Annotated in this window: 48 protein-coding genes (2 of these 48 cut by a window edge); 19 read left to right on the top strand and 29 right to left on the bottom strand. The window is 45.4% G+C overall.

Annotation, left to right across the window (positions count from 1 at the left end):
* From NDJ01_RS04675 to NDJ01_RS04640, 8 genes are all read right to left on the bottom strand, one after another.
* Positions 1-227: the start of a DUF2268 domain-containing putative Zn-dependent protease gene (locus NDJ01_RS04675; RefSeq protein WP_046875626.1), read on the bottom strand. The gene continues 409 nt to the left of window position 1, outside the view; the window shows 227 of its 636 coding nt (coding positions 1-227); it begins with the start codon at positions 225-227; its stop codon lies beyond the left edge, outside the window.
* Positions 228-295: 68 nt separating this feature from the next.
* Positions 296-1,087 (bottom strand): LytTR family DNA-binding domain-containing protein, encoded by a 792-nt coding sequence (locus tag NDJ01_RS04670; protein ID WP_258586343.1) that lies wholly within the window; start codon positions 1,085-1,087, stop codon positions 296-298.
* A gap of 15 nt (positions 1,088-1,102) precedes the next feature.
* Complete coding sequence (locus tag NDJ01_RS04665; RefSeq protein WP_085342429.1) at positions 1,103-2,125, bottom strand: sensor histidine kinase; 1,023 nt, start codon at positions 2,123-2,125, stop codon at positions 1,103-1,105.
* Positions 2,126-3,472, bottom strand: a complete 1,347-nt coding sequence (locus tag NDJ01_RS04660) for a hypothetical protein (RefSeq protein WP_258586342.1) — start codon at positions 3,470-3,472, stop codon at positions 2,126-2,128.
* A 45-nt stretch (positions 3,473-3,517) separates the two neighbouring features.
* Positions 3,518-4,303, bottom strand: a complete 786-nt coding sequence (locus tag NDJ01_RS04655) for an outer membrane lipoprotein-sorting protein (protein WP_258586341.1) — start codon at positions 4,301-4,303, stop codon at positions 3,518-3,520.
* Positions 4,296-5,564: an ABC transporter permease gene (locus NDJ01_RS04650; RefSeq protein WP_074190271.1), complete on the bottom strand. Its 1,269-nt coding sequence runs from the start codon at positions 5,562-5,564 to the stop codon at positions 4,296-4,298. The genes NDJ01_RS04655 and NDJ01_RS04650 overlap by 8 nt, the downstream gene beginning before the upstream one ends.
* Positions 5,552-6,250 carry an ABC transporter ATP-binding protein gene (locus NDJ01_RS04645; RefSeq protein WP_176319884.1) on the bottom strand — a complete coding sequence of 233 codons (699 nt, stop codon included), beginning with the start codon at positions 6,248-6,250 and terminating at the stop codon, positions 5,552-5,554. The genes NDJ01_RS04650 and NDJ01_RS04645 overlap by 13 nt, the downstream gene beginning before the upstream one ends.
* A gap of 9 nt (positions 6,251-6,259) precedes the next feature.
* The gene (locus NDJ01_RS04640; protein ID WP_006740910.1) at positions 6,260-6,928 is read right to left on the bottom strand and encodes a hypothetical protein; all 669 of its coding nucleotides are present in this window, start codon (positions 6,926-6,928) and stop codon (positions 6,260-6,262) included.
* 407 nt (positions 6,929-7,335) lie between these two features.
* Here NDJ01_RS04640 and rodA point away from each other — a divergent pair, with 407 nt between their 5' ends.
* The gene (gene rodA / locus NDJ01_RS04635) at positions 7,336-8,418 is read left to right on the top strand and encodes a rod shape-determining protein RodA (RefSeq protein WP_046875633.1); all 1,083 of its coding nucleotides are present in this window, start codon (positions 7,336-7,338) and stop codon (positions 8,416-8,418) included.
* A 73-nt stretch (positions 8,419-8,491) separates the two neighbouring features.
* On the opposite strand, the gene NDJ01_RS04630 is transcribed toward rodA, so the two are convergent.
* The 3 genes from NDJ01_RS04630 to NDJ01_RS04620 form a co-directional block, all read right to left on the bottom strand.
* Positions 8,492-9,208: a YebC/PmpR family DNA-binding transcriptional regulator gene (locus NDJ01_RS04630; protein WP_005392082.1), complete on the bottom strand. Its 717-nt coding sequence runs from the start codon at positions 9,206-9,208 to the stop codon at positions 8,492-8,494.
* Between the two features lie 135 nt (positions 9,209-9,343).
* Positions 9,344-9,553, bottom strand: a complete 210-nt coding sequence (locus NDJ01_RS04625) for a DUF3283 family protein (protein WP_005374484.1) — start codon at positions 9,551-9,553, stop codon at positions 9,344-9,346.
* Positions 9,554-9,653: 100 nt separating this feature from the next.
* Positions 9,654-11,549: an ATP-binding protein gene (locus NDJ01_RS04620; RefSeq protein WP_258586340.1), complete on the bottom strand. Its 1,896-nt coding sequence runs from the start codon at positions 11,547-11,549 to the stop codon at positions 9,654-9,656.
* Between the two features lie 68 nt (positions 11,550-11,617).
* On the opposite strand from NDJ01_RS04620, the gene NDJ01_RS04615 reads away from it, so the two are divergent.
* Positions 11,618-12,373, top strand: a complete 756-nt coding sequence (locus tag NDJ01_RS04615; RefSeq protein ID WP_047009717.1) for an ABC transporter substrate-binding protein — start codon at positions 11,618-11,620, stop codon at positions 12,371-12,373.
* Between the two features lie 72 nt (positions 12,374-12,445).
* On the opposite strand, the gene ribA is transcribed toward NDJ01_RS04615, so the two are convergent.
* On the bottom strand, positions 12,446-13,507 hold the full coding sequence (gene ribA / locus NDJ01_RS04610; protein ID WP_258586339.1) for a GTP cyclohydrolase II: 1,062 nt from the start codon (positions 13,505-13,507) through the stop codon (positions 12,446-12,448).
* A gap of 281 nt (positions 13,508-13,788) precedes the next feature.
* Positions 13,789-13,986, bottom strand: coding sequence for a PA3496 family putative envelope integrity protein (locus NDJ01_RS04605; protein ID WP_005392088.1), 198 nt, complete (start codon positions 13,984-13,986; stop codon positions 13,789-13,791).
* 361 nt (positions 13,987-14,347) lie between these two features.
* On the opposite strand from NDJ01_RS04605, the gene NDJ01_RS04600 reads away from it, so the two are divergent.
* Genes NDJ01_RS04600 through NDJ01_RS04590 form a run of 3 tightly spaced genes read left to right on the top strand, consistent with a single transcriptional unit; the run spans position 14,348 to position 16,634 of the window.
* The gene (locus NDJ01_RS04600) at positions 14,348-15,232 is read left to right on the top strand and encodes an ABC transporter ATP-binding protein (protein ID WP_258586338.1); all 885 of its coding nucleotides are present in this window, start codon (positions 14,348-14,350) and stop codon (positions 15,230-15,232) included.
* Positions 15,233-15,234: 2 nt separating this feature from the next.
* Positions 15,235-16,167 carry an ATP-binding cassette domain-containing protein gene (locus NDJ01_RS04595; protein ID WP_145472458.1) on the top strand — a complete coding sequence of 311 codons (933 nt, stop codon included), beginning with the start codon at positions 15,235-15,237 and terminating at the stop codon, positions 16,165-16,167.
* Entirely contained in the window at positions 16,167-16,634 is a 468-nt protein-coding gene (locus NDJ01_RS04590) for a transcriptional regulator (protein WP_104973212.1), read from the top strand. The genes NDJ01_RS04595 and NDJ01_RS04590 overlap by 1 nt, the downstream gene beginning before the upstream one ends.
* A gap of 289 nt (positions 16,635-16,923) precedes the next feature.
* On the opposite strand, the gene NDJ01_RS04585 is transcribed toward NDJ01_RS04590, so the two are convergent.
* Positions 16,924-18,894 carry a replication initiator protein RctB domain-containing protein gene (locus NDJ01_RS04585; protein ID WP_005392102.1) on the bottom strand — a complete coding sequence of 657 codons (1,971 nt, stop codon included), beginning with the start codon at positions 18,892-18,894 and terminating at the stop codon, positions 16,924-16,926.
* Positions 18,895-19,914: 1,020 nt separating this feature from the next.
* Between NDJ01_RS04585 and NDJ01_RS04580 the strand changes: the two genes are divergently transcribed.
* The 4 genes from NDJ01_RS04580 (at position 19,915) to NDJ01_RS04565 (ending at position 26,178) form a co-directional block, all read left to right on the top strand.
* A complete protein-coding gene (locus tag NDJ01_RS04580) occupies positions 19,915-21,132 on the top strand; it encodes an AAA family ATPase (protein ID WP_005374503.1) in 1,218 nt (405 codons plus the stop codon).
* 7 nt (positions 21,133-21,139) lie between these two features.
* A complete protein-coding gene (locus tag NDJ01_RS04575) occupies positions 21,140-22,114 on the top strand; it encodes a ParB/RepB/Spo0J family partition protein (RefSeq protein WP_006740903.1) in 975 nt (324 codons plus the stop codon).
* Positions 22,115-22,219: 105 nt separating this feature from the next.
* The gene (locus NDJ01_RS04570; RefSeq protein WP_258586337.1) at positions 22,220-24,247 is read left to right on the top strand and encodes a tRNA(Met) cytidine acetyltransferase TmcA; all 2,028 of its coding nucleotides are present in this window, start codon (positions 22,220-22,222) and stop codon (positions 24,245-24,247) included.
* Between the two features lie 251 nt (positions 24,248-24,498).
* Positions 24,499-26,178: a DUF342 domain-containing protein gene (locus NDJ01_RS04565; protein WP_258586336.1), complete on the top strand. Its 1,680-nt coding sequence runs from the start codon at positions 24,499-24,501 to the stop codon at positions 26,176-26,178.
* A gap of 55 nt (positions 26,179-26,233) precedes the next feature.
* Here the strand turns inward: NDJ01_RS04565 and catC are convergent, their stop codons facing one another.
* Positions 26,234-26,893, bottom strand: a complete 660-nt coding sequence (gene catC, locus NDJ01_RS04560; RefSeq protein ID WP_258586335.1) for a type C chloramphenicol O-acetyltransferase — start codon at positions 26,891-26,893, stop codon at positions 26,234-26,236.
* A gap of 88 nt (positions 26,894-26,981) precedes the next feature.
* Here catC and NDJ01_RS04555 point away from each other — a divergent pair, with 88 nt between their 5' ends.
* Positions 26,982-27,893, top strand: coding sequence for a LysR family transcriptional regulator (locus NDJ01_RS04555; RefSeq protein ID WP_258586334.1), 912 nt, complete (start codon positions 26,982-26,984; stop codon positions 27,891-27,893).
* A 208-nt stretch (positions 27,894-28,101) separates the two neighbouring features.
* Here the strand turns inward: NDJ01_RS04555 and NDJ01_RS04550 are convergent, their stop codons facing one another.
* The 3 genes from NDJ01_RS04550 to murQ all read right to left on the bottom strand — a co-directional run bounded on the left by NDJ01_RS04550 (position 28,102) and on the right by murQ (position 31,691).
* Complete coding sequence (locus NDJ01_RS04550) at positions 28,102-29,157, bottom strand: porin (RefSeq protein ID WP_258586333.1); 1,056 nt, start codon at positions 29,155-29,157, stop codon at positions 28,102-28,104.
* Positions 29,158-29,305: 148 nt separating this feature from the next.
* The gene (gene murP, locus NDJ01_RS04545) at positions 29,306-30,760 is read right to left on the bottom strand and encodes a PTS N-acetylmuramic acid transporter subunit IIBC (RefSeq protein WP_258586332.1); all 1,455 of its coding nucleotides are present in this window, start codon (positions 30,758-30,760) and stop codon (positions 29,306-29,308) included.
* Between the two features lie 28 nt (positions 30,761-30,788).
* Positions 30,789-31,691: an N-acetylmuramic acid 6-phosphate etherase gene (gene murQ / locus NDJ01_RS04540; protein WP_258586331.1), complete on the bottom strand. Its 903-nt coding sequence runs from the start codon at positions 31,689-31,691 to the stop codon at positions 30,789-30,791.
* Positions 31,692-31,933: 242 nt separating this feature from the next.
* Between murQ and NDJ01_RS04535 the strand changes: the two genes are divergently transcribed.
* Positions 31,934-32,785: an SIS domain-containing protein gene (locus tag NDJ01_RS04535; protein ID WP_258586330.1), complete on the top strand. Its 852-nt coding sequence runs from the start codon at positions 31,934-31,936 to the stop codon at positions 32,783-32,785.
* 19 nt (positions 32,786-32,804) lie between these two features.
* Here NDJ01_RS04535 and mpaA read toward each other — a convergent pair whose 3' ends face one another.
* Complete coding sequence (gene mpaA, locus NDJ01_RS04530; RefSeq protein ID WP_258586329.1) at positions 32,805-33,515, bottom strand: murein tripeptide amidase MpaA; 711 nt, start codon at positions 33,513-33,515, stop codon at positions 32,805-32,807.
* A 141-nt stretch (positions 33,516-33,656) separates the two neighbouring features.
* On the opposite strand from mpaA, the gene NDJ01_RS04525 reads away from it, so the two are divergent.
* Complete coding sequence (locus NDJ01_RS04525) at positions 33,657-35,282, top strand: ABC transporter substrate-binding protein (RefSeq protein WP_258586328.1); 1,626 nt, start codon at positions 33,657-33,659, stop codon at positions 35,280-35,282.
* Between the two features lie 63 nt (positions 35,283-35,345).
* On the opposite strand, the gene NDJ01_RS04520 is transcribed toward NDJ01_RS04525, so the two are convergent.
* A complete protein-coding gene (locus tag NDJ01_RS04520; RefSeq protein ID WP_104973200.1) occupies positions 35,346-35,930 on the bottom strand; it encodes a flavodoxin family protein in 585 nt (194 codons plus the stop codon).
* Between the two features lie 251 nt (positions 35,931-36,181).
* On the opposite strand from NDJ01_RS04520, the gene NDJ01_RS04515 reads away from it, so the two are divergent.
* Positions 36,182-36,499 carry a hypothetical protein gene (locus NDJ01_RS04515; protein WP_131813733.1) on the top strand — a complete coding sequence of 106 codons (318 nt, stop codon included), beginning with the start codon at positions 36,182-36,184 and terminating at the stop codon, positions 36,497-36,499.
* Between the two features lie 294 nt (positions 36,500-36,793).
* Here the strand turns inward: NDJ01_RS04515 and NDJ01_RS04510 are convergent, their stop codons facing one another.
* The 7 genes from NDJ01_RS04510 to NDJ01_RS04480 form a co-directional block, all read right to left on the bottom strand.
* Entirely contained in the window at positions 36,794-37,387 is a 594-nt protein-coding gene (locus NDJ01_RS04510) for a mechanosensitive ion channel family protein (protein WP_012842403.1), read from the bottom strand.
* A 510-nt stretch (positions 37,388-37,897) separates the two neighbouring features.
* Positions 37,898-40,012, bottom strand: a complete 2,115-nt coding sequence (locus NDJ01_RS04505) for a type I secretion system permease/ATPase (RefSeq protein ID WP_006740888.1) — start codon at positions 40,010-40,012, stop codon at positions 37,898-37,900.
* A gap of 15 nt (positions 40,013-40,027) precedes the next feature.
* Positions 40,028-41,941, bottom strand: a complete 1,914-nt coding sequence (locus tag NDJ01_RS04500; protein ID WP_104973196.1) for an EAL domain-containing protein — start codon at positions 41,939-41,941, stop codon at positions 40,028-40,030.
* A gap of 5 nt (positions 41,942-41,946) precedes the next feature.
* A complete protein-coding gene (locus NDJ01_RS04495; RefSeq protein WP_005392134.1) occupies positions 41,947-42,630 on the bottom strand; it encodes a transglutaminase-like cysteine peptidase in 684 nt (227 codons plus the stop codon).
* A gap of 114 nt (positions 42,631-42,744) precedes the next feature.
* Positions 42,745-44,136, bottom strand: a complete 1,392-nt coding sequence (locus NDJ01_RS04490; protein ID WP_124008170.1) for an HlyD family type I secretion periplasmic adaptor subunit — start codon at positions 44,134-44,136, stop codon at positions 42,745-42,747.
* A gap of 172 nt (positions 44,137-44,308) precedes the next feature.
* Entirely contained in the window at positions 44,309-45,535 is a 1,227-nt protein-coding gene (locus NDJ01_RS04485) for a sigma-54 dependent transcriptional regulator (protein ID WP_258586327.1), read from the bottom strand.
* Positions 45,528-47,402, bottom strand: a complete 1,875-nt coding sequence (locus NDJ01_RS04480) for an ATP-binding protein (RefSeq protein WP_082244837.1) — start codon at positions 47,400-47,402, stop codon at positions 45,528-45,530. The genes NDJ01_RS04485 and NDJ01_RS04480 overlap by 8 nt, the downstream gene beginning before the upstream one ends.
* Before the next feature lie 115 nt (positions 47,403-47,517).
* On the opposite strand from NDJ01_RS04480, the gene pdxH reads away from it, so the two are divergent.
* A complete protein-coding gene (pdxH, locus tag NDJ01_RS04475) occupies positions 47,518-48,153 on the top strand; it encodes a pyridoxamine 5'-phosphate oxidase (RefSeq protein WP_047009698.1) in 636 nt (211 codons plus the stop codon).
* Positions 48,154-48,225: 72 nt separating this feature from the next.
* On the opposite strand, the gene NDJ01_RS04470 is transcribed toward pdxH, so the two are convergent.
* Entirely contained in the window at positions 48,226-48,945 is a 720-nt protein-coding gene (locus NDJ01_RS04470) for a PAS domain-containing protein (RefSeq protein WP_005392144.1), read from the bottom strand.
* Positions 48,946-49,919: 974 nt separating this feature from the next.
* Between NDJ01_RS04470 and NDJ01_RS04465 the strand changes: the two genes are divergently transcribed.
* From NDJ01_RS04465 to putP, 4 genes are all read left to right on the top strand, one after another.
* A complete protein-coding gene (locus tag NDJ01_RS04465) occupies positions 49,920-50,732 on the top strand; it encodes an AraC family transcriptional regulator (RefSeq protein ID WP_258586326.1) in 813 nt (270 codons plus the stop codon).
* 406 nt (positions 50,733-51,138) lie between these two features.
* Complete coding sequence (gene putA, locus NDJ01_RS04460) at positions 51,139-54,270, top strand: bifunctional proline dehydrogenase/L-glutamate gamma-semialdehyde dehydrogenase PutA (RefSeq protein WP_258586325.1); 3,132 nt, start codon at positions 51,139-51,141, stop codon at positions 54,268-54,270.
* Between the two features lie 11 nt (positions 54,271-54,281).
* On the top strand, positions 54,282-54,989 hold the full coding sequence (locus NDJ01_RS04455) for a 1-pyrroline-5-carboxylate dehydrogenase (protein ID WP_065645219.1): 708 nt from the start codon (positions 54,282-54,284) through the stop codon (positions 54,987-54,989).
* 136 nt (positions 54,990-55,125) lie between these two features.
* On the top strand, positions 55,126-56,619 hold the full coding sequence (gene putP / locus NDJ01_RS04450; protein ID WP_005392162.1) for a sodium/proline symporter PutP: 1,494 nt from the start codon (positions 55,126-55,128) through the stop codon (positions 56,617-56,619).
* A gap of 124 nt (positions 56,620-56,743) precedes the next feature.
* On the opposite strand, the gene NDJ01_RS04445 is transcribed toward putP, so the two are convergent.
* A complete protein-coding gene (locus NDJ01_RS04445) occupies positions 56,744-57,277 on the bottom strand; it encodes a GNAT family N-acetyltransferase (protein WP_065645218.1) in 534 nt (177 codons plus the stop codon).
* A 182-nt stretch (positions 57,278-57,459) separates the two neighbouring features.
* Between NDJ01_RS04445 and NDJ01_RS04440 the strand changes: the two genes are divergently transcribed.
* On the top strand, positions 57,460-57,671 hold the 5' portion of the coding sequence (locus NDJ01_RS04440; RefSeq protein WP_005392166.1) for an RNA-binding protein. The gene runs 28 nt beyond the window's last position; only the first 212 of its 240 coding nucleotides appear in the window; its start codon is at positions 57,460-57,462; its stop codon lies beyond the right edge, outside the window.

Genomic DNA, 57,671 nt, shown 5'->3' with positions numbered 1-57,671 from the left:
CGTTGGGTATCAAGCAGAATCTCTACACGATAGGAGCTTAAGCAATAGCCACCAATCCCCGTCTGCGGTACGTCATTGCGATCAAACGGGCTAACGGTTAGGTCGACGTTACTTAAATCAAAGTAACTAGAAAGCTGTGAGCTCAGATCATCAAGTTTCTGATGTAAATACTCAGCGAGTGGAGACAACTCTCCCGTTGCATTTAAGAGGGTTACGCGATAACTCATTTATCTTCCTTGATAATGTGGGTTAAGAGCAGCGAGTTTACAGTGTAAAGAGTGAACAGTTCTAGCGATTACATCCCTTTGAACAAACTTTGAGATGCACGGCTCACGGGGAGCTTGTTTTCTCCAACGTGAACAAACATTCTGCCTGCAAAGTCTTTGTTTACCTTGCTAATTTTGCACACTTGCACCACGCTTGAACGGTGCACTTGCCAGAACTGTTCTGGGTTAAGCTGCCCTATCAACTCTTTCAACGATGTGCGAATCAAATACTCCTGCACTTTACCTTGTCCTTGTTGGGCATACACAGAAACGTATTTTTCTTCCGCTTTGAAATACAACACATCAGACGTGGCGATCAGATGAATATCTTCCCCTTGCGTTGCTTTGATCCACTGAAGATATTGCGGCGTTTGAGGCGCGGATAATTGTTGTAACTGTTCTAACAGGCTGTTCATCTGCACATTGCTGCTTTCTTGCTCTCGCTTATCAAGGCGTGCTTTCACTCTTTCACACGTCGTCAGGAGGCGCTCATCCGAGATAGGCTTGAGCAAATAATCGGCGGCATTTTGTTCAAAGGCTTTGATGGCGTAATCATCGTACGCGGTAACAAACACAATCAAAGGTGGATTGGCGAGTTGATTGAGTTTTTGCGCTAGTGTCATGCCATCCAGAACTGGCATACGAATATCAAGAAACGCAATGTCAGGTTGGTTTTTCTCAATGGCTTGCAACGCTTGTTCACCATCTGCGACTTTGGCTATCACCTCTAGCTCTGGCCACACTTCAGCTAGGCTTTTATCAAGATGACGCCTCAATAGCGGTTCATCATCAGCAATAATGGCAGTAAACCCTGTATTCATTCCTTTCTTCCTTGCTTACGATTCCATTGGCCAGGTCAAGCGAACACAAACGCCACCCTGAGCAGACTCACTGATAGAAATCTCTCCTTGCCCTGCGAACAAAGCTTCAACTCGCTGCTTGAGATTACTCAAACCCACGCCAGAGCCCATGTGCCCACTAACATGATTTAAGCCAACACCATTGTCTCTGACTTCAATCTGCAAGTTCTGTTGTTCGCGCTTGATGAGTAAACTGAGTTCGCCGCCTTCTCGCTTTGGCTCAATACCGTGAACAATGGCATTCTCCACCAAAGGTTGCAACATCATCGGTGGCAGTTCTGTTGTTCCTAAACCGTCTTCTACTTCAATTTTGTAGCTTAGACGTCCATCCAGACGTATCTTCTGAATACTCAAGTAGGCTTCAATTAAGGCAATTTCATTCTCAATCGTGGTGTGCTCTTCACGTGAGCTTTTTAGCGTCGCACGTAATAGTGCGGTAAGTTGATCCAACATCTGCTTGGCCTTATCAACGTCCTGGGACATCAACGCGCTGATATTTGCCAAGGTATTAAATAGGAAATGCGGTTCAATCTGGCTTTGCATCTGTTTAAGCTGACTTAGCAACAGTGCACGTTCCTGCTCTGCCTTTTCACGCTTGATACTCTCTAATTCACGCTGAGCAATCGCTTCTTTCTCTCGTGAGTGGAAATAAAAGTAACACATGCCGCTGAATAACAAGCCCATCAGCAACACTGGCAGCATGCCCGAAATACCGAAGTATTCACCGAGCCAAAACTGCGCATTAATGACACCAAACAACAAACAGGCGGTCAGTGACAAAGCAATTTCTAGTCTACGGGGGATGCTAGGAAACAACTTGTCGACTAACCAAGAGAAGAACAAGGCGGAGTAACCAAAACCAAAGCTCACCAATACATGTACATAGTAAGGACCACCCCAAACAGACAATGTCATTACCGAGATAAACAAACAGAATAAAGTCGTGACAACCACACTGCGTAGCCATCCACTTTCTACCATTAACTTAGCTGAATACATTTAGAATTTCCCTTTGATATTAAATACAATCATATGCTTATCATTGATTTGTGCGTAAGCAGATTGGTCGTCTCCGGTTAAAAAGCGTGCGGCAACTTCCACTTCTACACTTTGATCGCCGGTATCAATCCATTGGTAGTTAAGCCACTGCGTGACAATCACACCACCATCTTGTGGCGCCAACATCACATCCAACGTAGGGGTTACATCACTTAGCCAACCCATATCCGCTTTACCGTTCCATGCAGCCCACGCTTCCACATCCCAACTCCAGTGCAGCATTACGTTATGCTGAACGATATTGGCATGCTGAAACCCTTGGGCGTAGCTTGTCGCAAGTAGAGCGCTGCTAGCCAACAGAGAGTTGTTAGGTTCAGGGATCTGAGAGAGTAATTCACCACGCTCTATTGCTTGTTGCCACTCGCTTTTCGACCATGCCCGGCTGTCGTACCAATATTCAGCAATCACATTGTGTCCGGCTTGGTTTGCCCAGTTCAATCCAACTAAGGCTTGGAATGCGCTGCCCTGCTCCTCAACCGAAACGGGTCGGTAAAGATCATCCTGCTGAAACTGATAGCCGACACTTTGCTTTTGCCACAGCATGGAACCGTGCATTGCGATGGATTCATCCCACACCGCAATTACACTGGCGCCAAATAAACCTCTGCGCACATCATCGTAATAACCAATAAGTTGATACTCGGTGTCACCCACCAGCGCATAACGACGAATACCAATACCTTGTTGCTCTGCGGCTTGATCAAGTGCACTTTGGTCTTGTTGCCCCCAGCTTGAATCCGTCGCAATCACCGTCCACTCGCCTGCCATATCATAGTGTGAAAGTGAAAGCACACCCGCACCTTCTTCTGCGACTAAGCCAACAGGGTTTTGTCGATAAGGCTTAAACAGATCCAAAGGTCGGTAGCCATAACCCACGCCCCAATCCACGCGCAACTTACCCAAACTCACATCAAGAGTGGTATCACCGACTTGCCACTCCCCTAGCCAAGCCAGCTCTCTAATCAGCAATAGGTTATCAGCTTCACTCCACCATTCACTCTCACCTTGTTGATTGAGGTACAAACCTTGGCTGTACAGAGCAAACAAGCCACTGAAGTTCTGATAATTCACCTGCACATCCAGCAATGCATTAAGTGAATCACGAGAACTGCCCTGCGCCTGCATAAATGCGCTGTCACGCTGCTTGGCAGTTTCGTAACTGACAGCCCAATCCCACTCAAAACTCAGCTCATCATTGGCAAAAGCAGGGGCTGACGCGCCCACACACAATGAGGCAGCAAGCAACAAACTGGTGCTTTTGTTAAGGTTAGACTGGTGCGATTTCATGTGACTTCCTTGCTCGTTTTCATGGTTCTATTTACGGAGTTCAGGCTAAAGCTGAGTCGTATTGGCTTTCGGCAAATAGCTTGGGTTGTAGAACTTGTTATCCAGCTGCCAAGGCACGATCTCTTGATACTCGATAACGGTCTTTTTGCTCGGCTGAATGCTATCAAGCAAGGTCATCTCACTGACGTAGTCTTCACCGTTGTCGCTTGCACGTCCGTATTGCGCTTGCTTGGCGAGTTTGCCTGAGCGCAAGTAGAGATCGGCTTTGATTGGAAACGCATCTTGCTCAGACAACCATAAATCGATCTTCTGATAGCTCGCCCCTTTGGTTTTCGCGGTTAAAGCAAGGTGATAAGCCGCGACACTTTCTCCGTTCACCGAAACAGTTTCTGTCGCTGTCCATTCACCTTGATAATCTTGGCTCCACGTCAGAGTTGAAATATCGCCGATAGACGCTTCACCAAGCAGCTTCTGCATTGGCGTAATCCGAATCGGACGGCGGCTCTTTGGCATTTGTAGCCAATAGTTGTCGCCCATCATCAACATCTTTTGCCCGGCTTCAACCGCCGATTTGAATACCACCAGCGATTCACGATTTGGGCGTGTGTACACGTGGTAAAGGCGAGTTTTATCTAACTCTTGGTCTTGATATAAGCGCACCAGAGACACCACTTTGGAGGAATCATCGTGCAAGCGGTAGCTGTCGGCTTTTTCAATCAATTGCGCGACTTGCTGTGCATCTAACGCCGTTTCATTCGCACTGGCATTCATGCTTGCCATGCCGCTTACCGTCAGCAGTGCAATTGGTAGTAGTGATTTGAAATTAAACATAAATCAATGCCTCCGTAATTGGCTTGTTCACCCCTTTGCGCGCCGAGAAAAACGCCGCAACCAAACAAATCATCAATACTGCGAATCCTGCGACAGCCACCAGCTCCCAAGAGAAGTAAATCGTCAATGGATAACCTTCTGTGCGTCCTGGCGGTGGCGGCATTTGCACATCCACGACCATCAGTAAGACGGTCACTAGCGCAGTGAACAAAGCGCCAATTAAGCTGCCAATCACCGCAAGTAACCCTGCTTCGCGCAAGAACCCAGCAATGATTTCGCGAGGGTAGCTACCAAGTGCTGACAAGGTGCCGATTTCACGTGTACGCTCGGTGACCGACATGGTCATGGTGTTGAACAGCGCAACAAAGACCACCAGCGCCATCACTGCACCCATGATGCCGAAAATACGGTCGTACAAATCTTTCACTTTGAGATAGAAGAACGCACGTTCTTGCCAAGGTGTAATCTCAATATCTTGATCTCCAAAGTTCTGTTTTTGCTTAATCAGAACCGAAGCCACTTGTTGCTCGACTTGGCTCGTTAAACTGGTATCGAATAGGAAGACCGATAGCGCGCTGACTTTGTCTGAGCTCAATAACGATTGCGCGCTGTTGATGTGTACGTAAAGCTGGCGTTTATCAAGCTCAGGCACGCCTGTTGAGTAGATGCCACGTACTTTGAAGTCATACGCATTCAATGCGCCATCGGTAGTGGTCGCCAGCAAGGTAATCCAATCGCCAACGTGCACGCTTAGGTTGTTCGCCAAATCAACGCCGAGCATCACCTCTGGCTCTGCAGGGTCATAACGCGATGCGTGAATGTTGGACAGCGTTTGCCCTTCGCGCACATCCAAAAACGGTCCTTTCATATCGAATTCGCGCTCGTTCACACCAATGCCGATAAAGATCGATGATTTGTTACCATTGGAAATCAACCCACTGAACTCAACTCGTGGCTGCACGCCTCGCACTTCGTTTAAGCCAATCAATTGCTTGGTAATGTCGTCTGCATGAGTTAACCCGTTACTCAGCGGCATCTCTTCTTCTTTGGCGAAGTAACCCGGAGTGGTTAACGTCAGATGCCCCGTGTCACGCGCTGTCGATTCTTTCAAACTGTCATAGGTGTACAGACCAAAACCGCCCGCACTGGTTAACGCAAACACGGCAATAGCGATGATCAGCATCGACAACAAACTGCGACGGCGATTGCGTTGCAGGTTCAACCAAGCAAGACGAACCGAAACAGGAATTAGCTTGCCCATGAAACTTCCTCCACACTTGCGTGCGTTTGGGTAATTTTGCCATCCACCAATTCAATGGTGCGATCACAACGGGATGCCATGCGAGGGTCGTGAGTGGCGACGATAAAAGTGGTGCCTAGCTCGTGTCCGAGCCCTTTCATAATGTCGATGACCTTGTTGGCAGTTTGGCTATCAAGACTTGCGGTTGGCTCATCAGCAATCACCAATGCTGGTTTGTGCACTAAGGCGCGCGCAATTGCCACGCGTTGTTGCTGACCGCCTGATAGGTTATCGGGCATGTGATGAATAAACTCGCCCAAGCCAACGTGTTCTAACATTTGTGTGGCGAGCTCGGTTTGTTCTGCTTTTGAAAAGCCGTTGAGATGCAGCGGATAAGCCACGTTCTCCAATGCCGTCATCACAGGCACAAGGTTGAATTTTTGGAACACAAAGCCAAGCTTTTCACGGCGCATTTTCGCAACCTGCATTTGCCCGGTTGGGTATGGGCTGCCAGCAAATGTCACCTGACCTTGGTATTGAGTATCCAGCATGCCAAGCACGTTAAGTAAGGTGCTTTTGCCTGAGCCAGACGGTCCACACAGTGCCACCATTTCTCCCGCAAACACTTCCCCAGACACGTCTCGCAATGCACGTACGGTTTGGCTACCAAGGGCGTATTCGCGGCTAAGTTGATTAAAAACGATCATGACGCCTCCCTAATACTTGGCTAGCAGCGCTTTCGCGGTTTGCGTTTCTAGGTTGCTGTCGCCCAATTGCTCCATTTGCACTAACCATGTTTTGGCTTGTTGAACGTCTTCAGCGCGCAGTGCCGCTTCAATGGCGTAGCGATAAATCCAAGACGTTGCCGCAAAAGGTTGCTGACTAAAACTCGGTTCATCGAGCAGAGAAAGGTACAGCTCGTAGCCACGCTCAAAGTGATTGAACATGTCAGGTAGAGAAGTAAAGGTGGTGGCTGCCATGGCGGTGGCTAGTTGGTATTCCGGCAAGCCTTGTAAACGTTGTTGCTCTTGCAGTGGTACTGGCTGATTCGCCATTAAATCCAAACCCTTTTGGATTGTGGCAAGACCGCGCTCGGTGAACTTCATCTTGTTCCAAGGCATAAACGCCTCACGACCTTGCAACGTCTCAGCACTGCCTAAATACACCAAGGTCACCGGCGTTGCTCCCTGCTCTTCGAGTTGTTTGGATAGTTCGCCGTAAACGGTATCAACCAAACCAGAGTCACCTTGCGCCGCTTGGTTGAATTGACTGAGTGTGCGCTCGCTTGGGTTAGCCAGAGCCAGATTGCTGCTAAGTGCAAATGCGGCGATAAACGTACTTGCCAGTTTAAGAGCTTTGATTGAGCGAGATTGAGAAACCATCATGTACTGTCCTTAGTTAAACGTGATTTGATGGTTTCAGATTAATGGAGAAGATCGCACGCTGCTTTTGCATGCGACCAATGGCATTTATATGGAGTGAACGGGTGTTTGCTGCGATGAATGACATTCCATCCTTAAAGAGAACATTTATCCCAGCTTGTTTGTAAGCGTCTGTCTTTCACCACAATAGGAATAAAAATACTGGCTTAAAACCTGCGTCTAGTGTATTTATCCATTCCACAGCTTTCCAAGCAGCTTACCCATAACAGACGACATCGACGCTCCTCTCATACACACCTTTGCATGGTGTCTGTTATTTCCAAATAGGATTCTTAGCATCGGAATAGTTCGAACTCTCGAGTTCTGGTTGTTTTCGCGCTCGAACTGGGTGCGTTATTAGGTCGTAGAAAATGAATAAGCGTTTTTTCCCCAGGGTCGATTTGCCACTGCTGATGGCGATCATTCCGATCATGCTATTGAGTACACTAACACTTTGGAGTGCCAGTGGCTTTAATGAGGCCATGCTCTTCAAGCATTTAGCACGCTGCGGACTGACCTTGGTTTGTATATTGGTCATGTCATCGATTCCCGCCGCTAGCTATCAACGCTCAGCTCCATATCTCTACATTATTGCGGTTGCGCTGCTACTTGCTGTCGCTTTGTTTGGCGATAGCACTAATGGCTCTCAACGTTGGCTCGATATTGGCTTTTTTCGCTTTCAACCCTCGGAGCTAATCAAACTCTCGATTCCAATCATGATCGCGTGGATGCTACATATTGAAGGTGGCAGACCAGATAGTAGGAAAATCGCATTCTGCTTACTCATCACAATGATTCCTGCTGGGTTAATCGCGCTACAACCGGATTTAGACGGTGCAGTTTTTACCGTCATTTACGCCTTATTCGTTTTATTTTTAGCTGGCATGAGCTGGAAAATAATCGGTGGCTTTGTCGCGAGTATATTAACGTTGGCGCCTATTTTGTGGTTCTTCGTCATGGAAACGTATCAAAAAAGCCGCGTTACTCAGTTCTTGCACCCGGAGTCGGATCCGTTAGGTTCGGGCTACCAAATCATCCAATCTTTGATTGCGATAGGCTCAGGAGGAATGAAAGGCAAAGGTTGGATGAATGCTACGCAAGGAACACTTGGCTTTATTCCAGAGAGTCATACGGACTTTATTTTTTCGACTTATGCCGAGGAGTGGGGTTTTGTTGGTAGTTTAGTCTTGCTCGCACTGTACTTGTTTATTACCGCGCGCGTCATGTTGCTTGCATGTCAGTCTGACCACTTTTTTAGTCGGCTTGTGAGTGGCGCATTAGCGATGAGCTTTTTCCTGTATGCTTTTATCAATACAGGTATGGTGAGCGGCTTGTTGCCAGTAATGGGAAGCCCTTTGCCGTTCTTTAGTTACGGCGGCACGGCCATGCTGACGCAAGGCATCTGCTTTGGTGTGATCATGTCACTGTGTTATTCCAAATATCGCAACGCATAATGCTGCTAGCAAAGAGTGTGATCAAAAAAGGCTTCCCTCGGGAAGCCTTTTTACAACGGTGGAAGCTAAGAAATTATAGCTCTGCGTTGTGGTAAACCTGCTGAACGTCGTCACAGTCATCTAGAAGATCTAGGAATTTCTGGAACTTCTCAGCATCTTCACCCGCTACTGGAGTGTGAGTTTGAGGAACGAAAGTGATTTCTTCCACATCGATCGTTAGATCTGGGAACGCACCATTGAGCGCTGTTTTCGTCTTGAAGAACTCCGTATGAGGAGCGAATACAGTGATCACTCCGTCTTCTAGCTCAACGTCAGTTACGTCCACATCTTCCATCATTAGCGTTTCTAGGATGATCTCATCATCGTCGCCTTTGAACTGGAATACCGCTTGGTGATCGAACATGTGAGAAACGGAGCCCTCAACACCAATTTTCGCACCAACTTTAACAAAGCATTGGCGTACATCTTGGAAAGTACGGTTGCCGTTATCGGTCAGACAGTCAACGATAACACTAGTACCGCCAGGGCCGAAGCCTTCGTAGCGCGCTGGTTGGTAATCTTCACCACCGCCGCCACTCGCTTTGTCTAGTGCTTTGTCGATAACGTGCGCTGGTACCTGATCTTTTTTCGCTTTCGCGATCAGGTGGCGAAGAGACAAGTTCATGTCTGGGTCACTACCGCCGTTTTTCGCGCACATGTAAATTTCTTTACCGTATTTGGAATAAACTTTAATTTTCGCGCCTGCAGTTTTCGCCATAGAGGCTTTGCGCACTTCAAAACTTCTTCCCATCGGGATGTCTCTCTAAATTCAAATTTAATGCGAAGGATTTTAGCAAAAAGCGAAACCTTTTCAATTTCGCTTAGCAAAGGAATGGGGAGGTTACCTCATTCGCCACATAGTTTTATACCGTTGTCACGATTCGCGTTAAGCGACACCCATTACTCGTTTGTACTTTTCGACCGATTGCTGAAAAAACGCTTTTTCATCAGCATCGTTAATCTTGGACAACTGTTCTTCTATTGCTTCAGGACCAGATTTGGCCTCTCTGAGCTTCCAAACCAAAAACGACGCTTGTTTATCCAGTTCGATTTTGTTTTTTTCATCAGGCGGCAATAGGGATAGATTGAACGACATTTACAGCCTCAAGGTACTTTAAATACTAGCCGCGCACTATAGCATACAGAGTTACAATTGCAGAATAGAAACGCACTTAACTTGATCAATTTCAAGTTAACTATTTGGGACCCGCACTGATTTTCAGCGCTTTTGGTAAAAACTGCTCGAATATTTGATGCAACCGATCTTTGGTCACAGGTTTGGCGACAAACTCATTCATACCGACGTCAAAGCAATGTTGTTGATCTTCTTTAATAACATTGGCACTCAACGCAATAATGGGAACGTGTTTCCCCCACTCTCCCATTTGTCGAATACGCTCAGTAGTAATGAAGCCATCCATCACTGGCATTTGGCAATCCATAAACACCAAGTCAAAAGCTTGCTTCTCACATAGCTGAAGCGCTTCTTCACCATGATTTGCGACACTCACTCGAACGCCGAGCTTTTCCAACATAATACGCACGACTTTCTGGTTTACGATGGTATCTTCAACAATCAATACCCAAGGTTGATTGTCATGCTGGAGGCTGGTTTCATTATCTTCAACTTTTGGAAACGTCAAAACATTAGGTCGTTCCGAGTAGGTAGACCGTGCTTTTACTACAACTGGAATCGAAAACTCAAAACAACTACCAAGCCCCAACTCACTTGTCAGCTGGATTTCTCCTCCCATTAAGTTCACCAACTGAGCACCAATCGCCAAACCAAGGCCGGTACCACCGTACTTTCTGGTTGTACTGCCATCGGCTTGTTGGAAACGTTCGAAGATCGCTTGTTGGTTCTCTTTCGCAATACCAATGCCAGAATCAACGACGCGAAATCGAATCATGGCGACATCATGCTCTTGACGTGTTAACTCAACAAGAAGCTTCACATGACCACGATCAGTAAATTTGATCGCGTTGCTCAACAAATTGTTCAATACCTGTTTTAAGCGCGCAGCATCGCCTTGCACTTCCGCTGGCAAGTGAGGATCAATATCGCTAAGCAATTGCAGATTCTTCTGCTTGGCTTTGACGGTATGTAAGCTGATCACATCATCCAAAATACGGCGCAGATCATAACTCGCATTTTCTAATTCGACTTTACCTGCTTCGACTTTGGAAAAGTCGAGAATATCGTCGATGATCGTCATTAAAGAGTGAGAAGAACTATCGATGATCTCTACAAACTCTTTTTGCTGAGGATCGAGTTTGGTGTCACCCAGTAATGAAGCGACACCAATAATGCCATTCATCGGTGTTCGAATTTCATGGCTCATGGTGGCAAGAAATTCACTTTTTTTGCGGTTGGCGACTTCCGCTCTATCTCTTTCTTCTTCAAGTTCAGTCTGATGCTCACGGACTTTCTCAACGCTTCGGTTGTATTTCTCCGCCAACACGCTCACTTCATCAAAACACCAACGCTTTGGGAGCGTAACTTTGCTTGGGACCTTCCCGCCACTAAAATCGCTCACGGCGCCAGAAAGCAGTTGGAGAGGGTTGACCAAGAGGCGGAAGGCAACCCAAAGCACGCCAATTATGAGCAATAGGATCTTGATCGCTTCTGTCGTGAGCAAGAAAAAAAATTGTTGCCAAAGATCTTCATAAATCGAGCTCAGATCCGCCTGAACAGTCAATGTCGCCAGATCATAGGTTTTATCACCAACACGATATTGCATCGGCCAACTTCTTTCTACGACATCCTCAGAAAGAGCGGTGCCCAGTTCGATGATAACTTCATCTTCATTAGCAATACGTAAATAATCCACAGAGGGCATGCGCATTGCGCCCTCTGCCTGAGTGAGTAACAGCTCCCTATCCTCCACCCATAAGCTGGCAGAAAAGCTCGATAAGTAACTGGATTCGACCTGCTTTAGCTCGACGTGCAAATGGGCTACATCTTCGTTAAAAACTCGATATAAACTCACAGCGGAAATAATGACGGTAAAGATTAAACTCAACGTTAGCACCGCCAACATAAGTTGGTTACCGATACTAAATCGACGTTGAGATCGCTCTTTTTCATCCATATGAAATCGCTCCGATAAACTTGCGCTACTCTAAATATAGCCACGCGTAAATAATAATCGAGGATACGATGAAAAGACTTCTACTTAGATTGGCTTTTAGTTTTATTGCGATAGGAACTTATGCTACTGCCGCTGAAGTGAACTATTACGTTATCGCCGACCAAGCAAGGCCATTTCAAATAGAACAACAGGGGCAAATGCATTCCGGGATTGTGACTGACATAGTCAGTGCCATTTTCGCTGAATCGGATTATCAGGTGAATTATCACACTTATCCGTTTAAACGAATGATTTCCATATTAGAAGAAGGTGGCGAACCAAACTGGCTAACTTACGGCAGCCCAAATTGGGGCAAGGTGCAATCAGAAAATTTGTCTGAAGAGCCCATTTACACTGTAAAACATGTATTGGTCTCTAGTAGTGAGAAACCGTTAGAGTTCAAGAATATGGACACCATGCATGGCCGATCTATCGTATTGCTACTCGGTTTTGATTATCCGAATTTAATCCCATTCTTTGAGGATGGTAGTGTGAATGAAATGCGAGTGAAAGATTATGAGGCTGCATATCGAGTAGTAACCCGAACACCAGGAGATACAGCCTTCGTCGAAATGGAATCGCGCGTTATGTACAACTTAAAACGCCTCAATTTGCCACTTGAGGATTTTCAGATCCAACCTTTCAGTTCAGTTATCCCCGACTACTCAATCTATTTGGCCTTTTCGCCCCAAATGCAGCCAGAAACTCAGGACTACATCAATACACGTTTGGTTGAGTTAAAAACATCGGGCGAAATTGATGAGATCATTCAAAGATATCAATAAATGGCCTAACGAATGAAAACGCCAACGATAGTATCGATGGCGTTTTCATCTATTGATGACATAGATGATGCTTTACTTGGTGTGATTGACAAACTTAGGATCAAACATGTGCCCTAATTTACTCGCCTTAGTTTGCAAGTAGTGTTGATTGCTCGGATTATTACCTTCTTGCAAGGGCACACGCTCAATGACGTTGATATCAACCGCTTTTAACGCAGTCAGCTTACGTGGGTTGTTCGTCATTAGTCGCACCGCATCAATGCCCAAATGCTCTAACATCCCTTTACAGAACGCGTAATCACGCATATCGGCAGCAAAGCCCAAACGTTCATTGGCTTCTACAGTATCGGCGCCATCGTCCTGGAGGTGATAAGCTCGAATTTTGTTAATCAAGCCAATACCACGTCCTTCTTGACGCAAATAAAGCAGTACACCACATCCCTCTTCGACAATATTTTGTAGCGCCCTGTTGAGCTGAAAACCACAGTCGCAACGCGTACTAAACAAGGCATCGCCAGTAAGGCACTCCGAATGCAACCGAATAAGCGGTGCAGCGCTGCTTTCAGGCTCTCCATACACGAGGGCAAGATGCTCTTTGTTCGTGGCAGTTTCAACGAAGCCATACATCATAAATGTGCCCCATTGGGTCGGCAATTTGGCTTTATCGATGAACTTCACGAGATTGTAGGGCTCGACATGTCTCAGCTCAGCCCGAACGTTCATCAGAATTTCTCCTAAATGATTTTCTCCTTTACCGTCTCCCCCATCCCCCCAAAAGGCATCTTTGTGAGAATGCTCTGTAAGACAAGCGTTACCCGTTCTCATTAACTGCTGCGCTAAAGGTGGATTTTGCAGAAACTTTTCTCTAACGATGAAAGCCATAACGGCCAACTTCATATCCTCCCAGTCACTTCTGACGAAATGTTCGTATTTTCGGCTTAAGGCGAATGCTTCATCGGGAGTGCTCGCGTGTTGAATTTTGCTTTGTAACTGCGCATCGAGGAACTTTTGGGCTTGATAATAATGTTCGCTGGTGGGCCAAGTTTGGGAGGATATATTGACTGGGGCATGGCAAAAATTGGAAAGAAAACCGTGGGGCTCATCGGGCTCATAAAAAAGGATTTGGTCAACCATACTCGCGCTCCTTGCTTTGTGGTCGCGATAATCAACAAAAAGCATATCGCTATTTATATATCTTTTAGTAACGCTAGGTAAGATTGTCAAACTTCTACACAGATGAAAATGAGTTTGGATCTAGAACTTTTTAGGTGAAATAGAGGTGAATTAGAACGTTTGGATAAGAAAAATAAAGAGATGTGAGATGTTGTGGTAAGACGCAATGGCTAAAATGGAGCGAAAAATAAAAAGGGCAGTCCGACGACTACCCTATGGATTGCTATACCAAACTAGAGCAATCAGTGTATCAAGCCAAGCTCCCTTGCTTCTTCAATGGTCAATCCACTTTCACGGATTTCACGTAGCGCTTCAATGCGTCTTCTGGCTTCTGCTGATTTCACTGTTTTCTCAGGCTTCACAACGGCTTCTTCATCAGGTAATTCCCATTTGTGAGCGATGTTGGTCATCTCGTCATGGTCGATAGAATTAATGGACATATTTCCTCCGAACACACCATGTTTTCGATGCGTAATCTATAGCAAAACAGGAACGAGGTGGTAAGAAAAACTGTAGGGAAATGTGACCCCTCCCGCCCTTTCGTTAACTCCTTAATAGATCCATCATTTAAGTTTTGCCAAGGGGCAAATTTACGATTAGATTTGAATAATTCCCCCTAACAAAAGTGTGCTGATCCAGCTCTCAATTCTCGTCTTCCTTGACTTCATTAACAACGCCGGATACCACTTTTTATTTCGCCTAACTTTCGAGTCACTTCACTGATTCACCGCTTGCCACTTTCTAAAAACCATCACACCTGATAATGATAATAATTATCTTTTACATTAGTAAGGTGTTTATATGGATGGTATTAACTTAAATCATGCATACCACAATAATCCGGTCATCCAGATCCGAGATTTATGCGTCGATTACATCACCGATAATGGTGATTTCAATGCGGTAAAATCCGTCAGCTTCGATATCGGCAAAGGAGAAGTATTTGGACTTGCTGGTGAATCGGGATGTGGCAAAAGCACGATCGCATTCTCGATCAATCGTCTCCATAAGCCGCCAGCGTTCATTTCTGGCGGTAAAATATTATTTGATGGCAAAGACATGCTTAGCCTCTCTGATTCTGAGCTAACCGCTCTGAGGTGGAGTGAAATCGCCATGGTGTTTCAAAGCGCGATGAACTCACTCAACCCTGTCTTAACGATCCAAGAGCAATTCGCAGATGTATTGCGTCATCACCAAGGACTCACCAACGCTCAAGCGAAAGATCGAGCAGAAAAACTATTGGACTTGGTCAATATTCCGCGAGAACGGTTAACGGAATACCCTCACCAATTTTCAGGTGGAATGCGTCAGCGCTTGGTGATTGCTATTGCTTTGTCTTTGAACCCTAAGCTGATCATTATGGATGAGCCCACAACCGCTTTAGATGTGGTGGTACAAAGGGAGATTTTACAACAAATCTATCAGCTTAGAGATGAATTTGGCTTCTCAGTACTCTTTATTACGCACGACTTGGCGCTGATGAGCCAATTGTGTGATCGCATTGCCATCATGCGGCATGGAGAAATCGTCGAAGTCAATCAGGCATACGAAATTCGCAATAATCCTCAACATCCCTACACACAAAAGCTATGGGCTTCTTTCCCAAACATCCACGACGTCCACAAACAACCAGAGCAACCAGAGCAACCAGAGCAACCAGAGCAACCAGAGCAACCAGGAGCGTAATCATGAATCAGCCTATCATCCAAATGAAAAACGTGATTAAAGAGTTCAGAGTAGGCGGTGGTTTAGCGAAAGAGGAAACCTTCCGTGCGCTCCAAGGCGTGAGCTTTGATCTGTATGCAGGAAAAACGCTGGCTTTGGTTGGAGAATCAGGCTGCGGTAAAAGTACGTGTGCTCGCTTGATCACTAAAGTCTATCCGGCAACAGAAGGCGAGATCCTTTTCAATGACACTAATATCAATGAGATTACGTCACGTTCAGCGCTCCAAGAGTATCGCAGTAAAGTACAAATGGTGTTTCAAGATCCGTTTGGTTCACTCAATCCAACTCATACCATTCGCCATCATCTAACACGCCCTTTAAAGATTCATAAGCAAATCAAAAGCGAGCGTGACATTCCTGCCCGCTTGGAAGCGCTTTTAAAGCTGGTGGAACTACCTGAAGAGACATTAAATAAGTTTCCTCACGAGCTTAGTGGTGGACAACGTCAGCGAGTAAACTTAGCACGTGCTCTCGCCGTCGGCTCGCAAATCATTCTTGCGGATGAGCCAACATCGATGCTGGATGTCTCCATTCGCCTCGGGGTACTTAATCTAATGCAGCGCATGAAGCAAGAGCTAGGAATCGGCTTTTTGTACATCACTCATGATTTGGCGACCGCACACTACATCGCGGAAGAAACAGCTGTGATGTACAAAGGGCAAATCGTTGAATGGGGTGATACACACTCAATACTGAAGAATCCGCAGCACCCGTACACCAAACTATTGATTTCAGCCGTTCCAGATCCAGATCTTCCTTTTGGTAACTTAGTGAAAAGTGAGCCAAACTATTCGATAGATGCCGATGAAATTCGTAGTCGTAGCAGCATTATTGTCGACGAATTTGATCAAATAGGACCCAATCACTATGTAAAACAATGGACTGAGGCTGCGTAATGGAATTGAGGACTTGGCAAGATCAGATCGCCATGTGGTATGAACATCGGAAGCATGATCAAGTTGAAAAACTGGAAACGATCTTATATCAAGCGCCCGACGGCGTGTTTGGCCCAGAACTGAACGAAGTTCAAAGCAAAGCGATTGCTTGCTGGCTAGACGGTTGTTTACGTGTGTTTCAACATGCTAGGTACCGAGATCCTCAAAAAGCGTATCAAACCTTGCTTTACACGAGCGCAAAGCTCGAGCAAGCGGCATGTCAGGTATCGACCGATATTCTGATCAAAGATTGGTGTTTAAAGCGACTTCAGCACCTTACCGTTTTAGCGTTAGAGTTTTGTAATCAGCAATGCGATCAAAATGAGTGGCAACAACAAGCACATAACTTGATCGAGTCGCATGTTGCTTTGATGCGTTCTTTACACTGGAATGAAGCCAAGAAGCATGATCAAGGTTTATCTCATTAATCTGGAAAAATGATCAAGGCTTACTTTGAGGAATTTGAGGTAAAAAAAAGCGAGTTTCCTGAGGAGAAACTCGCGAAGTCTATTCAGAATGAATGTAACAATATGAGCCAATCTATTAATCATCAGAAAGGACAAAAGGTTGTCTATTCGTGATAAATAGTAGTCTCAGGCTTGGCTCCTAATGTCAGTGATTTGTTAGAGTTAAGTCTGTTTTTTATCATCGAAAGACATTGTTACATTTCAAATCAATACGCCACGCCTATTGCTTGATGTGTATCAAGCAACGCTTTTAAATCGCCATTTCATCCAGAGCGCGGAATACCATTTCATCCATGTGGCCATCGAAGATTTGACGGCACACCTTCCGACGTACCGCTAATCCAGCAATCAAGCGCTCAATGGTAAGATGCTTAATATCATTTTGAGTGTTAAACAGCTCGACGGTTTTGCTTAATGTCTCATAAGGAATTGGCTCATCCCCTACCCTTAGCCAATCAAGCTTCTCTATGTAATCAGAACACTCTTCTTTGATTGAGGCATATGAGTGCCCTGTCATCGCAGATAAAGCCGTTATACTGCGTTCTAGAGCCTCTGGTGAGGTATATTTAGATAAAGTAATGGTGATCTCGTCTGCATTGATCTCTACCAGGTGTTTTCTTTGCTTCACGCGGCGGCCTAAATTCCCTCTTGGAGATGGCGCTTTGCGTTGGATAGGCTCAAATTCGCCGTCTATGATGCCTGAGAGCTCTTCAAGCTGTTGTCGGGTAACCATCTCATTACGAAGTGGGTTTGGCAGCGTAGGCGCCATGTTACGCTTTCCTGCGTTGGTTGTTCGCGCACGTGAATAACGTAAGACTTCTTCCACATCGCATTTAATATCGATCTGGTAGTCCATCACTTTGTCATTCTCGATCATAGTTTCGATCGTCAGGTGATAACCCCACAAATTCACGACAAACAGCTCATCCGTTCCCTTACCATCCGATAAACGCTTCAGCTCTCGGATCAAATCCATCGAGAATCGTCGCCATTCGATGTTACGTGCCAGCTTCTGGTTTAATTCACTCAGCAGCATGCAGTCAGTATGACGACGCACCATGCGGCTACGGAAGAAAGAATACAGTTGGAATACCAAAGTATGTTGCTTCAAGATCTCTGGTGGGAACAAGAAGAAATAATCACGCGTTAATAGTTCTTCATAAAACGAAGGCTCCCAAACCAAAATGTACAAGTTTGGCTTGATACGAATTTCACCATCGCTTCCCTCTACAGGCGCTTCTTCAGACGCAGTGATGGTTCGAGCAAGAAAACGAAAACGATCACTTTTGAATCCTTCTGGCATGTTTTCACTTAGCCAACGACCAGTAAGTTCATGCAGCTGGAAATCGGTAAACTCAATACGATCAATACTGTCGCGAATAGAATCACGTGCTGGACCACTGTCTTTTTTGCCTCGAAGCGACAAAATATCAGTAATGTATAACGGCGTCTTGTTCGGCACGTGTGCTGCATCGAGTTGATACTGATCTTTGTGATGATCATGGTATTGCACGGTCAATGTGAACAGAGCAAACAAGGTCATCAGATCATCCACGGTCATGATATTTTTGGATGATCGCGTTTCAATAACCGCTTTGGTACCAGAGATCGACACCATGGATTTCTGATAACTTTTTCGAGTTCTTGGTGGTGCAAGTGCTTGGTCAATGATCCCAGCCCAATTCGTTGGAGACACGACAAATTGATCGGCTTCATCTTTCATCGTTGGAGGGGTATTCAACCCATGTTCATTCAACAAACGCTTGTTGACTTGGGTTTGAGCCAATGCTTTTGAACGTTTTTGCTTTTCGTTTTGGCGTACTTTGTCTGTAACAAGACTTGTTGCACCCAACACTGAAATAAGCTGATTAGGATTAACAAACTTATGTAACATCGTCTTACCAGCAAGTCCTTCTTCAAACCGCACTGGAGTTTGAGTAAACAAACCAATGTTTACTGCTGCACGTAAGCGTTGTTGCAGAGCTGCACGAGTGAGTTGTCCGTCCGTCGCTTCCACAATCTCTGTGGTTGAAACCAATCCATCTTTGCTGCTGAAACCTCGCAATGAGATCAGATTAAGCAACTCTAAGATGCTTTTGGTCACCCCTTTGAAATGTTGGTACTGCTCTACCCAATCTGCAGAGGACTCATGTACCTCAAAAAGATGGCCATCCTTATGGCTTCTAGGTGCTTTAATCAGAATTTTTTCATCAGCCGTCATTTTAGATCCAGATCACACTAGCCGTAGTTGTGCTATGGTTCCGAAGAATAAAGAAAAACAGATCATAAATAAAGAAAAAAGATTGTTTTTTAAATAACTGATCTTTTTGATTAATCTGATCTTAATTGATTATATGATCTAATGATCTGGCTGTCGTTTTTCCGCTAAGTACATGTTCTATAAAGTGATTATTTTCATGCATGTCGGAACTATGATCATGCTAATTCTGAAACTATGATCAACAATAGCCTGAAAGCATGATCATATTTACTCGTAAGCATGATCATTAAGTTTATGAAAAGATGATCAAAAGAGTCTTGAAACGATGATCATGATGTTTTTACAGGTTATCCACAGATGCTGTGTTTAATAATGATCTTAATGAGGATTTTATTGAGCATTGTCGATGTTATTGATACTCGGATCGATGATCAAGAGCTGAGATAGCTATCGTTCTGGAGACAATACTGATGATAAATTACGCATGTGATGAAAATACATCCAAGTAGCTCTTATTCCGCAGTAAAACCTAGTTTCGGACTATTCTTGGGAAGCATGATCATGCTTTCGTATTTATGTTTTATCATGGAAGCATGATCATAAGTATACCTTGATCATACTTCCATAGGAACATCACTTGAACTGCCCTTTTTGGCTCGGATACATGATCAAGGTTGTTATTAGCGTTCATGTTGAAAGATTGCTTTCTATTTTTTGTTTAAATTAGGTTGGCCTAACATAATCCGTAATTTAGCTTAAGAATATAATCGTTCCGGTAGAAAATTGATTTACATTGTAAATGGGTGACGCTGTAACACTTTTATTTTTAAGTTTAAGGTGTCCATTTATTCGAAGATTATTTAATTAAAAATAGTTATGTTTTTTACCATAAATCATAAAAGCGTCGATTTGAGTGTTTTTTTATGTGATGGTTATTCAAAATGTTTGTGCACCTTTTTGTTGTTTTTGGTCTTTACTGCTGTACAATTGCAAGCATAAATCCTTCCAACGGAATTTGGCATGAAAAGAGAAAAAACGATTGAAAACCTTCTTGAGTTGGCGGAGCTGACTCAGCAGGTTCAAGCTGACCGTATTGAAATTGTTTTAGAAGAGCGAAGCGATAACTATTTCCCACCAATGTCTAAGGCGATGATGGAAACCCGTTCAGGTTTAACTCGTCGTAAGCTCGATGACGCGATTGGTAAGATGGAAGCGGCTGGCCATCAATTTACTAAAAATAACGCGAATCATTATTCAATTACGTTAGAAGAAGCACATATGCTTATGGATGCGGCTGAAGTGCCTAAATTTCATGAGCGTAAGAAGAATTCAGGTAACAAACCTTGGATTATTAACGTGCAGAACCAGAAGGGTGGTACAGGTAAATCAATGACAGCGGTCCATTTAGCGGCATGTTTAGCGCTAAATTTGGATAAACGCTACCGTATTTGTTTAATCGACTTAGACCCACAAGGCTCGCTACGTTTATTCCTCAACCCACAAATCAGCATGGCAGAGCATGACAATATCTATTCTGCTGTAGACATTATGTTGGGTAACGTGCCTGATGGTGTAGAAATTGACAGTGAATTTTTGCGTAAAAACGTATTGCTGCCAACGCAATACCCGAACTTAAAGTCGATTTCAGCGTTTCCAGAAGACGCAATGTTTAATGCTGAAGCATGGCAAACGCTATCTGAAGATCCATCACTCGATATCGTCCGTCTGCTAAAAGAGCAACTGATTGATAAAATTGCTGATGACTTCGATATCATCATGATTGATACCGGCCCACACGTTGACCCACTAGTATGGAATGCGATGTATGCATCAAATGCGTTGTTAATCCCTTGTGCGGCTAAGCGTCTGGACTGGGCTTCAACAGTAAACTTCTTCCAGCATTTGCCTACGGTATATGAAATGTTTCCGGAAGACTGGAATGGTCTTGAGTTTGTTCGCTTGATGCCAACCATGTTTGAGGACGACAATAAGAAGCAAGTTTCTGTTTTAACTGAAATGAACTATCTTCTAGGTGACCAAGTTATGATGGCTACTATCCCTCGTAGCCGTGCGTTTGAAACCTGTGCCGATACCTACAGCACAGTATTTGATCTGACAGTAAGCGATTTTGAAGGCGGTAAGAAGACGCTAGCCACCGCACAAGATGCTGTTCATAAAAGCGCACTGGAATTAGAGCGTGTGCTGCATTCTAATTGGCCGTCATTGAATCAGGGGTAATAAGTAAATGGCTTTGAAAACGTCTGAATTAAACGCGAAATTATTTGGCAAAACGAATAAACGTCGTGTTGTGACTCCACAAGAGGCGCAAACCGCGGCAAAAGAAAAAGCTCAAACGATTGAGCTAGCTGTCGCAGGTGAAAACATTGTTCAGTTTGAACTTGTTCGTATTCCTGCAGAGAAAGTCGCGACAGAAACAACGGTGTTTGTTGATAACGCTCGTGAGCAATCGTTCTTAAACGAGCATGCTTTATCTGATGTTTTAGTCACACTCAAAGAGCGTGGCCAACAATATCCAGCGGTGGGTCGTAGAACTAAAGATGGCAAGATTGAAGTTTTAGATGGTAGCCGTCGTCGCATGTCTTGTATCCTCGCGGAGCAAGATTTTTTGGTTTATGTTGCTGACAACATCAATACTGACCATGCAAAGTTTTTGTCTGATGTGGCAAATGCTCACAAGCCGCTCTCTTTGTACGAAAAAGGTAAAGAGATGCAGGCTAAACTAGATAGTGGTGAAGCTGAAGATCAGAAAGCATTGGCGAAAATGTTCCAGTGCAGTGAAGCTTTAGTAAGTGGCGCTTTAAAAGCGGCGGCATTACCGTTAGAACTGCTTCAAGCGTATCCCAATGTCGGCGATCTTGGTCGTCCAACTATTGTGAAACTGCACAAACAGTTTTCAACGTTGACGCCAGAGCAGCAGCAAGAGCTGTTAGATAAGTGTCGCTCTAGCGAAGGCTTTTTATGGCAGCGAAGCACAGCTCAAGGCGTTGCTCGTCTGACAAAAGAAGTCACGGAAAGCATCGAAAACTGGATTGCTGAGCTTGCACCAGCAAAACCTGGCAAGAAGACCGAAAAAGTCGACTTAGTAAAAGGTCGAGCAAGCTACAGCCGAAAAGGTAGCAGTCTGGCGTTGAACTTGAAGAAAGTTGACGACAGCTTGATGGAAGAGATTCTTGCCTTTGTGCAAAACAAGCTGCAATAACAAAAGATGATTGAATCAACCGCCCCCGGGCGGTTTTTTTATATCTGAGAAGCGTCAAATTAAAGATGTGATACCATTGCGTCAGTTCAACGTTGGATAGACAAAATGCAGACACAATCTGATTTCCTTTCATCACTTCAACAACAAGCTCACCAATCTTTCCAAAGATTCGGCATCGTCATTCAAGGCGAGTCTTCTTGGCAAGATGCATTGGTGTCAGAGTTCCATAAAACACAGATGTATCAACGTTGGTTTTGTGTCGGCGATTTTGGTTTGGAAAACGCATACAGTGTTTCGCCTAAACAAGGGCACATGTTGTTAGGCAGAGAGTGTGACGTTCTATTGTTTGACGCTCGAAATGGTTTTGACGCAAATAGCTTTACCGCCGCGCTTGGCACATTGGTTGGCGGTGGCCTTCTTATTATCATTACTGAGCCGCGACAAACTGCGAACTTTGCTCAGCAATGGATGCACAAACAATGGGAGAAGCTCGTTGTTATTGAGCAAGACAAACCATTGCCAACGGCTCCAGACATCAAGCAAGCAGAAAAAGAAAGCCACTACACGGAACAAGAACATGCCATTTCTCTAATTGAAAAGGTGGTGACAGGACATCGAAAGCGACCATTAATTTTGACCGCTGATCGTGGGCGCGGAAAAACAAGTGCCCTCGGCATTGCGTGTGCGAACTTATTACAGCAGAAGCCACTTAGAATCTTAATTACGGCACCATCTATAAAAGCTATTGAGCCTGTTTACCAACATGCTTTGCGGTTACTTCCTAATGCGCAGCGTATTAGGAAGGACAGATTAGAATCAGGGCAGGGAGCCATTCAATTCATTGCTCCTGACGAACTTCTATCGAGCCGACCTGAATGTGATTTGTTACTTGTCGATGAAGCGGCTGCAATTCCAGTTCCTATGCTCAAAAGCATTACCGAACATTATCATCGACTCGTTTTTTCTACGACTATTCACGGTTATGAAGGTTGTGGCCGGGGCTTTACGATTAAATTTGTTGATTGGCTTCAGAAACAGCGTTCGGGGATGAAAACATGGCACATGACACAGCCCATCCGCTGGAGCATGAATGATGCGCTCGAATCATGGCTCTATGACGCGTTTTTGTTGGATGCGGAGTTAACGCACCATCAACTTAACCAGGTCGACTCAATTTCCCTTTCTAAAGCCGATAAGGACGATTTGATATCGCAGCCTAGTTTGCTGCGCGAGGGCTTTGCTCTTTTGGTGAATGCTCATTATCAGACCTCGCCGAATGATTTGATTCACCTTTTGCAAGACGACAACAGTCAGCTCTATTTTGCTAAGCAAGATAATGTGGTTGTGGGGGTAATATTAGCGGTCGAAGAGGGTGGGCTTGACGCCGAATTGGTTGAAGAAATTCAGCTTGGTAAGCGTCGTCCTAAAGGACACTTAGCCCCAGTTACGATTGCAAACCACCTAGGATTTCCGAATGTCGCGAATCTATCGACGCTGCGAGTCATGAGAATTGCTGTTCATCCGGAATTGCAAGGAAGAGGCATCGGTCAAAAAATGCTGCAGCAACTTGATCAAATGGCGGCTAAACACATTGCTTACTTATCCACGAGTTTCGGTGCGACGGAAGAGTTGGTCCATTTCTGGCTACAATCGAACTTCCGTGCAATTCGTTTAGGGTCAATGCGCGATGCTGCTAGCGGTTGTTATTCAGTCTTGATGGTCAAACCTTGTGATTCCCAACAGACGGCTTGGGTCGACCAATCTCAGGCGCTATTTGAAGAAATGTTGTCTAACAATGTGGCTGACGTCTATCCAAAATTAGAAGCCTCTATTTTTCGGGCTCTATTACTGCAACCTTTGGGAATGAGTCCACTTCATCCCGCTAAGTTATTACTAATTGAATGCTATGCTGATGGTGGTAACAGTTATGAGTCCGTGTCTGCTTGGCTTCAGCAGTGGTTACTTAACTTAGGTTTGAACTCCGCTTCCGACTTGATGATCAGTAAGCTTTTTCTTAACCGTAGTTGGACTGAATGCGCTCTGCAATTTGGTTTACCTGGAAGAAGGCAAGTTGAGCAGCAGTTAAGGGACGAAGTAAGACACATTTGGAACGATTTACACTGTAAACACTAAAGGGAAATTTACACTGTAAATGAAATTATTAGGAGCTGATTTTACACTGTAAATCCAGCTCCTTTTTATTTCAGCGTGTATTTTGATTGAGCTTTAGGTTAAATCGAAATGCTTTCTTAATATCTGTTTAACCGTTATTGATGGATTACTTTCTTTAGTGACGTGAGCCCTATAATAAGAAATGCGAGGTTTGTTCAGAAAACGGATTTGGGTAGACTGAAAGTGTTGATGGGAAGCAAATTGGTAAGGGTATGTGGAAGCTGTGTCTTGAGTTATCTGAAGATAAGACCAAGGTGATAGCCCGTCTTCCGGGAGAAGTGGACCTCGGTGGTGAGCTAAATCAAAATGAATTAAACGAGCAGCTCGTCGCAATGAACGCTGAAAAGATGTTTGTTGTTGAGGGGGAAGTCGTGAGATTCATTAACTGCGCCAAAGAACGTAAAGCCGAGGCCTACGAAGGCATCGTCATTGCGGAAAAACGCAACGCGCAAGTTGAGGTTGAATTATCGAATAATGACATGCTCGCCAGTATGAACGTTGTCGGCGCGTACGGAGGCCGAGGTTTACGTGGCCCCGAGATTGTTCAAGCCCTTGCTCAAGCGCGAGTTTCGAAAGGCATCAACAAACTGGCTTTGAAGAAAGTGTTGGTTGTCAGCACTCAGCTCAAACCAGGCGAAACTTTTTCTCAACCTGTAGCGGTTGGTAAGCAACCTATCAAAGGCAAAGACGCTCTTTTTACTCCTCTCGTTAAAGACATCACCAAACGCATCCTCAAACCCAAAGACGGCCAATCTGCTAGCGACAAAATTGATTTACGTAACCTCGGTGAAACTATCGCGGTTGACGTAGGCGATGAGGTGATGCGCCGCACGCCTGCGACCAAAGGTACGCCAGGTTTTACTGTTCAAGGGCGAGTGATTCCTCCACAAGCTGGAAAAGACAGCCCAATGAAGCTAGGCAAGGGCACCGAGATAAGCAAGCGCGACCCAAACCTATTGATTGCATCGGTATCCGGTACGCCTCTGATTAAAGACAAAACCATTGAAGTTGATAACGCACTTTGCCTCAATAGCGTTGGCGTGAATACAGGTCACGTGAAATTTAAAGGGAATGTGATTATCGGTGGCAACATTGAATCCGGAATGATTGTTAAAGCTACGGGCTCTATTACTGTAGGCGGCTTCATTGAATCGGCTGACGTACAAGCGCAAGACGACATTCAAGTTGGTAAAGGGATCATTGGCCACACCGTGAGTGATGGCCAGCCAAAGAGTTGTCACGTCAAAGCCAAAGGTTCGATTCGCGCAAGCTACGCCCAATATTGTGATTTGCAAGCCGGAGAAGATATTGAATTGGCGGTGCACAGCATGAATAACGATATTGTTTGTGGGCGCAATCTGACGGTGCTGGATGCGAACGGTAGGAACGGCACGCTCAGCGGCGGAGATGCAAAAGTCGGTGACAAAGTGGTGTGCTTGCAATTGGGCGTAGAAGGCGACACCGCCACTAAGGTAGAAGCGTTCGCGCGCTATTCTGCATTTAAGGAGCGATTAGCAGAGCTAAAAGATCAATACAAACGCGCTCAAGAAGGCACGATGGATGTGATTCGCAAAGAGCTCGAATTTAAGAAACGTCCTAAAGCCGAACGTACCGACGAAGAACAAGCTCAGATTGATGTGATGAAAACACAAAACAACGAGCAGCTTGAAGCGATAAAGCAAAAGCTAGAACAAACGGAACATGACTTTGAAGTCGCGTTAGAAGAAAATATTGTCGAAGCCAAAGAGCGTGTCTTCACTCGCGTGACGGTGCAGTTTGGCGACGAACAAGTAACGACAAAGCGCACTCATGGCGGTTGTTCGTTCCGTTTCAATCAATACGAAATTAAAGTCTCGGCGAACTTGGAAGAAGAGGACGTCGCTGCGGTTTAAGCTTTCTTACTCACTGAGCCCACACGTCGCAACAAGATGTGTGGGCTTTTTTTATCTACAAATCGACAATGTGCTCTTGATAGTAGTCCGCAAGCGCACCAACTTGGCTGCTACACATTACTTTCATTGCTTGTTTAATGTGTTCTATTGGCCAGTTCCACCATTGGATATTGAGTAGAGTTTCAATCTCTTTATCGCTAAATCGTTGACGTACGACTTGGTTGTTTCCAACCACCACCGAATAAGGTTGCACGTCTTTCGTCACTACGGCGCGTGCTCCGATGACGGCTCCATCGCCGATGTTTACTCCGGGCATGATCATCGCCTCGCTGCCAATCCAAACATCGTTCCCCACCACCGTGTCTCCGGCACGCTCGAAGCCGTCTTGCACGCCTTCTCCAAATTCTTCAGGAGAGAAGGGGAATGTCGAAATCCAGTCAATGCGATGACCTTGATTTCCTGCCATCATAAAGGTGGCTCCAGAAGCGATGGAACAAAACTTGCCAATGATTAATTTGTCGATGCTACCGGGTTCTCTACTTTGCCATTCTTGAAGTGTGACGGGGTCACCCAACAAGTAGCGTACGGCTTGCTCTTCGAAGCTTTTTTGATGATAGAAGCCCGAGTAATAGCTGTAATCGCCAACGATGATATTGGGATTTGTGATGTGATCTTTAATGACTTGACCTTTTAACCACGTGTCGAAAACACTCATAACTCATCCTTTCAAATTTAGGTTGTACAGAGTTTAGATGCTTTCTATTATTTCCAGTAGTTTGATTTTAGAGATTCAGAATTACTGTATGGAAATAAAATGGCTCAGCTACGTACCACTTTACGTCGCTTTGTGCGAGGAGCGAAGTATTGCTGGCGCGGCAAAGCGCCTGAATTGTTCGAATGCGCATGTAAGTCGGCAACTTAAACAGCTTGAAGAGATATTGTCGGTGCAGCTTATTCAGCGAACTACGCGCCAGTTTAATTTGACCTACGATGGTTTGCGGTTTTATCAGCAGGTAAAGCAACTGCTCGAAGGCGCTGAGCAGATCAATGAGCAAGTCATGGCAAACGAGATCGTATCGGGAAAATTGAGAATAGCGGCGTCTGCTTCTTTCGGAGCCGCGTTACTCAGCCAAACATTGATCGAGTTTCGATTGCAACATCCACAAGTGAGCGTCGAAGTGATCTTTACAGAGACACCTCTCGACTTGATTGAAGCTGGGTTTGATATCGCATTCTACTTTACCGAGACTCCTCCAGAGGGATACGTCGGCCATCAGCTACGCACTTTACACTGTAAACCGATCGCTCATCGCTCGTATTTAGCTGATAAACCAAATGTAAGTACGCCAGAGAATCTTGGTGACTTAGAGCACATCCTTTATAAAAGTCGCGACTTGGTGTTAGATAAATGGACGTTTACGCATAAGCAAACTCAGCAGCAGTGCAGTATTGGGTTAGAAAGTACGCTGAGTTTTAATCTTGTCCGGTCCATGTTGGATGCTACTTTGGCTGGTTGTGGTGTTGCCATGTTAGATGAATTTGCGCTGGCCGAACTCGAACCTGCACAAAAAGAACAACTCGTGAGTTTGCTGCCAGATTGGCAAACGGATGCGATTTTGCCGCTTTATCTGCTTTACCCAAAACGTGAGCACTTACCAAGAAGAACGCGAGCGTTCATTGATCACTTTAGGAACATATATTCTGTCGGCGAATAGCGACAATAAACTTAGCAACAAAAGAGGAAGCAAAGGAATGCGAAAACACTGTCACCAGCTTCCCTGATGCAGGCGTGTTGGTCAAAACAGGTAACGAAGAAAACATATTACGAGGGTGAGCTTCTTCAAATCAGCATTAAAGGCAATAACTACTGACCGGACATAGAAGAAGCTCATGGATTCAGCTAACTGACATTAAATATCGTGCTTACAGCTCGTAACGCAGACCTAAGTGGTAGTAGCTTTCGTCTGCGTGCGCACCGCCAAACGAGACTTCTTGTCCATTGCTGTAGCCACGCGAGCCGTTACGATCAACGTAGTTTGTGTAGATAGAAGAACGAGGCGTCAGTTTGTATTGCACTTCTAGCGTTGTATCTTTCAGCTCTAGCTCGTCACCATCACTGTTTTCTAAAGAACGATAACCAGCACGCAGTGCCCATTTGTCATTTACACTGTAAACCGCCGTCAGTTCCATCACTTTGTCGGTACTGGTTTGTGAGTAATAGCCCTCTAGTTCATCTTCCGAGTACAACGCACCCAACATTAAATCACCTAAGTAGTAACGCGTACCTGCGCCCCAGAATGTGTATTCGGTGTCGTTGCTTTCACGTGCATCACCTTTATTTTTCTGCATCGCTAGCACTGGTGCCAAGGTGCCCAAATTTCCCATGTCTAGCGTATAACGCAGTGCAGTGTTGTAACCGTAGTCGAGCTCAGAAGTGTTGTTTCCTAAAATGTACGCGACAGAAAAATCGAAATTGCCTAGGCTGTTTTGGTATTGTAGCGTGCCATCTTGACGGAAAACTTGCGTCGCGGTTTTGTCGACTTTATTCGCTTGGCGCGCCATAGAAACATCGGAAGAGGCGAACACATCACCAATGTCGGTAAACATAATCAATCCAGATGCCACGCGACCACCTGTAATGCGACCATAATCTTTCGCATCAATCCCCGCCCATACATAACGCGCGGTCAGAGACGGTTTGTCGTTTACTTGGTTTGCGTATTCAGCTGCACCCACTTGGTATTGCGCTTGGCCGATGATCGACGCGTACTCGTTGATGGTTTGTGAACCGTTTAAACCAATACGGCCATCAAACTCGCCATTTGCATCGCCGTGCTCGTCATTTTTACTGGTGACATTGAAACCAAGACGAGAGTAAATATTTAAAACTGACCCATCTTCCGCTTGATACAGCTGCGCTGCCATTGCGTTTGATGCCATCAATGTAGGGAGAAGTAGAGTCAAAATGTGCTTTTTCATGATTAACGACCTTTCATTTCTATTGTTTTAGGTACGACAAAGCCCCTTCCGAGTAACGGAATAAGAAAAATTGTCGTGAAGTAGAGAGAGGGTGCGCCCTTGTTTGCCAAGGGCGCGAGCTAGTCCATTCCTATAGGGGAAGAATGATTTAGCTTAAATCGACGTCTTTGCAGCCAAAGAAGTAAGTCGCGAGGAAGCCGACGATGTAAGAGATAAGCAGGCCGGCAACAAACACCATCATGCCCGGGAAGATACCATTTTCAGATGTCATGAGAGGAATCGCCACGATACCGGACGGGCCAAATACCGTATTAAGACCAACTGGTAAGCCAAGGTAAGAAACTAAACCGATAAAGAAGCCGCCCGCAGTACCACCAATACAAGCGGTAACGAATGGTTTTACGCGTGGTAATGTCACGCCGTAAATCAATGGTTCGCCAATGCCTAGAAGACCCGGAATAATAGCGCCTTTAACTTGAGTGCGCAGTAGAGCGTCTTTTTTGGCTTTGAAATACAGCGCCATTGACGCGCCAACCTGACCGCCACCAGCCATCGCTAGGATAGGGAATAGCGAGTTAAAGCCCTGTGCTTCCATCAATGCGAAGTACACTGGAACAAAACCCTGGTGGATGCCAAATACCACAGAAATTAAGAACAAACCTGCCAAGATTGCAGCGCCTAATGGGTTATCGTTCAAGTTGAGGAACAACCAAGACATCCCTTTAAACAGCTCGCCGCCGATTGGCATGATGATCAAGAAGGTTACCGCACCCATGATCAACAGAGTGATAACGGACGTTAAGATCATGTCCAGATCATCTGGCATGTATTGACGAACCTTACGCTCGACTTGCGCACCGATGATCGCCGCCAAAAGTACGCCGATAATGTTGCCGCGCGGATCAATCGCAAAGCCGAAAAACTCGTTCATGCCAGAGTAAATACCGGATGTAGCCTCTGGGTTGTAACCCAGCACAAACAAAGAGGCGAGAATGGCACCATTAACACCAGAGCCGCCAAACGCTTGCTGCGCGTTGTAACCAATCAGAATACTTAGGAAAGCAAACAGACCCTTACCAAAGACTTTCATGTAGGCGATCAAATCCAACATAAACTGGCTTGGTGTCTGGTCGAGAACAAACATCTGTTCCAATAACGTCGCAAAACCTAGCAACAAACCAGCGGCAATAAAGCCAGGGATCAACGGCGTAAAGATGGTAGCAAACTTGCTTAAAAAACGCTGAACCGCACTGGTTTGCTTACTCTTCATCTGTTTTTTCTGCTCGGCCGCGACGGCAGAAAGATCTTGTTGCGGCATATCTGGTTCTTCACTGTAACCAGAAGTTAAGCTGTCGATCAATTGATTCATCATCTCTGCCGCTTGTTGAGCTTTTCCGGGACCGAGAATGATCTGAAATTGCTCATCGCTTTCCACCACACCCATTACGCCGGGAATTTGCTTGATAACAGACTGATCAGCCAAACCATTGTTGGCGAGCGATAAACGCAAACGCGTCATACAGTTACCACATTTGCTTACGTTGCTGCTGCCACCCACTGCGGACAGCAACTGCGATACTGTGTTTGAAGTTATTTTTGCCATAGGGTCTATCCTTCAGAACTCGGATTATTTAGTTATTATTTAGTGCTGCGCGAATAAAACCGTTGTGCGCGGCGAGGCGTGATTTGGCTTGTTCGGCATCCAAATCGGCCAAAATCATTAAGATGGCAGTTTTGCAGTGTCGATCGCAGGCATTTAATGCTCGCTCTGCTTCTTCTTTTGATGCACCAGTTGCTTCTACAACAATGTTGGTTTGGCGTTGGATGAGCTTGGCGTTGGTGGCCTCTACATCCACCATTAAGTTACCAAATACCTTACCGCTACGAATCATTGCGCCTGTCGTGAGCATGTTTAACACCAGTTTTTGTGCGGTGCCGGCTTTCATGCGAGAAGATCCAGTAACGACCTCTGCGCCAACAATCGGCAGAATCGCGATGTCGGCCGCTTTTGCCATGGCACATTCTGGATTACAGGCGATAGATGCGGTCGTCGCTCCAATGGATTTAGCGTACTCCAAACCACCTAGCACATAAGGCGTGCGGCCACTTGCAGCTATGCCTACAACCACGTCATGCTTGGTGAGGTGAAGCGCTTTTAAGTCGTCTTGACCCATTTTCACGTCGTCTTCTGCGTTTTCTACCGCTTTCAAAATCGCTTGGTGTCCACCTGCAATTAAGCCAATCACCATGTCTGGATGCGTGCCGTAGGTAGGAGGACACTCGCTCGCATCAAGAATGCCTAAGCGACCTGACGTACCAGCTCCCATGTAAATTAAACGGCCACTATTTGCAAAAGCTTGGGTAATTGCATCAACTGTCTCTGCAATTTGTGGTAGCACCGCTTTTACCGCTAGCGCGACCTTTTGATCCTCTTCATTAATGACTTGCAGCATCTCGATGGGCGAAAGCGTATCAATCTCTGCACTGGCTGGATTACGGCTTTCTGTCACCAATCGGCTTAAATCAATTTTCATGTTTTACACTCTTCGTAATGTTCAATCTGAGGGCGATTCTATGGAATAAAATATTCTGTTTTGGTGATAAAAATCACACTTGAGGTTATTCTTTGTGCAGGCGAAATTTGGAATAATGAGAGAAAATATACGTCTATTACATCCGGGATTAACTGTCTTGGTTAGAATAATCAGGGGGTTAAATCAAACGCCTATTATTTCTGTTTTGGAATAATTTATTTAAAATTTTTGAGGTTTTTGTTGTGTCAGTTATCAATAGGATAGTCGCGAGGCGTACTCAGCTTTCGCAAAGTGGTCGTTTGGTTGGCGATTGGATTGTTGAAAACGCAGAAAAGGCGGCGCTGCTCACTAGCCAAGAACTTGCGGCGCAAGTAAAAGTGAGTCAATCGAGCATTGTGAAATTTACTCAGCGTATCGGCTTTAAAGGTTACAGCGAGTTTAAATTAGCTCTGAATGAAGAGATTGGCCGTAAGCATGCGATGCAGTCGACACCGCTGCACAGTGATATTTTGGCTGACGACCCCATTGCGGTTATTTCACAGAAACTGGTGAAAGCGAAAACCGATGCTATGTTTCAAACCACCAATACGCTGTCTTACGAAGCGTGTCACCAAGCGGTGAAATGGTTGAGTGAAGCGCGTCGAGTGCAAGTGGTCGGGATTGGGGGCTCTGCACTGACCGCGAAGGATTTAAGCTTTAAACTGCTTAAACTTGGTATTACGGCGCTTTCTGAACAAGACAGCCACGTGCAGATTGCTGTTGCTCGTACCCTCTTTCCAGAAGATGTTCAGATCGCAATCTCGTTTTCGGGTGAGCGCAAAGAAATTCTCGTCGCGGCAGAAGCGGCAAAAGAGCAGGGCGCGAAGGTGATTGCGTTATCAGCGCCCGGAAGAAGTCGCTTGCGCGGCATTGCCGATATTACGTTTGATACCATCGCCAATGAAACGGAACATCGCAGCTCATCCATTGCTTCACGCACCGCGCAAAACGTGATCACCGATTTGCTGTTTATCATCTTGGTTCAGCAAAGAGACGACAGTGCACGTCAGTTGATCAGCGATATCAGTACCGACATCAAGCAGATCCTCACATGATCGCTTGTTCAACAGCGGACTAAAGATCCGGATCGTGCCTCAGCAAAGCAATAAAGGCGGACTGATGTTTTTCAATGGTGAGATCGGCAGAAATCGCAGGTAACTCCAACGTGATGCAAGGTAAATCACGTTCACTACACCAAGTGCCGAATGAGCCGGGTGTTTCGTAGTCGACATCGTCAACGATTGGCAGTTGAAACTGCTCGCCGAGCCATTTGGCAAGGTCGGAATGTTTGGGATCATCCACAAACGCAAGTGGTTCATGAAACGACACCACAAACTTTGGCTTGCGCAGTTCAATCAAGTTAATTAATGCGCTAACTTCTGGCTCTAGCTGGTTTTTAGTGCCAGTTTTCACCTGTACGTCTCGAACGGGTGTGTGAGAGCTCCATCGATACACTGTGCCATGCTCAGTCCAATTTTGGGTTGGAAACGCGCGATTGAGATCCACTTGGTTTGCATTTGCGCGTGTGCCTAGTTGGTTGCCGTCAGGATTCATTGACAGAATCACATCATGTCGTACGTTTTCAGCAGGCAAGCTTCTTAGCGCGCAGGACAAACCTGCAATCGAGGCCGTCTCATCCCCGTGAGTGCCTGCCAAAATCAAACCTCGCGAAGTACTTTCGACTTGAGCCGGAAAATACAGTAATGGCGCACCAAGCACGGATTGACCGTATGATGTTGGCCGAATTAAAAATGCCGCTCTTTCCGTTCTTGGAATTAGACTCACCGTAATCTCCTGATTGATGAAGTACTATCAATATCTAAGCTAATTACACCTAGCTAAACTGAACCGTTTAAACTCGTCAACGGTTGAAATGTTAATTGTGGCACTTGCTTCACAAGACGCGTTAGGAGAACGAAAAACGATATGGATTTTAAAAAACATTCAACGGCGTTGCTGATTTCCTCTTTATTCCCCCCTTTTCTTGCTACATCAGTTGCTGCGGAGACCTTACCTAAAGGCATTCAACTTGCCGCAGAACAGCATTTAGTACGTGCGAATGACGCAGAGGCGGCGACGCTTGACCCATCGAAAGCCGAAGGTCTGCCAGAAATGCATGTGATTCGTGACTTATTTGAAGGGCTTGTGATTCAAGATCGTGACGGAAACATCATTCCCGGTGTGGCAGAATCATGGGAAACCAAGGACAACCAAACTTTTACTTTTCACTTTCGCAAAGACGCGAAATGGTCGAATGGCGAGCCTGTGACGGCGGATGATTTTGTCTATTCACTGCGCCGAGCGGTAGATCCGAAAACCGCTTCTCCAAATGTTTGGTATCTCAAACTCACCAAGATCAAAAACATCACCGATGTAGCAGAGGGCAAAAAGCCTTTGGACGATCTCGGTATCAAGGCAGTGGATAAATACACCCTACGTTTTGAGTTGGACAGTCAAGTGCCGTACTTTGTTGCCATGACTGGGCACACGTCCATGATGCCAGTGCATCAAGCGACAGTGGAAAACCGCGACAAGCCGTGGAGCGATCCAGACCAATTTGTTAGTAACGGTGCATTCACATTGGATAAGTGGGTCGTGAATGAGCGCATTGAACTGGTTAAGAGTCCAAGTTACTGGGACAGCGCAGATACGCATCTAAACAGAGTGACTTACATTCCGTTTGAAAACCAAAACGCGTCTATCAATCGCTATGCGGCAGGAGAGCTGGATATCACGTCAGATGTGCCGACTCATATGGCGCAGAAGCTTAAACAAGATTACAAGCAGGCTTACACGGTGGTGCCATTATTGTGTACGTATTACTACGCGTTCAATACCACTCGTCCGCCATTTGATGATGTGCGAGTGCGTCAAGCGGTGTCGTACTCCATCATGCGCGATGTGATTACAAATGGTGTCACGCAAGTGGGCAACCTTCCTGCTTATACTTTTGCGCATCAGTACACCGCAGGGTTTGATGCGACGCCGCCTGAATACAGTAAGTGGAGTCAGCAACAACGTGACGAGAAAGCGCGTCAGTTGTTAAAAGAAGCGGGTTACAGCCAAGACAAGCCGCTCGATTTTAAATTGCTGTACAACACCAGTGAGGCAAACAAATCGATCGCGGTTGCGATAGCGTCGATGCTACAAAAAAATCTCGGTGCAAACGTGGAGTTAGAAAACCAAGAGTGGAAGTCGTACTTAGTGGCGCGTAAACAAGGCAATTTCGATGTGATGCGCGCTTCCTGGTGTGGTGATTACAATGAAGCGTCTACTTTCCTGAGCTTACTTCGCTCAGGTTCTTCGGGTAACTTTGCACGTTACAGCAGTGAAGCGTACGACAACGCGATGAACAGTGCATTGGCTGCAACCAATGAGAAAGCACGCCAAGGATTTTACGACCAAGCTGAACAGTTGCTGGCGGCAGATATGCCCATCGCGCCAATCTATTACTACATGCAAGCACGTTTGGTTCGCCCTACGGTTGGCGGTTTTGCCAAAAACAACGTAGAAGGGCGCATCTACTCGAAAGATCTCTACATCAAGAAGTAGCGCTCAAAACAAGCGATAAATACGAAGCCCCGAAGATGTGTCTTACGGGGCTTCTTTTTATTGTTAGCGAGCGGAGAGCTTGTCCACTAGCATTGCGATTCGTTTGCCAAGATACTCCGCCGTTGCAACATCAGAGGCATGCAACTGACCACCTTCACCACCTTGTGCAACAATACCACCTTGTACACCATAACGATTCAGGTTTTGCTCCCCAGAATTGCTGATCTTATCCAACCCGACCCACATCATGCCGTGTTGGTTAGCGAGCGTTTGTAGATATTGTAATGTGCAAGATTGGTCGCCATTCATTGCTCCACCACTGGTAAAGCCAGCCGCGATTTTGCCCGCCCATTTTTGGTAATACCAAGATTCACTGCTTGCATCGGCAAATGCTTTAAACTGCGCTGCTACACCGCCCATATAGGTCGGTGAGCCAAAGATAATCGCATCACACTCAGCAAGTTCATCCATTAGGTTAGGATTCACAAAACGTCCCTCAATAATCTCACTGCCTTCAATTCGGTGAGAGAGGATTTCACATTCACCTTGCTGCTTAATGCCTTGTTGTTCAACGCCTGCGGCAATCGCGCGAGCAAGCTGACCAGTAACGTCGGTTTTAGAGAAATAAATAATCGCAATTTTGGACACAATGGTTCCTTTTTCATTGTTGATTTTGAATCGTGCGACTAAGGCTAAAACCTAAAGCTAAGTTGAGGTCAAGAAGAGATTTGAAATGGCTTAAAGGATGGAAATTTTATTTTGATCTATCGGGCAGTTTTCATAGTGAAAGGAGAAGTTCGTGACTTTACGGCTGCCTCTTATGCTCAATAAGAGATAATATTTGTTCAAATAATACTGGAGATCAAGCTTTGAACATTTTGTCTAACGTGTTTTTCTCTATGCGACAGTTAATGGAAGAGCGAGGTCAATCAGATCCAGACTTGAATGCTCGATTGCTTTTCTCAATTTTGTTTGCAGTGAATTTGGTTGGTATAAAAGGCTTACTAGAGTTAGCTTTTGGTGGACTTCCTGCAATACATAGCAATATACAAGAGTACTATAAGGTTTACTTCGTTATATCTATTGGTCTGATTTTTATTTTTTGTCCTCGGATTGTTGGTGTCGACAGAAGGGTGAAGAAAGGCACTGGATTAGCTATATTCTATTTGGTTTTCTCAATTTTTTTTGCTCCCACAGCTTTGATATGTTTTAGATAAAAATAGCAGATAAACAGGTTGTTATAGCTAGGGTTATTCATGACGATTTTTTCTTTGCTTGCACCATCTCTATTTTTTGTATTTATTTAAGGTTCGTAAAGAAGAAGCTTACTTTGGTTAAAGTGGCGCTTTTGGTTTCGGCGATGTGTCATGTTTTTATCATGAAAGAATACAGTGGTGACCTTCAGCTTATACGTTTTGTCTCTTCACTGTTTTTCGCCATTAACTTTGGGTTATTTGTGACCACCAAGTGATACTAAAAAGCCGATGTAGATACATCGGCTTTTTAGTGGGTTATTTCTTTCTGCGAGTATAAATCCGAGATTTTGCTTTACTTGGCTCTGGCTTGTTTTTCGCCAGCTTTAGTACCGCTTTTTGCAAAATCTGGTTGTTTGGGTAAGTGATCAAGTTACCGTTATCGTGCTTAATTAACACGTGAAACATACTGATTTCTTGAATCTCGCCGCTGATGTCTTCGTCTTTGTCTACGACTTTAATGCGATCGCCCACTCGGTATGGGAAGACAAAAAAGATCAAAAAGCTGGCAGTGATGTTGCTCAGAATTGACCATTGCGCAATAAACGCCACACCCAATACGGCGAAAATGGACGATAGGAACAATGACACATCGCCATAGCCAATCCCGGTGATAATGGCAAAAACAGACGCGGTTAAAAATAAAAGCACGACGTTAAAACAACGCTGAATAAAACTCAGGCGGGCCTTTTTTACACCTTTTGAGGTCGCTAAGTTTAAAATGGCTCGATTGACGATTCTCTTCAGAATGCGATAAGCAATCAGGACAATAATGCCCATTAAGACTTTGTACCCGAGAGAGCCAGCGGTGAAATACTGGCTCACTTGATCTAGATGGATCCAATCATTCATTTCTTCAACTCGACGATATTAAGAAAACCGCTGTTATAGCTGATTTTCTGATGTAAGTAATCACAAATTTTCTCTCTCCATTTTTCGTCTCTCTACCTAGGAACTTCGCCCTAGAGCCTACGGAGAGTTGTAGAGTTTTATCAATAGTGTGAAGAGCTTTGCTTCTGTTTGCGCTCACCGCATATATTCAACCAAAGTTGATGCGGTTTTAAAGTGTTTAATGTTTGAGCTGTATCTCATATCCGGTATTGTATGAGGCTAGGAGCGTATAAACGTGCTGAATATGATTTTTGTCCTGATAACCTAAGACGTGTTGAGTGAAATGGCTTGCTAGGATATCTATCAAATGGAAGAAGATGAAAAGGCGATTATGATGTTGGTCGTGATTGTGGGGCTAGTGCTCGTTTGGATAGCGCTTGAAGAGCTTAACTATCTTGGATTCTCAATAAAATAAGCCCCGTTAAACATGAGTCAAACGGGGCCTTTCTCTTTTGTAAATGCTAATTTCGGTTAGCTAACCGCACGTACTTTGCCTTGCTTCAGGTCATTCAGCACTTGCGCTTTAGGACCATCAGCAATGATGCTGCCTTTCTCCATCACAATTACTCGATCAACGATGTCGAGCATCGACGTTTTATGCGTAATCAGTATCAATGTTTCGCTCGGTTTGAGCTGAGATAGCTGGTGCTTAATATGCATTTCAGAGCGGTTATCCATCGCGCTGGTCGGTTCATCCATGAGTAGGACGGGAGGACGGCCTAAAAATGCACGAGCGATCGTGACTGCTTGACGTTGACCACCAGAAAGCATCGCACCACCTTCACCTACTTGACGTTCTAAACCAGCTGGATCCGATTGTGTAAATGCGGTCACGCCTGCACGGTTTGCTGCATCAAGCACGTCTCGGTCATCGGTTAGTGGACGACCCAAGGTAATATTGTCGCGAATCGAACCGAAGAATAGATTCGAATCTTGAGGCACACAGCCGATGTTACGTCGAACATCAACGTGGTGAAGTTGTGCGATATCAGTATCATCGATACGTACGTGTCCCTCTGTTGGCTTATACAAGCCCATAATCAAGCGCTCTAACGTTGTCTTACCCGATCCTATCCGACCGATTATCGCGACTTTTTCTCCAGGATTTATCGTGAGAGAAATGTTACGTATAGAGGCGACAGGAGAGTCTGGGTAATGAAACGTTACGCGATCAATTTCAATCTTACCTTGGATGATTGGGCGATGGATGTAGCGTTTCCCTTCTTCTTGCTCGTCTGGCATTTCCATGACTTGATTGATAATCGTCATAGAAGACTTCGCCTGGTTGTAGCGCGTTGAGAGCAAAGACAACTGAACCAAAGGCCCTATGGCGCGACCACTCAACATGGTTGCGGCAATTAAGCCACCCATGGTGAGTTCGCCTTCTGCAATCAGATAAACACCGAGAATGATCATCCCAACGTTACTACTTTGCTGTACGAAGCCAGCCGCATTCTGGATGCTGTCGGTAATGCGGCGGCTTTTGATATTCCAGTTCGCCATGTGCGCCACCGCTTCTTCCCAACGGTATTGGAATTGGCTTTGCGCGCTGAGCATTTTTACGGTTTCTAGCCCCGCTAGACTCTCAATTAAGTTGGCGTATTTTTGCGATGCTAAGCGTGACCCTTCCTCTATAGAGCGACGCAGCGGTCCTTGTATCAGTAGCGAATGGACAATCAAAATGACCACTCCGACCATTGGAACATATACAAGATCGCCAGCCATTAGCCATATAATCACCAAGAACAGAATGGCAAAAGGCAGGTCAATTAGGGCACTGACGGTTGCAGACGTGAAGAATTCTCGAATAGATTCAAACTCTTGAAGATGGCGAGCGAATGCGCCGACCGAAGGCGGCTTGGACTCCATTCGGATGCCCATCACTTTGCTGAACAGCTTGGAGGAAATCAGAATGTCAGACTTCTTTCCTGCGACATCAATAAAGTAGTTTCTCAACGATTTGAGTATGAAATCGAATAGAAAGACAACAAAGATGCCGCTTGCCAATACCCATAAGGTTTCAAACGCGAGATTTGGTACCACTTTGTCGTACACCAAACGAGTGAACAGCGGGGCGGCAACGGCAAAGAGGTTGATGAGAAGTGAGGCTATTAAAACATCGCGGTAGATACGTTTTGACTGCCACAAGGTTGACCAAAACCAGTGACCTTCGTTGGTTTTGAGCACCTCGGGAGAGCGCTCATCGAAACGGAATTGCTTTTTAACTAAAAAGTAGCGACCAGTGTACTGCTCAAGTAGGTCTTCTAATGGAATGGAGATTGGCACCATTCCACTTTCTAAGGTGGTGACTTCGGCTTCGCGTGTCTCCGCGTTAATGCTGTTGAGAACGCATGAGTCACCGCCTTTAAGAACTAAGATTGCCGGCAGAATCAGGCTGGAGATGTTCTCCAGCTCTGCACGGTTTTCCTTGGCAACCAATCCGGCCCTTTCCGCTGCTCTTGGTAGCAAAAATGGAGTTAGCTTGCCGTCTGAAAGCGGAAGGCCATTGACCAGCGCTTCTGGCGAGTTAGCTAACCCATAGTAACGGCTAACGTAGATGAGCGAATTCAGTAAAGGGTCTTTCATCTGTGGTAAACCTTTTTATTCCTTGTCGACGATGAATCCTTGGAATACCTCAACAAAATGCTCGGTGAGAAAGTCCAACTGGATTTGAGTTTCAATACGCGACGCGATAGTCGTAATGCCTAGGTTATGAGCAGTACGAGAAATCGACGTTAGCGTGAATTTCTGTTTTTCGTCGTGTAAGTTGTGTGTGAATAGGTAATCGAGCTTCACATAGTTAGGGCGGAACTCTTGGATGTACTCCAATGACTGGAAGTTACGTCCATAGTTATCTACGCCAAACTCAGCCCCGGATTGGCGAATGGCATTACATAACAGCGCCGTGTGGTGAGGCTGATCAATAAAACACTCTTCTGGAATTTCAAAGTGTAGCTTAGAGGCCACTTTTGCGTGTTTTTCTAACATGCTGGTGGTCCAGCGAATGAACGATGGCTGAGACAAGCTGCTTTGCGCAATATTGATCGCGACAGGATCGGTTAGCTCGCCACTTTCTAGCATCTTAATCATCGACTCAATAACGTATTGGTCGAAAATATTGGTGGCGTCTAACTGCTCTAGTGCGAATAAATATTGGTTGGCACGGAACGTTTCGCCCTCTTTTTCGATGCTTGAGAACACTTCGTTATGGAACACTTTACCCCAAGTGTTCTTCGCTGCTTGGAAGCGGAATTTAACCCAATCGCTATGAATCGCTTCTTCAACCAGCGCTTTCCACTGCTGTTTACCCATTAAGTTAGAAGGTGTGTCACTGCCGATAAAGCCGTAAGCTTTGTCTGGTTGAGCTTTGGCTTTCGAGAGCGCATTATCCACCATAGATAAGATTTCAGAGCGCGTTTTTTGGTCTTTACTATGCGCAACACCTAAGGCTGCTTTTGGTTTGGCTAGGCCGGTTGGATCAGTGTTCAACCCGTTAACGCAGTTCACGATGCTGTCCGCCAAAATGCGTAGTTCGCTTTCATCCATGTGTGGGAAAAGCAGGCCAAACTCATCACTAGATAGGCGTGCAATGGTAGCTCCCGGCACATCAATGGTGTTTTTCAGACGTTGAGACAGCTCTTTTACGTGGGCATCGGCGCGTTGGTAGTCTTTTGTCTCGTAAATGTCACCAATGTATTCTGCATGGAGTAGCGCGATACCCCCTTGCGTTTGCTCTGCAAGCCATTGGTCTATTTGGTTGATGTAGAACGAGCGATTACCCAGTTTGGAGATAGGGTCGAGGTAAGCTTGAGCACGCAGTCGTTGTGCCTCTTTCGCTTGCTCTTTGAATGACAGCTCAATTTGAGCAGACATCATGTTAATGCCATCTACGACCGCGATCAGATCTTTAGTTCTTGGACGAGCAAGTGGTTCACCAAATTGGTTATTAGCGATTTCATGCATTTTCTTCACGATGGCCGCTAATGGTTTTAGTGAGCGACGGAGGATGTATGAAATCGCAATTAAACCAGCCAGGAAAATGACACTGAATGCAGATAACAAACCAATAAAGCCTTGCCAGAGCTGCTCGTAAGCTGCTCCTGGGTGGCTAATGATTTCCACTTCAGCAAGTTGCATCCAACCACTGGTTACTACGCGTTTATCGTGAATGGCTTTGAATAGATTCATGTCGATAAACCATTGTGGCACCATACTTGGTTTAACCGGGTAAGTGCGCACGATTTGGTAGTCAGAATCTAAAGCGGTAAGGCGAACAACCGAGTAGGTGCTGCCGTCAAACAGAGCATTAATCACGGATTCTACCGCGACTTTATCTTTGTCTTTAAGGTAAGGAGCCAATGCCAAACCTACGGTGTTAATGGTGTTGTTGACCTCTGAACGTTGCTGTTGTTCCAAGCTGTCTCGAGTCGTGTTGAATTGGATTACGAATACTGATGCCAACAAGAGTATAAAGACCGTAACCATTCCCACTACAAGCTTCTTATATAGGGTCATGTTTCTCACTCGTCATAGTTAATTTTAGGTTTATTTAACTGCAACTTACGTTCGCGCGAGCGTAAGTCATTCCAAAGGCTCAACCGTGATGCTTTCCCTGCCAGCTCTCCAGTGCTAGCAGAAGACTTCATCAACCACAGGTTTGTACCATTAAAACTGTATATCGGTAGCAAGTCGCTACGTTTAGAGGCTCGGACAATATCAGGGTTGATATTGTCGAGAATGAGCGGCTCAGAGCTTGGGGTTGGGTAGTAAGCTAATACCATGTGAAACTGATTCAGTTCGATGGCTTTTACGTAGATCAAACGCATCTTAGAATCTGGTATTCCTAGCTCGAGTAACGAGAAGTACTTGGCGATGGTGAAATCCTCACAATCCCCTGCATTACTCCCTAAAAATTCGAGTGGCGTAGCCCAATAATCTGTCTTTCCCCACAGTTTTATGTCGTCAACAAAATACAGCTGGTTAAAAAAGTCGTTGACGCCAGCGAGCTGTTCATGTGTCTCTAATTGTTTAAATAAGTCGAGGTTTTTTCGCCATGTATTTACGCGCAATCCCGCACGTTCGCCGTACACCGCTGTGACCGTATTGACCCATTGTTGTTCTTTACTGCTTAACGCACCAATTTGGAACGAAAAACAACTTAAACTGATTAATAATGTAACTTTACGCTTCAAATTGGATCGCATATTCGACTCATATCACAAGTATACTCTTCTAAAGGGTTCGTCAGTGAGAAACAAGTGCTTTTTATTTAATCACTTATCGCTCAATACTCGCCGTTGTGAGTACCTTGGTGTGATTTACTCCTTCAAGGCGTTCGTTTTGGCACTTAAAATCGGTTTAAGTAGATATTCCAAAACGGTTCGCTTCCCTGTGATGATATCGACCGATGCCGTCATTCCTGGAATGATTGGTAAATCTGCATCTTGACCAAAATTCGTTTTATCGGTGCGGACACGAACGATGTAAAAGCTATTTCCTTCTTCATCTTGGGTTGTATCTGCGCTGATGTGCTCCAACTCACCCTCTAAGCCGCCGTACTTAGTGAAGTCGTAAGCCGTAAACTTCACGATGGCGTGTAGGTCTGGGCGCAAAAATGCAATGTCTTTTGGCGCAATTTTCGCTTCTACTAATAACGTATCTTCAGTTGGTACAATTTCAACGATATCCATGCCTGGCTGGATAACACCCCCAACGGTGTTGATGTTCAGCGTTTTGATTTTGCCTGTTACTGGCGAGTTCACAACAGTTCGATTAACTCTATCTTCTAAACCCACTGCTGATTCAACCAAAGCAGATAACTGGTCTTGGGCGCTGTTGAGTTTCTCTTGCTGTTCAGAGCGGAATTTGAGCGCAACATCGATGCGATTAAGCATGGATTCTCGAATCGCTGACTTTAATACCGGGATTTTGAGCTCACTGGAAGTCATTTCGCGGCGGGTGTCGTTGACTTGGCGTTGTAATTTGAGTAATTCAATACGAGGTACAACACCTTCATCAGCCAACGGTTTGGTGATGTCTAATTCTTTCTTTGCATATTGATAGCTTTGACGTAAGTTCCTTACTCGCGCTTCAATCTCTACTAAGTCCTGCTGCTTTTGCTGAACTTGTTGGTCAATCACCGAAAGTTGGTTGCGTAAATTGTCTAAATCTTCGCGGTACTCTGCTTTCTGGCGCTGAGTGAGTTTCGGCTGAGTTTCTTCTAAAGTTGGTGGAAAGGTCAGTTTGCCATAATCGAGTACTACGCTTTGGCGCCAGTTTTCCGTTTCAAAATCACGCTTCACAGCAACACTGTTGATTGAAGCTGAGAGTTGCAGAACAGACGCAGTTAGGTTGGCAACTTGTTGTTCACGCTCACGAAAATCAGAGCGAAAGCGAGTGTCATCGATCAGAAGTAACTGCTGACCTTTTTCAACCAACTGACCTTCTTTGACTAAAATTTCTTTGACTAAGCCACCTTCTAAGTTTTGGACAACTTGAATCTGTGAAGAGGGAATGACTTTTCCCTGACCAACAGTGACCTGGTCGATTTCAGCCCAAGATGCCCAGCCTATTGCAGCAATAAAAAACAACACCATCACCCAGAGCATCAAACGTGCGCTGTTGGGGGTGTTGAGGAGCAATGCTGCAGTTTTGTCGTCAACAAAATCCAACTCTTCATTGTTGAGTTTGTTGTAGTTATCTCGGCTCATCACAGTCCCTGCTTATATAAATGCTGATTATCTTTTTGATCTTATTATTATTAACCGATCATGTCAGTATGCTCGGCGAATAAAAATATGAGACGAAGACCATTCTCTCTCCGAATGAGCGTTTTCAATGCTTCTCTAGCAAAAGAAAAGTGGAGATACCGTCAGAGTATGGCTATTGCGCCTTGAACTTGGTTTTATCCAACTGATGTTTTTTTAGTTTGTCGTACAAGGTTTTGCGTGATACCTGTAATTCTAGTTGAACCTCTTTGAGTCTGCCTCGGTGTCTTTGTAGTGCATCGAATAATAAGCAATATTCAAAGTATTCTGTGCGCTGAGTCATACTCTGAATTTCGATACTTTTTTCACTGTTCCAATCTTCCATTCGGAAGGTATCTGGCTTGAGTGCGCGAAGTTCTGCAAATTGGCGTAGCTGCTTAATATTTTCTGGCCATTCTAAATCGGTCAGATGTTTGACTTCTTCTAAGCTAATGTGTGGCGGTTGAAGCTGATAACGGCTCGCTGCGTGGCGTACAAAGTGCTTATATAAAGGTCCAATGTCTTCTTTTCTTTCATCGAGTGTCGGCAAGTGAATTAGAGTAGCTAGGGCTTTTATAGACGGATCGACTTGGGTTGTCGCACCAAAAACACGCTCAAGTTTCGGGTGGTTAAATAAGCATTGCCATTGTTCATGTGACACATGCTCAGCACTATGTAAGTACAAGCTGCAATGGCTTTTTCCTTCAATCAAGCGATGTATGGCTTTATCGAGAGCTTCTAATGAAAGCTCATAGAGATCCTCACCAGAAGCGGCGATTAACTCGCTGTCTGGCGTTGCATGTATGTCGTGGGCAAATTGTGCGGCGAGCCGGCGACCTGTGCCATCTTGACCAACAAAAATGAGCGGCTGGTTCGTTGGTGCGCTGATCAAAGCGCGACGAATGCTCACCATGGCTTTACTGTGACCAATCATTTTCGGACCAACGTGAGTTTGCATGTCGAGCTCTTTTTTAAGCCAGATGTTTTCCTGCAATAGATTCAACTTATCGCCAGCATTATTGAGCGACTTCATCAGTTGTTCTGTTGAAAAAGGCTTTTCGAGAAAGTCGTACGCGCCGCTTTTCATCGCATCTACCGCGGTTTTCACATCTCCATGTCCGGTAAGTACGATAAATTGAAAGTGATCGTTTTTACTTCGCAACGTTCGCATGAACTCCAATCCATCCATCACGGGCATATGGATATCGGTGATGATGATCGCTGGCGTATTTGGGTCGATAACGCGTAAGGCTTCCACGGCGTTTGGTAAGCAGGTGACGTCTATCCCTTCAATAAGTAGTGCTTGAGATACGGCATCACGAATATGTGGTTCATCATCAACAAAGAAAACGGGATTATTCATGGTTGTTTTCCACTTCTGGGTTGCGTTGGTTTTGGATAGCGATTGGCAGCGTTACGATAAAGGTCATGCCTCCTGCTTGTTGTTCCGTGTTCTGATGTTTATAAGCACTGAGTGAACCGTGATAGCTTTCTAAAATGCGTTTGGAGATGGTCAAACCTAATCCTAAGCCCTCTGGCTTAGTCGTAAAAAATGGGTCAAAGACTTTTGCTAGGGCTTCGTCCGACATGCTGGGCCCGTTGTCGGAAACAAGAATGTCACAGCTGTCATCATGACACTGAACGGCAATAGATATTTGCGGATCAATGCAGTAGTTTTCCATCGCTTGTGCAGCATTATGGAAGAGATTGATCAGAACTTGCTCTAACTCAACGCTGTGAATTGCTAGCTTTACATTATAATCGATGGCTGGGACTTTTAATGTCACCCCTTGTTTAATGAGTTTGTTGCTCAAAATGCTGGTGGCAGTATGCACTGCGTCGTGCAGTACCGCGATTTCATTGTGTGAATCGTGCGTGGCTTTCCGAGTAAAGACTTTTAAGCGAGCGATCACTTCCGAAATGGTGTCATTGAGTGTCAGCATTTTGCCCAAATTGTCGGCGACCATTGGGTATTTTTCCATTGCCAACAAACGCTGCGAGTTTTCGGTATAGGTTCTTAGTGCGGAAAGTGGCTGATTTATCTCATGATTAATACTGGCAGAAAGTTCTCCCAACAATGCCAATTTCGCGGCTTGAGTCAGTTCTTGTTGTGTTTGTTTAAGCTCTTGTTGGCTTTGCTCATATTGGCGGATGGTCTGTTGTAGCTTTTGGTTGGCCTCACTCAACACTAAGGTTCGTTGCACCACTTTTTCTTCTAGGCTCACATTAAGGTCGGCTAGGCGTGCCTTGTTCACGAGTGTTTGGAACCACGCCAACGCAATCAGCGCAATGAGCGCATATAGAATCAGAAAGACGACATCAGCCTGTAAAACGGCGGCAAGGACGGTGTTGTGGTTTATCAAGGCAACGACGCGAAATCCTTTATCCAATAAATGTGTCGCGTATGCGAGGTAATTGGGTGAGAGGAGCAATTGATTATCAGCAAACTCGGTGACGCCACTTTGCGCGGTAAGCTCACCAAAATACTCTGGTAAGGTATCGCCATACTGACGCGTTTCGGTAAGCTCGTTTATCGCACTCGGTGACAGCGGGAAAAGTGCACGATAGCGCCAGTTAGGCAAATTGCTCATAAACACGACATTGTGTTTATCCGTGATGAGTACGTCCGTCGTGGTTTGCGAAAGACGCTGTTCTAACTGCTCCAAATTCACTTTTACCGTGATCACGCCAACGACCTCATCATTTACCCAAAGCGGAGATGAGAAGAAGTACCCACGTTTATTTGAACGAACGCCTAACCCGACATATTGAGCAGGTTCACCGCGTCGCGCATTTTTAAAATAGGGACGATAGCTAAAGCTGGAACCAACAAACGTATCCTCTTGCTGAAAGTTACTTGAGGCAATGACTAACCCTGTGCGGTCATGAACGTAAATCGTATCGGCCAAACTTTGTTTCAACCAATCTGCTAACAATAGGTTGAGCTCGTGAGAGGGCGATCCGCGTTCTACTGCTTTGAGTAATCTCGGATCGTGACTTAATAGGTTTGGTATCTGTTCAAACTTTGCCAGCTCGTAGTCGACTTCTTGCGACACTTGCGCCGCTTGCCTCTCTAGCTTTTGTTGCCACTGATCATGTTGGTATTGAGTTGCGTAATGATGAGTAAGCGCAAGCCCTGAAATGCCAATGGCACACAGCAGCAGTAGAAAATGGCGTAGGGCTTTAGGGTTGAGTAAGTTCACGATCAGCTCACTGGTTTTTTGTGTCATGGTATCAAATGACACACTGTGATGCTGTGAGCGGCAACGATAACAAGCACAATGATGTCCTTGTATTTCCTCAGTATCGGGAGCACAATCGACAAAAACGAGTGAAGGAGTAAAGATGGAACTTGCTGATATTCGTCGTGAGTACACCAAAGGTGGGCTACGTCGTAAAGATTTGAAAGCTGATCCTATTGATCAATTTAATCTGTGGCTAGAGCAAGCAGTTGAAGCGGGTTTAACGGATCCGACTGCGATGACAGTTGCAACGGTTGATGAAAATGGCATGCCGTTTCAACGCATTGTTCTATTAAAAAACGTCGACAAAAATGGCTTTGTATTTTACACCAATCTAGGCAGTCGCAAGGCCCAGCAGCTTGAGCATAACAGCAATATTAGTTTGCACTTCCCTTGGCATCCGTTAGAGCGCCAGGTTCATATTACAGGTGTGGCGGAAAAGCTCACCGCCGTAGAAAATATGAAATACTTTACTTCTCGTCCAAAAGAGAGCCAATTAGCCGCAATCGCGAGCAAGCAAAGTAGCCGTATTTCTGCTCGAGGTGTATTAGAAGGTAAGTTTTTAGAGCTAAAACAGAAATTTGCGAAGGGTGAAATACCGGTTCCAACCTTCTGGGGTGGCTTTCGCGTAAAACCACAGAGCATCGAGTTTTGGCAGGGTGGTGAACACCGTCTTCATGACCGCTTTCTTTTCTCCCAACATGACGGAAATTGGGACATTGACCGTCTAGCGCCATAAACTCTCGTGCCTCATGAATAAACAAACACCGCCCACTTGGGCGGTGTTTTTGTAGGTAGAAAGTGGCGCGAATTATCGCTCTCCATTCAACACTACCGATAATTGATGCTTAAGCAGCGTTTTGGGTACAACAGAGCCGTAGCCAGCTTCCATTGCTTTATCTATTAGTTCGTTCTTGCTGTTCGCTGCAAACTTATTACGTAAGCGTGCGACGTGACCTTCAACGGTTTTTGTTGATATGCCCATGACCTGAGAGATGAATTGTGGCTTCTTGCCGTAGAGCAAGAGGAAAAGCGTTTCTTGCTCGCGACATGTGAGCTTCTCTGGTTTTGGCTGTAAGTCAGAGAAACGAAAGATGGATTGCTGATTAGGGTTGGTGCTGATTGCACGACAAACCCAATACCCGACTTCAATCACGGCGGTGTCGGTGAGTTCTCTTCCGTAGAAAATGGTCCCTACGATGTTACCATTGTCATCTCGCCACGGTGTTTTAGTAAAGATATGCGCTCGCCAGCGGCCATCTGGATAAGGATGGATATCAAGAATTTTGAGTGACTCACCAGTTTCGATGACGTGTTTATCTTGGCGTTGAAATTCTTGTGCACATTCAGTGGTTGGGCTTGCCATCTCAAAATCAGTTTTACCGACGCACTCCTCGGGCGACGTGTGTCCCAACAGTTCTGCGTATTCCTGATTTACGTAGCGGAATACCGAATCTTTATCTTTGCATCCCCAACAACCTGGTAGCTGTTTAAGGAGGGATTGTTCTATGGTATCGACTGAAATATTCACAAAAGGACTCACTACATACTGCTTTTACCAATACAGAGACGTCCGTGTTGCGTTGTTAATATTGACATTGCCAAGTAGGCAGTCACGTTGCTAGAACACGTTCGTTGATTGGCGCTCAATCCAATTAAGTTCATGGTGTTCGATATTTTCGTCACACAGTGATAAACAACAACGAAATTGAACGAAGAATTTAATTGGGAAAATGGTCTGTTTCATTACAGATATGTGCGCTCACGGATGTCCGCCTGATGTTCGGCTTACAACTCGTATCGTCCTTGATCATGCTTCCTACAACTCAGTTGTAATTTAGTTGGCGTTCATATCACTCATCGAGAGGGAGAACGGCGCCTAAGTCATATGAGAGGGACAGTGAGACGAAAGCTATAATATCAGCTTATGCCATTGTTTTCATTGTTGAGAAGCGAAAAAAAAGCCAGCCTGAAGACGGGCTGGCAACACAAGATATAATCTTGTCGACGTGTAGAAGAGGTTCTAAATTACCTAGCGAGGGTCTGCTAAGTAAGTTAGAGGTATCAATGAGATACCGAGAGCTTTAGATCGTATGCATCTTAAAGCTCGAGGACTAATGTATTGAATCAGAAGCATATTAGTAAGGGGGGAAATCCCTCTATGTTGATTTCAAGATGTGGCTTTGATCTGTTTATGAGGCGATTTATCTATTTTGAACCGCAGTGTTCTACCAAATAACGGATTGTTCGGTAACAAGGATCTTTATATCTATTGGTTATGTATACGTAAGGTGCTTCTATCTATCCGTTTTTGTTAATAAAATTGGTTGCTCATTGACCGTAAGTTAACCTCGCATGATCATCGTTCCGGAACTATGATCATGTAAACGAACTTGATCATGCTGTTTTGATCTTGTGCGATTGAGTTGGGGAAAAGTTGCAACCCAACAAGGAAGGTATATGATGCCAAGACGTAAGCTGACCGTGTAAAGACGACTGTTTAAAATGAGTGATTCAGATAACCCCAAAGCCCCGCCATATCAAGAGATTATGCTGCCTAAGCCAGCAGAACTGATCACACTTCCGTCTTATATGGACTGCCATGATCATTCTTACACACAGATCGTGATTGGTTTAAAAGGACAAGCCGAATTTGAAGTGCGTGGACGAGGTAATCTTGTCGGTCCTGGCCAAGGTTGTGTGGTAACCGCATGCTCTGATCATGCTTTCGGTGGCGTCATTAATCAATCGGATATTTTGGTGCTGAATATGCCAAAACCGACAAATGATGATCCTGAAATGCTGCAGAAAATCAATAATCTAGAAAGAGACCATGTCTACTTTCAGTTAGACGGTCAAATTCAGAAGCTGATACAGATGTTGGTTCAGGAAATGCGAAACCATCCGGACGACCTGCTGTTAAGTCGCGCGTGCAACGACACCGTGATTGCATTAATGCAGCGCCATATCTCGGCATTTGAGACTAGCCGAAAAGAGTCACGCTTTGATTTGGAGGCGATTGATCGCTACATCGAGCAGCACCTTAGCCATAAAATCAGTGTGGCTCAGTTAGCGGGACGAGTGTTTCTAGGGGAAAGTCAGTTCCATTGCTTGTTTAAGGATCAGATGGGGATTACACCTCATCAATATGTTCTCGGAAAGCGTATCGACATGGCTCGTGAATTAATCGAGCAAGGCCACCTTTCTTTAGGGCAAATTGCCGAATTCACTGGTTTCTCAAGCCAGAGTACGTTTACTCATACTTTTACTCGCTTACAGGGAATATCGCCATCCCGCTATAAAAAACAAGTTGGATAACAACGCGTATTTTTAGGTCAAATTAGCAGCAATCAGAACAAAGCCATGCAATATGCATGGTTTTTTTGTGTTTTATTCACGTGACCTATCTCTCGTTTTGTTAAATTCTCTGTCCTTTGGTGTGACTGATATGCCACTTGATCCTACATTTTCTCTTAGAACGAGCGCTTCACAAAAATCTTATTGATATTCCTGACATTTTGTTGTGAATGCAATGAAAAAATTAAAATTTACAACACAAAATATTACCTATTTGAATGTGACTATGTGGATGTTTTGTTATAAAAGCGAGTTTTTGGCAAAAATGTCGTAGTTTTTGACAAGTATTCTTATCGGCCTCAAAATACACTGCCAGCCATTGATAATCCTCGAAGCGGTTTTCGAGGAGTGAGATTGAGGAACACACATGTTTACAGCTACGAACGTGTTGACACCGGAATTTATCGGGCAGCCGCTTGATAAGTTGTGGTCACTGATCTCGCCATTGTATATGGTGGACGAGTCTCAATGGCTAGAGCAACTATTGCCACTAGCGACGCCGACAGAGGATGAAAAATCGGCGATCACTACCCAAACGACCCAACTTATCGAAGCCATTCGTGCCGATAAGAAGTCAATCCAGATGATTGATGCTCTATTGTTGGAATACAGCTTAGATACTCAAGAAGGTATCTTGCTGATGTGTCTTGCAGAAGCATTAATGCGCATCCCAGATGCCGCGACAGCAGATTCTTTGATTAAAGATAAGTTGAGCGTCGCAGACTGGAAATCTCACCTGAAAAACTCTGACTCTGTGTTTGTTAACGCATCAACATGGGGCCTCATGCTAACAGGTAAAGTGGTTGGTCTTGGTGAGCAAGGCACCCAGAGCCCAGGTCAGGCTGTAAACCGTCTGGTAAATAAATTCTCTGAGCCTGTGATTCGTAAAGCCATGTATCAGGCAATGAAGATTATGGGTCACCAGTTTGTTCGTGGTCGTACGATAGAAGAAGCGCAAAAGAACGGTCGCCAAATGCGCGACAAAGGTTTCACCTACTCATTTGATATGTTAGGTGAAGCGGCGTTAACTACAGCGGACGCGAACAAGTACTTCAAAGATTACCTAATGGCGATCGAAGCGGTAGGTCGAGAAACTTACGGCAATGACACCAGTCCTGCGCCTTCGATTTCCATCAAGCTTTCTGCATTACACCCGCGCTACGAAGTCGCAAATGAAGAACGTGTAATGACAGAGTTGTATGACTCACTAATGCAGCTATTGAAACGTGCAATTGAAGTCGACGTTGCAATCACAATCGATGCAGAAGAAGCGGATCGCCTTGAGCTTTCTCTGAAGCTATTTGAGAAAGTGTACCGTAGCGATCTTGTGAAAGGTTGGGGCAAGTTTGGTTTGGTTATTCAAGCCTACTCAAAACGTGCTCTACCAGTCTTGGTGTGGCTAAACGCACTCGCAAAAGAGCAGGGTGACCTTATTCCGCTGCGTTTGGTTAAAGGCGCGTACTGGGACAGCGAAATCAAGTGGTCTCAACAAGCGGGTTACGCTAATTACCCGGTATACACTCGCAAAGAAGCGACGGACGTTGCGTACCTAGCTTGTGCTCGTTTCCTACTTAGCGAAGGTGTTCGCGGTAATATCTACCCGCAATTTGCAAGCCACAATGCCCACACGGTGACGGCAATCGCCGTTATGGCTGAGCACAAAGAGTACGAGTTCCAGCGTCTACATGGTATGGGTGATTCACTGTATAACCATGTTATGGAAATGTATGGTCAGCCAGTACGTATTTACGCTCCTGTCGGTAGCCATGCTGATCTTCTTCCGTACTTGGTTCGTCGTCTGCTTGAAAATGGCGCAAACAGCTCGTTTGTACATCGATTGGTTGATGCGCGTTGTCCGATTTACGAGTTGACTCATCACCCTGTTGATGTGTTGACGGGTTTTGACACGCTACACAACGACAAGATCCCATTACCTGCCGACATCTTCCCTGAGCGTAAGAACTCATACGGCGTCAACATTGATATCGACAGTGAGGCGAAGCCATTTGAAGCGCAAGTAGAAAGCTTCATGGACAATCAGTGGGTTGCAGGCCCGATGATCAATGGTGAGCGTTTTGCCGAAAGCATGATCAAGGAAAATGCGGCTGAGATCATCACCGCACCGTACGATCGCCGAATTGAAGTCGGCAAGGTGGCATTTGCAACACTTGATCATGTTTCCGCTGCAATTGATGCGGCGCAAACTGCTTTCTCTGATTGGAAAGGCGTTCCTGTTGAGCAAAAAGCGGCTTGTTTAGAAAAGCTTGCTGACTTAATGGAAGAAAATCTGGCTGAGCTGGTGGCGATTTGTCACAAAGAAGCGGGCAAGACGATTCACGATAGTATTGATGAAGTTCGTGAAGCAGTGGATTTCTGTCGTTATTACGCGAAACAAGCGCAAAACCTACAGCCATTTGAGCTAGAAGGTTTTGACGGTGTGAAACGCATTTCTAGCCGTGAAGGTCTTGGTGTGTTTGTGTGTATTAGCCCTTGGAACTTCCCGCTGGCTATCTTCCTTGGTCAGGTAACGGCAGCACTGATTGCAGGTAACACTGTGGTTGCCAAACCTGCTGAGCAAACAAGCCTAATTGCCGCTCGCGCTATTGAATTAATGCTTGATGCGGGTTTCCCAGCTGGTGTGATTCAGTTACTTACTGGTCGCGGCGCTGAGATCGGTCATGCACTGACTTCTCATGATGCCATTGCTGGTGTGGCATTCACTGGTTCAACGGCAACTGCGCAACGCATTAACGTCACGCTCGCGGAGCGTACTGCGAAACCGGTTCCGTTTATTGCGGAAACAGGTGGTCAAAACGCGATGATCGTGGACAGTACGGCATTGCCAGAGCAGGTGGTGCGTGATGTGATTCGTTCGGCGTTTGCATCTGCCGGTCAGCGTTGTTCTGCCCTTCGTGTTCTATTTGTACAAGAAGATGTAGCAGACCGTATGATCAACCTGATTCAAGGTGCGATGAATGAGCTGCATGTTGGTTTACCTTACCTACACAAAACAGATGTTGGTCCGGTTATCGACAGCAACGCAAAACAAAAACTCCTTGCTCACCTTGAGCAAATGAGCAAAACACAGACTAAAGTCGCTCAGCTGCAACTTGACGAATCGTGCCAGCATGGTGATTTTGTCTCGCCAAGTGCGTTTGAAATCTCGGGCATCGATGTGCTGAAAGAAGAACAATTTGGTCCAATCTTGCACATTGTTCGCTTTAAAGCGTCTGAATTACCGAACGTGGTTGCGCAGATCAACAAGACGGGTTTTGGCTTGACGATGGGTATCCATAGCCGTAACGAAACCACGTACCGTTGGATTGAGAAACACGCTCGAGTGGGTAACTGCTACATCAACCGAGACCAAGTTGGTGCTGTGGTTGGCGTACAGCCGTTTGGTGGTCAAGGCTTGTCGGGTACTGGCCCGAAAGCTGGTGGTCCACACTACCTATTCCGCTTCACTCAACATCTTCTTGCTCAAGCAGAAAACGCATAAGGAGTCGCATTATGGTTCATCAGATCACCTATTTTAAAGATGCATTCTCTGCGTGGGAGCAGTGGAATCTGACTGATTTTGATTACAAATGCGAGCATGTTCTGGCATTTAAATCTGCATTAGAAGGGCAGCAGTCTACCGTTGCCAAAGTGGTTTCTTACCACTTGCAACAAGCATCAACTCTTCTTGCAGAAACTCACCAGTTAGTTGGCCCTACAGGGGAAACTAACGAACTGTATGCCGCAGGACGCGGTGTGGCTTTGGTGATTTGTGAAAACAACATCGAGCCTGCTGATAATGCGTTATACAGTGCTTTTGCGATGATCACCTGTGCCTTAATTGCAGGCAACAGCGTGGTCGTTTGCAGTGACAATGCAGAGCTAAACCAACTGGTTAAGCAAGCTGTAGCGTTGGCAAACTTCCCATCTAACTTAGTCCAGGTTGTTGCGTACGATGCGTCTGCCCCGTTGCTTGAGAGCGATGTACGTAGTGTGGGTTATGTTGGGCGTTCACAGGTTGAGTATGCGCTCAATCTTCAACTAGCTAAGCGTGACGGTGCAATCGTCGGCTTAGTTTCTGAAACGGATTTAGAGTCACCGAAATTGGCTCATGATCCTCATCTCTCGTTGCGCTTCATTACCGAGCGCACTCGAACGATAAATATTACCGCGGTGGGTGGTAACGCGACTCTACTCGAGTTGGGGAACGAAACTCACTAACCTGACTTGTGATACCAATCTGGAGTAACTGGACTGAGAGCCGGTCCAGATTGGTTTCTTATACTCTGATGTATTGCTGAGACGGTAAAATATCAGGGCAGGCAAGGAAGGAAATAATTATAACGAGGACTATCTAATGATAGAAAATAGCTTTGCTATCACGTCCACTTTTGTGGCGTATTTACTGATTATGGTTGCTATTGGCGTTTACGCGTATAAGAGGACTTCCAATTCATCTGATTACTTCCTAGGTGGCCGTAGCCTAGGTCCGTGGCCTGCTGCATTATCTGCAGGTGCTTCAGATATGAGTGGCTGGTTGCTGCTAGGCTTGCCTGGCTATGCGTACGCTGCGGGTATCGAGGCCTTCTGGTTAGCCGGCGGTCTACTTCTTGGTACATGGGCAAACTGGCTCATCAGTGCAAAACGCCTACGTACCTACAGTATCCAAACTGACGCGTTAACGTTGCCAGAGTTCCTGTCACGTCGCTTCAACGATAAGTCGAAACTGATCCAGACAATCTCTGCGTTTTTCATTCTTCTATTTTTCCTTTTCTACACCAGCTCAGGTTTGGTCGCAGGGGGCAAACTGTTTGAGACGGTATTCGGTCTAGATTACACCTACGCTGTTATTATCGGTACGGTGTGTGTCGTTTCTTACACACTATTCGGTGGTTTCCTTGCGGTATCTTGGACTGACTTAGTGCAAGGTCTGCTAATGGCCGCTGCGCTAATGATTGTTCCTGTTGCAGTAATGGACGGTGGTCTAGGTCAGCTAACTTCTGATCTGCATGACATCAACCCAGAACTTGCAACGCTATGGAATGACGCCAAAGGCGAACCACTGTCTGCGATTGCTATCATCTCTTTAGCGGCATGGGGTCTTGGTTACTTTGGTCAGCCACACATCCTAGCGCGTTTTAAAGCGTCTCGTTCAAACAAAGATCTAACGACTGCACGTCGTATCGCTGTGATTTGGACTGCACTATCTATGGTTGGTGCAATGCTTGTTGGTCTTGTCGGTCTGGTTTGGGTTACGGGTCATCCGGGTACTCAACTAGAAGACGGCGAGAAGATCTTCATGCTATTGGTTAACGCAGTATTCCACCCTGTCGTTGCGGGTATGTTGTTAGCAGCAATCCTAGCGGCGGTAATGAGTACAGCAGACTCACAGCTTCTTGTTTCATCTTCAGCGCTTGCAGAAGATTTCTACAAGCAAGTATTCAAGCCAGAAGCGTCTTCTGAAGAAATCGTAATGATTGGCCGTATCGGCGTTATCGTTATTTCGCTTGTTGCGCTATTCCTAGCAATGACACCAGATAGTTCAGTACTTGGTCTTGTTTCTTACGCTTGGGCTGGCTTCGGTGCTGCATTTGGTCCTGCGGTTGTACTTAGCCTTTACTGGAGCGGTATGAACCGTAACGGCGCACTAGCAGGTATCCTTGTTGGTGGTATCACTATCGTAGTTTGGAAGCAGCTAACTGGCGGTTGGTTTGATGTGTATGAAATCGTACCGGGCATCATCTTCTCTACGCTTGCTATCGTTGTTATCAGCAAAGCGACAGGCGGTGCAGCGCAAGACGTATTAGACCAACATCAATCGTACGAGAAGAAACTAGTTGAACTAGACTAATTACTTCCTTTTACGAACACAAAGCCCGCTTATACAGCGGGCTTTGTTTTATCTGAACTTAATAAACGTTAATGGTGATTGCTTGAGGCCAGATTTTCACGTCGCTTTATTCTTTGTGAGTGTGTTAGTCACGACGAACTTTGGCGTAAATGACGGTGTTACTCAGCTCGCCAGAAGACGCACGCCGAGCATTGCGTAGCTCACCTTCAAACTCATACCCACAGCGCTCAGCAACCGCACGACTTTTGCGGTTATTCGCATCGGCTAAAATCGCGATTCTTTTCGCGTCCAACGCTTCGAATGCATAGTTTTCAATCGCCGCTACCGCCTCAGAGATATAACCGTAGCCTACCGCGCGATCATCAAGCCAATAGCCAATCTCAAATGCCGGTATCTCTTGATCATGGATCATTAACCCAATGGCGCCGAGTAAACGATCGCTTTCCTTGTCGATTAGGTAGTAGCGCAACTCTTCTTCGAAGTTTTCAAAGTTTGCGATGGCTTTCTCTGTCCCTGCAATCATCGCTTCTAAAGTGAGCACGTGAGGTACCCATGGCAGGTAAACTTCAAGCGTTCTTTGGCTACGAACAACGGCCTGATGTGCTTCTTCTGCACGTTCCAAGCAAGCTGGGATGAGCTTTAAACGTTTGGTTTCCATGTCGAATCTCCTAGGCTTTTATACTCCAATCGTCTCGTAATGCAGGATTCAGAGCGTTATCACTAAAAATCATTTAAACAGAAACACTTAGAGACATCTAGCCTTCGCAAGAACATTATTCACTTGGTTTGTAAGGGAGAAGCTGAGAGAATTGAGGCGTTATAAACATAAAATGGTTTAATATGAAACTTCTAGTAAGAAACTTAGCTCGTGAGACGACAGAGCAAGACATCCGTACTCTGTTCTCAAACTACGGCAAAGTTGAGCTTTGCACCGTCGTGCTTGATCAAGAAACGGGTTTATCAAAAGGGTTTGGTTTTGTGATCATGCCGGATGAAGCCGAAGCCGTTGCGGCGTTGGAGGCACTAAACCTGTCTTCAGTACACAAGAGCAA

It is taken from the genome of Vibrio sp. HS-50-1, from assembly GCF_024747315.1.
In the GTDB taxonomy this organism is placed as follows: domain Bacteria; phylum Pseudomonadota; class Gammaproteobacteria; order Enterobacterales; family Vibrionaceae; genus Vibrio; species Vibrio diabolicus.
Note: the sequence above shows the minus strand (reverse complement) of the source record. Positions and strands in the feature narration are given on the sequence as shown.

Bases quoted from the DNA above. Each gene is read 5' to 3' on its own strand.
- NDJ01_RS04670 (WP_258586343.1), bottom strand. From the start codon at position 1,087: ATGAATACAGGGTTTACTGCCATTATTGCTGATGATGAACCGCTATTG.
- NDJ01_RS04665 (WP_085342429.1), bottom strand. From the start codon at position 2,125: ATGTATTCAGCTAAGTTAATGGTAGAAAGTGGATGGCTACGCAGTGTG.
- NDJ01_RS04660 (WP_258586342.1), bottom strand. From the start codon at position 3,472: ATGAAATCGCACCAGTCTAACCTTAACAAAAGCACCAGTTTGTTGCTT.
- NDJ01_RS04655 (WP_258586341.1), bottom strand. From the start codon at position 4,303: ATGTTTAATTTCAAATCACTACTACCAATTGCACTGCTGACGGTAAGC.
- NDJ01_RS04650 (WP_074190271.1), bottom strand. From the start codon at position 5,564: ATGGGCAAGCTAATTCCTGTTTCGGTTCGTCTTGCTTGGTTGAACCTG.
- NDJ01_RS04645 (WP_176319884.1), bottom strand. From the start codon at position 6,250: ATGATCGTTTTTAATCAACTTAGCCGCGAATACGCCCTTGGTAGCCAA.
- NDJ01_RS04640 (WP_006740910.1), bottom strand. From the start codon at position 6,928: ATGATGGTTTCTCAATCTCGCTCAATCAAAGCTCTTAAACTGGCAAGT.
- rodA (WP_046875633.1), top strand. From the start codon at position 7,336: ATGAATAAGCGTTTTTTCCCCAGGGTCGATTTGCCACTGCTGATGGCG.
- NDJ01_RS04630 (WP_005392082.1), bottom strand. From the start codon at position 9,208: ATGGGAAGAAGTTTTGAAGTGCGCAAAGCCTCTATGGCGAAAACTGCA.
- NDJ01_RS04625 (WP_005374484.1), bottom strand. From the start codon at position 9,553: ATGTCGTTCAATCTATCCCTATTGCCGCCTGATGAAAAAAACAAAATC.
- NDJ01_RS04620 (WP_258586340.1), bottom strand. From the start codon at position 11,549: ATGGATGAAAAAGAGCGATCTCAACGTCGATTTAGTATCGGTAACCAA.
- NDJ01_RS04615 (WP_047009717.1), top strand. From the start codon at position 11,618: ATGAAAAGACTTCTACTTAGATTGGCTTTTAGTTTTATTGCGATAGGA.
- ribA (WP_258586339.1), bottom strand. From the start codon at position 13,507: ATGGTTGACCAAATCCTTTTTTATGAGCCCGATGAGCCCCACGGTTTT.
- NDJ01_RS04605 (WP_005392088.1), bottom strand. From the start codon at position 13,986: ATGTCCATTAATTCTATCGACCATGACGAGATGACCAACATCGCTCAC.
- NDJ01_RS04600 (WP_258586338.1), top strand. From the start codon at position 14,348: ATGGATGGTATTAACTTAAATCATGCATACCACAATAATCCGGTCATC.
- NDJ01_RS04595 (WP_145472458.1), top strand. From the start codon at position 15,235: ATGAATCAGCCTATCATCCAAATGAAAAACGTGATTAAAGAGTTCAGA.
- NDJ01_RS04590 (WP_104973212.1), top strand. From the start codon at position 16,167: ATGGAATTGAGGACTTGGCAAGATCAGATCGCCATGTGGTATGAACAT.
- NDJ01_RS04585 (WP_005392102.1), bottom strand. From the start codon at position 18,894: ATGACGGCTGATGAAAAAATTCTGATTAAAGCACCTAGAAGCCATAAG.
- NDJ01_RS04580 (WP_005374503.1), top strand. From the start codon at position 19,915: ATGAAAAGAGAAAAAACGATTGAAAACCTTCTTGAGTTGGCGGAGCTG.
- NDJ01_RS04575 (WP_006740903.1), top strand. From the start codon at position 21,140: ATGGCTTTGAAAACGTCTGAATTAAACGCGAAATTATTTGGCAAAACG.
- NDJ01_RS04570 (WP_258586337.1), top strand. From the start codon at position 22,220: ATGCAGACACAATCTGATTTCCTTTCATCACTTCAACAACAAGCTCAC.
- NDJ01_RS04565 (WP_258586336.1), top strand. From the start codon at position 24,499: ATGTGGAAGCTGTGTCTTGAGTTATCTGAAGATAAGACCAAGGTGATA.
- catC (WP_258586335.1), bottom strand. From the start codon at position 26,893: ATGAGTGTTTTCGACACGTGGTTAAAAGGTCAAGTCATTAAAGATCAC.
- NDJ01_RS04555 (WP_258586334.1), top strand. From the start codon at position 26,982: ATGGAAATAAAATGGCTCAGCTACGTACCACTTTACGTCGCTTTGTGC.
- NDJ01_RS04550 (WP_258586333.1), bottom strand. From the start codon at position 29,157: ATGAAAAAGCACATTTTGACTCTACTTCTCCCTACATTGATGGCATCA.
- murP (WP_258586332.1), bottom strand. From the start codon at position 30,760: ATGGCAAAAATAACTTCAAACACAGTATCGCAGTTGCTGTCCGCAGTG.
- murQ (WP_258586331.1), bottom strand. From the start codon at position 31,691: ATGAAAATTGATTTAAGCCGATTGGTGACAGAAAGCCGTAATCCAGCC.
- NDJ01_RS04525 (WP_258586328.1), top strand. From the start codon at position 33,657: ATGGATTTTAAAAAACATTCAACGGCGTTGCTGATTTCCTCTTTATTC.
- NDJ01_RS04515 (WP_131813733.1), top strand. From the start codon at position 36,182: ATGCGACAGTTAATGGAAGAGCGAGGTCAATCAGATCCAGACTTGAAT.
- NDJ01_RS04510 (WP_012842403.1), bottom strand. From the start codon at position 37,387: ATGAATGATTGGATCCATCTAGATCAAGTGAGCCAGTATTTCACCGCT.
- NDJ01_RS04505 (WP_006740888.1), bottom strand. From the start codon at position 40,012: ATGAAAGACCCTTTACTGAATTCGCTCATCTACGTTAGCCGTTACTAT.
- NDJ01_RS04500 (WP_104973196.1), bottom strand. From the start codon at position 41,941: ATGACCCTATATAAGAAGCTTGTAGTGGGAATGGTTACGGTCTTTATA.
- NDJ01_RS04495 (WP_005392134.1), bottom strand. From the start codon at position 42,630: ATGCGATCCAATTTGAAGCGTAAAGTTACATTATTAATCAGTTTAAGT.
- NDJ01_RS04490 (WP_124008170.1), bottom strand. From the start codon at position 44,136: ATGAGCCGAGATAACTACAACAAACTCAACAATGAAGAGTTGGATTTT.
- NDJ01_RS04485 (WP_258586327.1), bottom strand. From the start codon at position 45,535: ATGAATAATCCCGTTTTCTTTGTTGATGATGAACCACATATTCGTGAT.
- NDJ01_RS04480 (WP_082244837.1), bottom strand. From the start codon at position 47,402: ATGACACAAAAAACCAGTGAGCTGATCGTGAACTTACTCAACCCTAAA.
- pdxH (WP_047009698.1), top strand. From the start codon at position 47,518: ATGGAACTTGCTGATATTCGTCGTGAGTACACCAAAGGTGGGCTACGT.
- NDJ01_RS04465 (WP_258586326.1), top strand. From the start codon at position 49,920: ATGAGTGATTCAGATAACCCCAAAGCCCCGCCATATCAAGAGATTATG.
- putA (WP_258586325.1), top strand. From the start codon at position 51,139: ATGTTTACAGCTACGAACGTGTTGACACCGGAATTTATCGGGCAGCCG.
- NDJ01_RS04455 (WP_065645219.1), top strand. From the start codon at position 54,282: ATGGTTCATCAGATCACCTATTTTAAAGATGCATTCTCTGCGTGGGAG.
- putP (WP_005392162.1), top strand. From the start codon at position 55,126: ATGATAGAAAATAGCTTTGCTATCACGTCCACTTTTGTGGCGTATTTA.
- NDJ01_RS04445 (WP_065645218.1), bottom strand. From the start codon at position 57,277: ATGGAAACCAAACGTTTAAAGCTCATCCCAGCTTGCTTGGAACGTGCA.